We start from the raw sequence: 57,671 nt of genomic DNA on the forward strand, positions 1-57,671 counted from the left end.
AATGACTAAGCTTTAACAACGCAAAAAAACAAAGTAACGCAATTACTTCACCTATCCCTAAGGCAATACTATAACTTGCCACCCCAGCAAGGCTTGTCGCAACGGAAGAGAAAACGATCTCACCAAAAGTCTGCGTCCCTTGAAAAAAAGCAATGTTGGTGGCCGGCTGCGTCGTTTGCTGAGAAAAACGCATAGAGTATGTATAAGTGCTTACAGCCACAAACCCCATCCCAAAGCCAACGATGATCGATGTAGCCCAAACACTCCAAGCACCAGCTAACCAGTTCTCAGCTATCGCAATCCATAAGCATCCACCAAACAGTACCATCTTCAAACCAGCCAAGAGCGTTACGCGGTAACCTTGACGTTTTATGAAGTTACTTGCAACAAAGCACCCCACCAACATCACAAGTAAATGACCAACGCCAGTCAGCATACCGACTTGAGACATAGACCAAGACAAATCAACCAGTATGAACTTTGATAACGCCATAATGATCACCCCACATAACGTGGCGCATGAACATAAAATCAAGGTTGATACCGCTCTCGGTGTTTTAAAGAATTTAATTAACGAGGCTTTGGTCTTTTCAGTCACATTTTGAACTTGAGGCTCTTGCCAAAGTAAAACAGGCATCAAAGCCAAGAAAGCAATGGCAGCTAGTAACAGCATACTTATTTGATAGCCTATTTGTTCAAAGGCAATCATGGCGAATGGTCCTGAAAGTAGCATCCCAATAATAATGCCCGACACTTGTATTGCATTCACCAAACCAAGATCTGATTTATCTGTGTGATCAGCCGCTAGTCCATCAGTAGCGATATCTTGCGTCGAGCCCACAATAGAAATAGTCGCGAGAAGGAATGTAACCAACAGCAGCGTTTGCTCATTAATTGAAATCATTGCCAAGGTAATGAGTGTTGCAACCATAGTAAGTTGCATTGGGATAATCCAAGACTTTCTTCGCCCAACTGACTCTAACCAATGATTTTCAACAAACGGGGACCATAAAAATTTGATTGCCCAAAAGATCCCCGCAAGTGGAACCATTGAAATAAGCTCTAACGGTAACCCTAAGGTTTTTAATAGCGTCGGGATAGCATGAAAGGTTAAGCCAATAGGAACACCTTGAACAAAATAGAGGCAGCAAATAATGAGGATTAAGGCATTATTTCTTTTTGGCTTTAATTTATGACTCTCACTTATATCATGATTATTGAAGCTTACCATAGAAAAATATCCTTACCTTTTCTTGTGCGTTTCTAATTAAATTTACTGATGAGTTTAAAAAAACAGACAAATTATGCTTTAGTTGACAAGCAAAGTAAACGATAATGATTTTTATTTACCACGGATAGTACTTATTATGTTAGTGGTCGCCTCCCCTCTCACAGAAACAAACGAACAACAGCTCAATAATTCCACTTATGGCTTTATCAAGAGCTTCTGTAACTTTGCTTTTGATTACCGAGGTATACCGTTGAAGCTAATGCAAGTTAACTTTGTTCTAAACGATTATAAGAAAAACTTATATTCGAAATTTAATATTGAGTGTCCGAAGCCAATTCAGACATCTGTTCCTAAAAGACAGGCTGAATTTTTTGCCGGACGCTTCTGTGCGAAGTACTTAATGGAAGCAGATCAAGGTTACTCCATCAGCGTTCCTATTTCGTCAGATCGTTCTCCTAAATGGCCTAATGAAATTACAGGTTCAATATCACATACAGATGATAGTGCCGTTGCTGTAATTTATAAAAAAGAACATTTAAAGAGTGAGATATCACTTGGTGTTGATATTCAAAACTTAATATCAACTCGACAGAGTGAAAGCATACAGCCACTTATTGCAGTCACAACAGAATTATCACTATTAAAGGTACATAGTTACTCTAGTGAATACTGCACTACGTTGTTATTCTCTGCTAAAGAGAGCATTTACAAAGCAATTTATCCACACATATATCAAATAGTTGATTTTGATGACGTTAAGTTAAGCGCGATTAATTATCACACGTCAACAATGACCTTCTCTACATCAGAAAATCTTATAAATAACTTCAATATTAATGAAACTATCGAATGCTACTATCGTTATGACATAAATAGAGCACAAATACTCACTCTATGCGTTTATGAACCCAACATATAAAATATAGCTACCAAAGAACGCAGCTTTGGCAGCTTATTTAATCAATCAAAATACTAAGCAGTTAAATGCCAACTTTGAGCTTGCTGTTGAAGATTCCAAAGCTCACTATAAAGCAGTTTATGTTGCAGCAAGGTGTCGTGCACCCCTTGCTCGACGATCTTCCCTGCCTCTAAAACAACGATATGATCAGCGTATTGAACTGTTGATAACTTATGAGCTATAACCAGTACAGTTTTATTCTGAACTAAAGCTTGCATTGCAACCTGAATATCTCGCTCATTTTCAGGGTCTAAAGAAGCTGTGGCTTCATCTAAGATAACAAGTGGCGCATCTTTAAGAAGTGCGCGAGCAATTGAAAGTCTTTGTTTTTCACCACCTGATAAGTGTACGCCACCAGCACCAATCTCGGTATCAAGCCCCTTCTCCATCTCCAACACTAAATTTTTAAGTTTAGCGAGCTCTATAACACGCCACAATTCATCATCCTCCGCATCTGGTTTAGCAACACGAAGATTATTCGCCAGTGTGTCATTAAAAATATAATTTAATTGAAACACAATACTGACATGCTGAAGCCAATGCTCAACTTGCATACCTGCAATGTCAACCTGATTTCCTTGCTTTCCTATTGAGATTGAGCCTGAATCAAGCTGCCAAAAACGAGCTATCAATGACGCAATTGTCGATTTACCTGAACCTGATGGCCCAACAAGAGCGGTTACTTTATTGTGAGGAATCGTTAGGTTTAAATTCTCAAAAAGCGGATATTTTGAACCTGGATAAGTGAAATTCACATCATTGAAGGTGATCGCCATATTTGAAATCTGCGGTCGGCTTTCACCATGTGGCATAATAGGTAATGACAGCACTTCATCAACACGGTTTACAGCCAGATCTAAATAATTTAGCTCAGCCAAAAACATCGACATGTTCAGTAATGGCCTAAAAAAGCGAACTGCTGCAATTAAAAATAATAATACTTCAGGTAAAGCTATAGTTTGCTCTAGCCAAGCCCAAGTAAGAACAACCAGCAACACAATTAAGCCTGACTCCACCAGTATATTAAAACTATAAACAGGCCATACTGCTGCCTTCTCAGCTTTTAGAGCTTGATTACGTGTTGATGTTAAAACATCATCTAAACGTGAAAAAGCTTTCCCCATCATGCGATAAGACTTAAGTTCTTTTAAGCCATTCATGTATTCCATTACGGCATCATTTAGTTGATGCATCAAATGCTGCATGTGACTCTGCCACTTTCTAGCATATGCTCGTGTTAGTAAGTAAGCGATACAAGCTAATGGCAGGGTTGACATCATAGCCAACCCCATTCGCCAATCTTTAGCTATCAGACCTAAGGCAAAAAAACACAATACTGAACTAGTGGCTATAATTGGCGCATACAAATGAGTAAAAATCCGCTCAATCATATCAATGTCTTTTAGCAAGGTGTTATTAACACTGCCAAAATCAGAACGCTGGAAAAAACCCATTGGCATTTTCCGTAAATGGTCACCTAAACGCTGACGAATTTGCTTTCCTGCATCAAAACCAATAAGAGAGATGTTCACATGAATAATTCGTGCCAATAGGGCCCGTATGATCATCATGACAGCACACCCGAGTACCAACATAAATTGATGTTGTATATCTGGCGTATCTGCTAACATATCCAACAGAATATAATAAAGAAAACCATATGGAGCAGAAGCAAAGAAAGCATCAAGCACCGTCAGAAATACAGTTCGATTTAATCCTTTCAGAGACGTACCTGTTAAACGTTTTAAGGTATTTATTCTTAACATGACTCAACACCCTCTGACATTAAAATTGTATCTTCACCCTCTGATGATTGCCCAAAGTGCCAAGCTTTAGTTTCTTGGTGTGCATTCCACATGGACTGATATAGCTCGCAGTATTCTAGCAACTCACCGTGTGTACCTTCTGACACTTTTTTACCTTTATCCATAACAATAATTTTATCGACATGAGTAAGCGTATTTAACCGATGCGCAATAACTAATACTGTTTTGCCTCGCATTAAACTTGAAATTGCTTGCTGAATACGAACTTCATTGCGCGCATCAGCATAAGCCGTTGCTTCATCAAGGATCAAAATAGGTGAATCTTTAGCAACAGCCCGAGCAATCGCTATTCTTTGAGCTTGCCCCCCACTTAAACTCCCTTGGTCAACTATCGTCTCGTAGCCTTCTGGTAATGACAAAATAAACTCGTGAGCACAAGCTGCTTTCGCTGCATTAACTATGTCTTCATCAGAGAGCTCATCATTCCCCATGCGAATGTTTTCTTTGATAGTTTGCTCAAAAATATAAACATCCTGAAAAACAAAACTAACAAACGACATCAATTGATCAAATGGAAAATCTGTTATCAGCTTATTACCTATGGTGATCTCACCACTCTGATATTCAAAAAATCGAGGAATTAACTGAGCCACAGTTGTTTTACCTGCACCAGATGGCCCCACAATAGCGGTAATTTTTCCTTGCATAGCAGTAAAAGAAACATCATCAACAGTACTTTTAATCGCTTTATCATGTCGAAACGTTACACGCTCAAAAGTTATACCTGTATGCGCTATAGTTTGCTCTTTATCACCTTCACTCTGCGGCGTCGTTTCACAGAAAGATTTTATCTTCTCAACTCCTTTTAGCATCTCACTGAACATGCCACCAAATTGAATAAGGTTATAAAGAGGTTCCATCAACCCCACACCTAGCAACATAAAAATAAATAATGTAGAGAGCGTTAAATCACCATGAGCGTATAGCCATACACCAACAGGTAATAAAAATAGCAAACCAAGATCAAGCGATAACTTAAATAAAGATGCTGGCGTTTTCGTATCTAACAACCAATTCGTCACCAGTGTATGATGCTCATTCACCGCATTTCGGTATTTTTGATGCGAATCAACCGTCATATTAAACGCTTTTACTACAGGTATAGATGCGACAAAATCAACAACACTAATATGCAGATTGGAAACAACCTTATGGTACTCATCTACTCTAACATTGAAGCCTTTGAACATAAGAGCTTGTAAACTCAAAGCTATAGGCAAAGGCAAGAGGACAATAAGTGCCAATCGCCAATCGATATATAACAAGAGCAGTGATGCGACTAAAGGGCTCACAATCGCAGCAGCCATATCTGGTAAGTGGTGAGCAATAAAAGTCTCAATTCTGTCGACATCATCTGAAATGATTTTTTTCATTGATGCCGCAGCTTGTTTATTACTTTCACCTAATGATAACTGCCCTACGCTATCAACAATTTGTTGGCGTATTTCAAATAACAGTTGAAAAGCAGCTTTATGTGACAATAATCCAGATGCTAGTTGCAACAGCATTTTCATCACTAATGCAATCGCAGCAAGTAAAACTAATTGCCAGACAATATAAGAGTCAGTAATAGCGTCATTTATAAACCCATCTACCAATTGATAAATAATTAAATATGGTACAACCGTAAGTAAAGAATAAACAACGGCAAGTACCATAGACGATAAAAGCTTACGGCGTTGGTTTGCAACCAATTCCATTAACCATGAAAACGGCGTTCCTTTCATTTTTCTGCCTATGTGAAGAAATAAAAACAAAAGCGTAAAGCCTTTCCTTTACGCTATTCCAATAAAGAGCTAAGACATTTTATTTTTAAGGTGGTCAAACAATGTTGGACAAAGCTTATTAAGGTAAAAATGCCCACCAGGAAAACATTGAAAATCAAATTCCCCCGTAGTTGCTAATGACCATTCTTGAATTTCACTTTCTGTTACTTCTGTATCTCCCTCACCCAGCAAAGCACTAAGAGGGCAAGAAAGTGTTGGTAAAGAATCGCGTTGATACTTTTCTATTGCCTCAAAATCAGCACGAATAATGGGCAACATTAAGTTTCTAAGGGCTGGGTTATCAAACACAACCTCTGATGTTCCCCCCAACCCCATAATTTTGTTAACCAAAGCATCATCACTTTGCTTATGGTAGTCAGTTCCTCTGCTTTTATGCGGTGGAATTCGCCCTGAGGCAAAGAAATGCGCTAATTTACGCCCCTGCTGTTCCCAGCGTATTGCGGTTTCAAACGCCAAGGCGGCGCCCATACTGTGGCCAAAAAAGAAAGTGGGTCGATGAGGCAAAAACGATAAACTTTGCACAACCTCATCAGCATACTGATGTAAGCAAGTCTTGAGTTTTTCTGATAATCGATGACCACGACCTGCAAGTTGTACTGCATACACCGCGGTATGATCATCAATATGATCACGCCATGGCATGAAATATTCCGCATTTCCTCCAGCAAAGTGAAAACAGATTAGCTGCCTACGTGTACCTGGTTTAATGAGTTTCAATTGCTTATGCATTTTCACTCTCCTGATTATATTCAACCAACCAATCTTCAATAGAAGGGCTCGTTAACATTGGATCTTGAGCAGAAATAACTTCAGGGTTGCCAATGCACCCCATTAAAGATCGCCATACTGATGCTTGCCCCAGTAAGAACTGTGCTGATGCTGGATTTGGTGATTCAATATTATTTACCATGCCATGTAATGCTGTTCTGATTGCCTCTGGCCAGTGCTCGTCAATAATCTCTTCTAAACTTGGCATTTCTTGATACAGAAACTCACAAGATGCAGGCTGATAAAACTCTGGTGCTTGTCGTTTATCGAGCAGCTCTCTCACCCCATTTTTCTCAGAGGCACGAGGTATATGAAAAGCTCTATTCCATAACACAGGACCATGCGTGTTAACTAACACCAAATTGCCACTCGGTAGCCCCACGGTAAGCCGATGCATAATGTGGAAATGATTATCAGGGTCGTCTGGATCCAACTGATTCTGAATCTTTAAGATGAGCGGTATCCCAGCAAAAACACCGTGGATAATTTGATAAGGCGGTAATAGCTCTGACTTTAATTTTCGCACCTCAGACCAATCAACATTAGAATGGAACTCAAATGGCGTAACCCCTCCTAATGCCTGCCCCAACATATCGAGCAAGCCGCAAATCACTTGTACTCCACAGGTCGCTTCAATAAAGCAAGGCTGCTGAGTTTCACGCGCTTTCTTTAAGTACTCAACAAAGTGGCGAACAGCTGGCACATTCGGATAATGAGTATTAATTTGGTAATGACATCCATTTTTCCTCGCTAACTTTAAGCATTCCACAACATCTTTTTCATAAACGGGATGCTCTTGCAGAACATGTATGCCTTTTTCTAATAATGCGCGGGCAAGTTGTGACCCAGCCCCCCCTACAATTGCAGAACGAACAACAACACATGCAATATCAATATCGTCAGGTAATTCTGATACCTCACGATATAAAGGCACACCATACTCCTTAGCTATTGTTAACGAGCGTTCACTTCCTCTTGCTAAAATTCCAGCAAGTTCAAATCCTGGGAATTGGCGTTTAAATGCGGAAAGGTATACCTGACCAAAAAGCGTTCCACATACAACAACACGATATGTTTTCATCACAAAGCCCCCTCTTCAAACGCCAATTCATAATTATGCTCAATCGAGAGGTCCCAATGACTAAACATATTTTGTTCGTGCAAAAACGAGATTAAATGACCTGTTTCAATTATTTCAGAAAGCCAAAACACCCCATTATTTAAATGAGACGATGATTGCGTTAACAATTGATGCGCAGTAAAAGCGGTGACCAGTCCCGTCATTCGATAGCCATCATTAAACTTACAACGAAGCGTTAAATTAACTGGCTGTTGAGCAATCCAACCTTGCGCATCCATTACGCAATATTGCTGAGTACCATGCTTCTGAACCATGGATTGACTCAGACTAACTAACGCCGCAGTTTGCTCCTTATCACTTTCATGTGCTGACATTAGTAACTGTCGATCAGCGACTAAATTAAAGGCCGCGAAGTTAGATATTGAAAGTGTGTTAGCGACGCGTTGATGCTCAGCACTCAAATAAGGTAATGCGGTAAATTCTTTTACCTCAGGTAGTGGCTGATACCCCTCTCTTGTCCCCTCTCTCACCTTTATATCATCTCTAATTACCACCCCGCTTAAAGCATCATTACCCCCTAAGCTTGCAATAAAATCTATCGCAGACGTTGATGTAAATGCTTCAATACCCCCGACATAAAGCTCAATACTGTGCAGTTCTTGTAGCTTCTCTTTGGCAATAAAAGGAAGCAACGAAGTAAAGCCGGGAACAAAGCCCGCTCCAAAAACACAGCTTACTGGTAAGTCTCGACCCAGTAACTGCTGTTGAACGTGATCGAAAACATCCTGCTCACCACCCACATCGACATATAAGGTGTGAGTGTCTATTGCAACGCGAGCTATATTGTCTCTAATCGCCGACGCAGGCCCTGCTGCATTTATGATCAAATCATGATGATGGCAAACAGCTGCCACCTCATCCTGATCAAACAAATCAACAACCCTATAATGTGTTAAGTCAGGACGTGACTGTCGTCCTATTCGAGTAACTTGATAGCCAAGCGCACAAAGCGCTTGGTCTATATGTTGCCCCACTTCACCACAAGCTCCGAAGATGGCGACTCTATTCATGCTTTCCTCCTTGCATAGCAACTGTGTTTAAGTGCTTGGCTAGAGGTAAAACTTGAGATGATTGCATACAGGTAAAATGATCACCTTCAAGTGAAATAACATCAATGTCACCAATACTATATTGCTGCCAAAAGTCATGCATATCGGCTTTAAGCGTGGGCAGTAAATAAGTCTCATCTTGCTGACAAGCGAAAGTGAAATCACCACTATAGAAAGATGGCTCATAATGAGTCACAGCCTGCAAACTGTGATGGAACACTGGATAGAGCTGGGAAATATCTCCAACTTTTACCGTTTGTTGATTTGATTGGATATCAAGTACTGTTTGGAAATAAGCGATACGCTGTGCTTCATTTGCTTTTGCGTAACTCGCATAATTTAGTGAGAGTTTATCAAAACCGAGCTGTTTAGCTTTAGCCACTACATCTTCAATATTAATTTGATTAGGCTTAGTGGCTAATAAAGCTAAATAAGTTTGCTCAAGCTGAAGTAGATCAATACCGCTCCAAGGGTTTGGTACATTAAGTTCTTTAGCAAGAGCGACATCCGTCATCATAGGATCATTTACTTTGTACGGAATTTGATAACTACTTGCAATCGTCAATGATGCCAACGGAGAGCCACATTCCATCGCTTGTCTTGCCAGCTCAAAAGCAATTAATCCCCCCATACAAAAACCAAAAAGATGGCATTTAGACAAATCAAAATTATCTTCCAACAAGGCTTTGTATTGATCAGCTAATTCAACGATCAGATGCTCACTTGGAATGGTTAAATATTGCTGTCTATCTTGAACACTTATGCCATAAACTGGCCCTGTAAGGTGCTCTACAAGTGCTAAACAAGGCATCACAGTGCCGCTACCATCATGAAGAATAATGATAGGTGCGCCATCACCTTCTTTAATACATTGCAAAGCAGTTGAACTATCTTCAATCGCACTGCTGTGCTGCTGAATTGGCGTTTGTTTTCGTAAGAAAATCGCAAGCTCTTTAATAGTGGGGGTTTGCAATACTTGGCGAAGTGTCCCTTCCCACGGAACAGATTCTTCCCCTAACTCTTGGCGGATCCTACTCACCCACTGCGTTATCAATAATGAGTCACCACCCGCACTAAAGAAATCATCATTTGGCCCCATGTTAGGATTACCAATCACATCCCGACATGACGATAGTAATAACGTCTCAAGTTGATCAAGATCTTCTGATACCTCGTTTTGTAGAGTCTCTTGATGGCCTATAATTTCAGGCAACGCCTTTCTATCTATTTTGCCGTTATTCGTAAGCGGAAAACGGTCTAAGACAGCCAATTGCGCTGGTACCATATAACTAGGTAAATCCTGACTAAGGTGTTCTAAGATTTCAGTCTTATCACATTCATGCTTCTGACCATTGAATTGGGCTAGCATAAAACTCTGGCCTAATTGATATAAGGCTTCTTGATTATTAGGGAACGCAAATAACTGCTCAGCCCCCACATCCGACATTGCGTTTAACCAACGTTCCTGAGGCATAAATGGAGAATTTAATGCTAAACGTTCATCATTATGAGCGGTCAAGCCATGTTTGAACTCCATTGAGGTCATAAGTTGGTAATTATCTCTTGTCGCCTCAATCACAAGTAACCAAGCCCCTGGCTTCATTAACTCACGTAAGTGATTTAATCCTTCACGCGCAACAACGGCGTTGTGTAACACATTAGAAGAAACAACCAGATCATACTGACCACAATCAAAACCTTGCTCTAACGCAGGTTGGTTAAAATCGTATAAGCGATAATCGACAAAATCATAACCTTGGTAACGAAGCTTGGCTTCATTGAGGAAAAATGATGAAACATCAGTAAAGGTATACTCGACATTATGTGCTGCTAGAGCCGGAATAAGCTCGTTACTTGTACCACCAACACCAGCACCAATCTCTAGAATACGAATTGGCTGATCACGCTCAGCTAAATGCTTTACTTTACTTAACGCCGCTGTGATCAACATTTTATTCATCATTTTGCTGATCAAGTTATTTTGATAAGTTGATGTCGCGACATCTAACTTGCCATCAGGGAACAACAAATCAAGAGGATCGGCCTTATCTTGCAGTAACTCAGGCAAACATTGACTACTTCGCTCAAGGTAGTTAACTAAGCCTTTATCACCATCCAAACACTCCAGTGCTTCGTAACATCCTTTCCAACATAACGAGATATCATCTTCGCTCACTTGCTGAAGTAAAGCGTATGTTTCTCCATCATGTCGTGCTAACTGATTTTCAATAAGCGCTTTTAGCCATCGACTTAATAATTGCTTATGACGAGGCGCATAATGGCCATCTGCAATCATGTCATCGATGTTTTTCTGTTGACCTTCACCTAATCCTCCACTTGATTGCAATGCTTGAACCATATGGAGCAAAGCGACTCTATCTAAGTAATAAACAAAGTCTGTTACTGACTTCTCAGGCATTGTTTGCCTAATAGATTCAGCCGTCAAAGTTAGCTCGGTTTCAGTCTCTGCAAATTGATGCGAGAACAAAGTACTTTTTGCATCGTTTTGGTAAATAGCCGGCTCAACGTAGGCCTGAAGGTGATAATTATGTTTATCCCCTCGCGCTAAGACGACAGCTTGAGATACTGATGATTGACGCTCAAGCGCTGATTCTATTTCACCAAGCTCAACTCGATATCCTCGAACTTTTACTTGGTTGTCATCACGACCAACAAACACGATCACACCATCATCTCGGTAATAACCTCGGTCGCCCGTTCGGTACCAAGGTGTTCCAGTAGCCGCATCTTGGAAGAAATGGGCAGCCGTTTTCTCATCATCTTGCCAATACCCAAGCGCTACCCCGTTACCACCAATACACAGCTCACCAGCAACCCAGTCAGGACAGGCCATACCTTTGTCATCCAGTACAGCAAACATCTGATTTGATAACGGAGTACCGTAAGGAATGGAAGTGTGATAATTAAGGGTAGGGTCAATTGGGAAATAAATAGACCAAATAGCGGCCTCTGTCGCGCCACCTAAGCTGTATAGTTGAGCAGCAGGCATCAACGTAGCTATAGCTTTAGGTAATGCGACCGGAATCCAATCACCAGACATCATTACGCATTTAATACTATCCAGCGAAGGCAGTGATTCATCAGCTAAATATCGCGTTAACATTGTCATCTGCGCAGGTACAGAGTTCCAAACACTGACGTTATGTTCTCGAATTTGACGAGTCCATTCTGCTGGGTTTTGAATATCTTTCTCGCAAGGTAACACTAATGTAGCGCCACAAGCCAATGTACCAAAGATGTCATAAACAGAGAGGTCAAAACTTAATTTAGCCAAGCCAAACACCACATCGTTTGCTGTAATGTCAAAGCGACTATTAATATCGACCACAGTATTCACAGCCGCTTGATGGCTTACCATGACACCTTTGGTGTTTCCTGTACTACCAGAAGTATAAATAATGTAAGCCAGTCGTTCAGATGGCAGAATTAGCTCTTCACTGTTCATGTTATTAACACGACCTTGTAGTGCATGAGCATTACAAATATTTACAGCCTCAAACCCATCGTCAGCTAGCTGTTGGGCAAGTTCATTTGAGCGCGTCAACACCAACTCTACATCGGCATCAAACAGAATTTGCTTCATACGAGAAACAGGCTGACTAACGTCAAGCGGTAAGTACACCCCATCAGCTAATAACGTTGCTAATGTTGAAACAACTTGTTCAACACTTTTATCAATCGCAATAGCAATACGAGCTCCCTTAGGTAACTTGCTCGCAAGTGACTTTGCGCGAACAATCAGCTCATCATATGTCAGTGTTTGTTCGGGCGTAATCAGTGCTGTCGCATATGGCGTTAACACTGCTTGCTCTAACACCAGTTGATGCAACATAGATTCAGCAACAGGTTTAACCGTATTGTTTACCTGTTCACGAACCTGTTGTTGTTTATCAGGTAAAGCAAGGCGAGTGGCTTGATCCCATTGCTGAAGTCCACCTGCAATGACTTGTTCAATCGCACCTTCAAAACATGTAAACATTGACTCGATCATTGAGTCAGGGAATACGCCGTCAAGTACATCCCAATTGATGCACAAACAGCGGTCTCGATTCATAAGTTGGCAATCAATCCAAACTTGAGGCGTCTGGCTAATACCATATGCAACCTCCATCCCCATCTCATACTGAGATTTGGTCTCTGAAACTTGCTCTCTATTACTACCGACTAATGCACTCGTGAAGACTATTGGCATGCGAGCATAATCAGCACCACGTTGTCGGGCTATTTCACGCATAACCTCAACGCCACTAAACGCTTTATACTCTAAGTCTTGCCACAATTGATTCTGCTGCTCTTTCACTTGTGCTAATAAGGTTCGCGACTCCGTAAGATTCACTTCCAGCAAGTTAACACTCGTGAAATCCCCCACCATATTGAGTAAATCTGGATGGATCGGCTCACGATTCATTACCGTCATGTTCAAGCAAAAATGTTTTGATTTAGACCACTTAGCTAACACTTCACTAAAGAGCGTCAGTAATAGCGATGAAGGACTAACCCCTTGATGATTACATTGACTTTCGAGTTCAGCCCATTGCTCTGGCGCTAATTGCATTTCATGGCGAGTGAAATGCGGTTTTTCTTTCTTAGCTACCGACGTCAAAACATCATTAATATCAGCGATAAGTGGTAACTCTGGTGCCATTGGCAAATGAGACACCCGCTCTTGCCAGTATTGTCTCGCTTGCGCATATTTGTCTGTCAGCTTCTGTCGCTTTTCAAACTCCATGACATCTTTGAACGATAAGCTAAGAGGCGCTAGCACCAATTCAGACTCATGATAAAAATGAATCAACTCAGACAAGATCACCTGAATACTCATAAAGTCTGCAATCAATAGGTCAATACTAAAATGCAGGTATGATTTACCTTCCGACTTACTTACTTTCAAGTCAAACAGAGGCCATGCTTCAGTGTCATAAACGCGATGGGACATGTTTGCCCGATACGTTAACCTCGTATCAGTTTGCAAATCACATTCAATTTTATAATCAGGTACTTGTGACAATATTTGCTGAGTACCATTAGAAAAGACTACAGCTCGCAACATCTCATGGCGTTCAATGAGCTTATTCCAAGCTTGGTTTAGTTTCTCAACATCAAGATGTGCAAATTCGAGCTCAAAGTAACCGTGGCAGCCTGTGCCACCGAACTCAAACACATTTTGCCGTCCAATAAGATAAGCGGCCTGTACATCATTTACCGGAAAAACCTCATGTTTATCTTTCGTACTAGGACGAAGAACAGCGCCCAATTCACGCTCTTTTAGTATTGTTATTAATTCACTTTTTACTGCTTTCAGTTGCTCAACAACCTCTTTGGTCATCACGCCTTGAGGAGCTCTGAACTTCAAGGCTTCAGCTTCAAGCCAAAACTCGGCTTTCTTTGCTTCTAAATGTTGCAGTAACGCTAATGGTGACATTAATGTTGTTCCTTTTGTCATAAGGTTCCTTCCTCAAAATCAACCTCGTTGCTCTCTTTTTCTGAGGTTTCAAGAGCAAGTGCAATACGTGAAATAGTTTGTAAATTGAACACAGCGTGAAGTGGCAAAGTAATACCGTGCTGTTGTTGGAGTATGCTGGCTAGCTGAATCGCAACAAATGAATCTCCGCCTAAGGCAAAGAAGTTATCACTCGCGCTAATTGGCGTATTAATACCAAGAACTTGTTGCATTGCTTGAGTCAGAACAATCTCTTCATCTGTACTTGGTGCAACAAACTCACTCTCATTAGAAATTGAAAGTTCCAAGGTTTTTAATACATTTCGATCTACTTTACCGTTAGCTGTGAGTGGCCATTCTTGAAGTACGGCGTAGCCATCAGGCATAGAGTAACTTGGTAAATAATTTAATAATTGCTGCTGAATAATCGACAGTTCGACTGCCATATTCGACAACAAATAAGCATGAATCTTAGGACGAGAATCATGATGCTCAATCAATACAATCGCATCTTTCACTTCAGCGCATGACTTAAGCGCTTTAACTATTTCACCTAATTCAATACGCAGCCCTGCCACTTTAACCTGGTGGTCACGACGCCCGAGGAACTCTATGGTTCCATCAGGCCAGTAGCGCCCCATATCACCGGTTCGATACCAACGTTGCGATTGATATTCACAGAACTGCTGCTGAGTTAATTCCTCATTACCAATGTAACCTTGGGCGACACCATCTCCCCCAATCCATAGCTCACCGGCAACCCAATCAGGGCAGTCATCACCAATATCACTTGCAACTCTAAAACTTTGATTTGGTAAAGGCTTACCATAAGGAATTGAACGCCATTGCTTTTCAACTTGCTGAACAACGCAATAGTTCGACCAAATTGCAGCTTCAGTCGCGCCTCCCATCGCCACGAATTTGGCAAGACAACTGTTGCGACGTAAGCGTTCAGGTAATTCCAGATTGATCCAATCACCTGACAACATAACGCAGCGCAATGAGGTCAATAGCTGACGTTCAGCCTGTGACTCATTCCCCATCAAAAGCATTTCTAACAATGCTGGTACGGTATTCCACAAGGTAATTTGATGCTGCTGAACCAACTCTAACCAAACGCTAACGTCTCTGGTTTGTTCATCGTTGATAAGCACCAATTTCCCGCCAACAGACAGCAAGCCAAAAATGTCATATACCGATAAATCGAAGTACAAGGCTGATAACGCTAAGACACTGTCATCTGCAGTTACATTATGCTGACGATTGATCGCTTCAATGGTATTCATGGCCGCGCCATGAGTGATCGCAACCCCTTTCGGTGTTCCTGTACTGCCTGAGGTGAAGATCACATAAGCCAACTCATCAAGCGCGCTCTGAAACGGCTCAACCAAAGCTTCTTCGGAAGCCTGCAGGCTTTCAACATTGATCCCTTGGCCACCATTCTCAAACAACTCATTACGGTCACAAATCACGAACTTGATGCATGCTTGCGCCAATACAGACTCAACCCGAGTTTGTGGCCAATCAGTTGCTAATGGTACATAAGCCGCTCCAATCCACTGAATTGCAAGGACAGAAGCAATCTGCTCAATAGAGCGCGGCAACATGACACCAACGCAATCACCTTTAGCAATTCCATGTTTTTGCAACTGGTACGCTGCCTGACTCACTTTTGTATGCAGATCTCGATACTTATAGCTCTGACCATTAGCGACAATCGCCGTCGCCTCAGGTGTTGCTTGCATTTTTTCATACACACTAATGTGCATTGCTCGCAGAGGCACCACGTCTTGAGTGTTATTAACAAGAGTGCGAACTTCTCGCTGCGATGCAGGTAACGCTATTGGCGATGGCTGTAACCAATCACAGTCAGCAAGTTGTTCCAATAATTGGCAATATGCATTAAACATTGCATCAATTACGCCGTCAGGGAACAACGCCTCGACAACATCCCAGTTAAAGTGTAATTCTCCATCTTGCTCAAATACTTGATGGTCAATCCAAACTTGAGGTGTTTGAGATACGCCCCATACAGATCGGGTAATACCTAACTCAGAAGACTCATCAAGGCTAGTGTCTGCACCTAGTGCACTAGTGAACACCACAGGCATACTCAAATCAGTAACTTCTTTTAACTTGGCTAACTCACGCATCACCCAAACAGCAGAAACATCGGCGTATTCCAAGTCTTGCCATAACTGCTGTTGCAAACGCTCAGCACTTTGCAACCAACTTTCACCTGCAATTTGATTGGTCTCGAGTAACAAGAGTGAGGTGAAATCCCCCATAATGTGCTGAATATTGTCATGGACAGGCTTGCGATCAAACAAAGTAACATTGATGCAATGCGATGATGATTCGGACCATTTCGCCAATACTTGCGCATAACAGTTAAGCAGCAAACAAGACGGCGTGATCGCACACTCTCGTGCTTTCTCTGTTAAACGGCTCCATAATTCTTTAGACAGGCAGGATTGGCGTCGAACGAAGCGTGGTTTCTCTAATTGATTTGGCTCCATGCTTAACGGCAGACGCGGAGCCTCCGGTAAACTAGGCAGTCTGCTTAACCAATAACTCTTCGCTAATGTTTGGGATTCATGCTCTTCTTGCAGATAAACTTGCTGTTGATAATCACGGAACGTAATCCCCAACTCTGGCAAGTCGGCTTCCAAATCACGATATAAAATTCCAAGCTCAGCAAAGAAAATCCGCATGCTAAGACCATCAAGAATGACATTGTCTAAGCCGATACATAGCCGTTTTTTCCCACATTCAGACTCAATGAATGTAAGGTGGAATAGCGGCCATACCTGAGGATTTAACACTCGATGAGATAGCACCTCACGTTGATGAGTAACAACTTCTTCCCACTGTTCTTCAGTACAAGAGACAATATCCAGCGGACAGTAAAGTGCTGACGGAATACAAACTTGTTGCCCTTTGTCATCAAACACAATACGAAGGGTGTCATGACGTTCAATTAAACGCATAAGCGCTTGCTCTAGACGCGTCACATCAAAGCCATCAGCTTCAAATTCAGAATAGAAATGTGTGCCAACACCGCCCATCACAAAGCCTTCGTTTCGTCCCATAATGTAGGCTTGTTGAACGTCAGTCAGCGCAAAAGGTTCATAACGTTCATTCTCGTTATGCACTAACGCGATTTGTGATGAAATTTCACCTGCATCAAATTCTAAATGGCGAGCAAAGTCACTCAACACAGGAAGCGAAAAGACATCGGACAACTTCACACTATTAAAGCCAACCTCGCCTAATGCCGCCGTAATTCTTGTTGCATGAAGACTATCGCCTCCTAACAGGAAGAAATTATCTGCACGTGATGGTGTTACACCAAGTACTTGCGCCCAAACCTCTGCAACGCACTTTTCATTGTCGGTTACGCAATCTTGTTTATCTTCACGAGTAACCATAGAAACATTGGCAGCCGATAAGCGCAGTTGAGCACGGTCAATTTTGCCATTGTTTGTTAAAGGCATTGATGAACAAACGACAATGTGTTGAGGCAACATATAATTGGGTAGCTGTAATGCTAACCAGTCAGCCAGTTGAGAGGTATCAGACACAGCAAGGGTTTCAGCCTGACGCCCCGTCATCACTAATAAGTTCGCTTTATTTACTGGAGGTAAGACGTTCAAGCTAAGTGATGAAGCTTGCAAACTAGTTTGCCATTGTTGGGCATCAAGTAGAGGTGAAGACTCCCCTCGGCGACAGTCTTGATAAGGGCTTTGGTCTACGCTTCTCATTAACGCTTCAGGCTGCATTAATGTCACCGTTAATAATGCAAGAGGGCTAAGCACTTGCGTCTCTATCGCAACAAAATGACCACTTGGTGCGATAAGTGAAGACATTAGGTTAATCCCTTCATTCACATCATTAAAACGATGGAGTGCATTGTTACTGATCACCAAATCAGCGTGATGACTTTCAACGTCGCTTAATGCACAAGCAAAAGCATGCTCCCCGTAACCCGCCAATCGGAATGTCGCTTGATCAAGAACCGACTTAGCTTGCTCAACTACGCAATAACTTATCTGGCTAGCGTCACATTGATTCAATATCTGTGATGCTAAACGACCCGTTCTACCATTGAGTTCGACAACGTTTACAGCTCGACCCAATTGCTTAGAAAGTAAGACTATTGTTTCAACAATATATTGTTCCGTTGCTGAAAAATCAGGGTGGATTAACGCTAACGCTTCAGGTGTCAACACAGGATCATCAATAAGCGTAAGTTCACTAACCTCGCCCTGCATCAAGTCGACATACCAATCAACCCGATTTTCTAATGCAGATAAGATTGAGGCATGAGCAGGCATATTCGCGACTGTCTTTTGGTTGGCGGCCATTGGACTAACGACTTCTTGCTCTTGACGCCAATGTCCCTGCTCAGCTGACCATTGCTTTGTTTCAACAAGAACGTTCAACCAGCTTTCAAATACAGCTTGAAAACGAGGTGTAATATGCAAACTACATAGCCACTCATCCAGCGTCAGTGACGCATCCGGTTTAACGTTATTTGCTATCATCATCTTATCGAGCACCAAACGCATAACATGCGTTGCCATTGCTTGCTCAATAGCGGTGTGATCGACAGATTTTTGTGGTGTGGGTTGCGATATCTTTGTATCAAGCAGCGTCATATCAGCTTCATACTCTGTTTGAAGAGCACTCACCTCACCTTGCTGTCTAGAAACAAAAAGTTGGATATGTTTCTGTGGTTTATCTAGCAATAGCGCTATCGCTTTTTGCACCCCAGAAAATTGCTCTGCCGCATACTCAACGTCCCCAAGTTCAATCCTAAAGCCATTAAGTTTGACCTGGTTATCTCGTCGCCCAATAAACTCAACGATCCCGTTAGACCAAAAACGCCCCATATCACCAGTTCGGTAATACTTTTGCCCATCATGGTAAATAAATTGTGCAGCCGTTCTTTCAGGATCAGCAAAGTACCCCTCTGCAACCCCCTTACCACCAATCCAGAGCTCACCAATTACCCAATCAGGACAATCTCGACCCAAGGCATCCATCACTCGGTAACTTTGATTACTTAATGAATAACCGTATGGAATGCTTGTCCAATCCGCCTCTACGGAATTGACATCAAAAGCATTGGACCAAATCGCAGCTTCTGTTGCCCCACCTAATGCTGTCAATTGAATTAATGGATTTAAGGCGTTTAATCTTGGTTGTAAATCCAAACCGACCCAGTCACCTGACAATAAAACATTTGTCATCGTGCTTGGTAATTTACGAGTGTCATTTTCAGCTGCAATTAACAACATTTCGAACAATGCTGGCACACTATTCCATACCGTAACTTGATATTCATGAATCAATGAAAGCCACGCTTTTGCTTCTTTTCGTTCTGACTGTTGAGGAACAACAACGCAGCCCCCCACAGAAAGTGGCCCGAAAATATCAAAGACAGACAAATCAAAGTTCAGTGCCGATAAGGCAAACGTTCGACAGTCACTAGCCAACTGATAACGCTGGTTAATATCATCAATGGTATTGGCCGCTGCTTGATGGGTAGTAATAACGCCTTTAGGAATACCGGTAGAGCCAGAGGTATAAATAATATAAGCAACATCGTGTGGTGATACCGAAGCAATCTGTGTTGCTATGATGTGCTCTTGCCCACGCTCATCAATATCGAGTAATGACCAACCGGCAATTGCCTCTTGGTTAGCAATCGCCTCCACTGCAGCCTGATTTATTACAACGATTTTAATTGCTGCTTGCTCAATAATTTGATTCAACCGAGCTACTGGTTGCTCAATATCAAGCGGTACATAACTAGCGCCCAATAAGTGTATTGCCAGCACCGCGACAACTTGTGATGCTCCCTTTGGCAATAAAATCGCGACACGATCCCCAGCAAGTACACCTTGTTGCTGTAAGCGATAGGCAAGTTCACCAGCATTATCTGACAGCTGGCAATAAGACATCGACGCTTTATCTTCAATAACCGCAATGGCATCTGGTTGCGTCTCTGCCAATTCAAAGAATCGTTGATGGAGAGTGCGCGGGGCGTACGAAATCACTTCACTGCTGTTTCGCGAAGCACGATCTTTTCTCGCTTCTTCGGTTAAAAACGCGGGCACCGTTTGTTTCAGCATGTCAGGTCGCTGCGCTATTTCAGTGATTAGCCTTCCCATGCTAGCGAACATCTGATCGACCATATTGGCTGGGAATAAATCATCGACTGTATCCCAACTTATAATCAACTCCCCTTTTCGCTCCATCACCTGACAGTCAATCCAAACCTGAGGCGTCTGAGAGACGACATAATTCATCTCACCCAGACAACTATCACCAAGAAAGTCATTACCTAGGTTACTAGTGAAAACTATCGGCATAGCAACTTGTGAGCCTTTCTGCTTGGAGAGATCTCTTAACAAGCGAATTGCATCGAAGTCACTATGATCAAGATTCGCCATAAATTGGCGATTCAATGCACTTGCATTATCTAAGATGTTAGATGCTTCACCATCACGACAGGCTAATAGCATCAGCGTAGTAAAATCAGCAACAACATCCGACACATCCAAGGCGGCATAACGTCGATTGAAAATCGTAAGATTTAAACAAAAATCTTTATTATCACTCCAGCCTCTTAAGGTCTCCGCATAACAACTCGCCAACATCATTGATGGTGTAATGCGGTGTTGACGGCATGCTTGCTGTAATGCTCGCCATTTATCAGCAGCTAAACACCACTCACGGTGAACAAACACAGGTTGTTTGATTTCTTCCGGTCGTTTTGCCAACGGTAATTGCGGCGCCGAAGGCAAGCCAGGCAGTTGTTCTAGCCAATATTGACGATCTGCCTCTAGCTGTGCTTGCTCACGTATTGCTGATAAATATTGAGGAAAATGCAGTGTTGGTTGCGCAAGTTGTTCGCAATTTTCATCAAGATAAAACTGCGCTAGATCATCAAGCAGGATTTGAATGCTTAATGCATCAGCAACCACCATATCAATATTGAAGTGAAGACGACTACCTAACGGACTATGGCTCAAATTAATTGCCAAGCCAGATTCATTTTCTAAATCCAGAATCTGCGCTTCTAAATTACGCCTTAGCTCTGCCTGTTTACTTGTTGCCAATTCACGATCAAGGGTTCTCCAATCATACTCATGGATTTGCGCTGAAGTATGCGCTGTAATATAGCCAAGCCCATCGCTATTCATGCGCATTCGTAACATGCTGTGACGGACGTATAGACGCTCAAGCGCTACACGAAGTTTGTCACTATTAATCCACTCACTATCAAGCTCTAAGTAGACCTGGCATGCAACACCACCAAGAATTTGTGTGCTCTTCCTACCTTGCCAATACGCTTGCTGAACACTAGTCAACTCGAAAGGCTGAGTTAATACTGTTTCAGTATCTTGTACTTTTTTAGCATCTAGATGTTTTTCAGCAACTTGGTTACAACTTACTGATGATTGCCACAATGCAGCCCAAGCCGCTAAAGTTGGCGCTTCATACATCCGAGCAAGTTCAAATATAACACCGTGCTTTTTCGCTTCATCAACAAGATCCATCATCTGTAATGAATCCAAGCCTAGGTTAATCAAGTCATCGTCCAGACCGATGTCTCCTGGCTCGATAAATAGCACATCGCTCAGCCATTCAGTTAAGAATGCTTGATGATCAGTGATTACTTTCGTGGGTAAACTGGCTTCCTCTATATTACTTTTGGTATCAGTGCCTTGCTGTTCAATCCAATATTTTTCCCGTTTAAATGGGTATAACGGTAAAGCCAATAAAATTTCGGTTGGATAAGCCACTTTCTCACTAAATTGCGACCAATCGCAATCAGCCCCATTGCACCACTGTTCCAGCTCAGGTGGTAATGCTGACGTAGCAAGAAAATGACCTTCAGCAATTTGGGCCAGTTTACAAAGCAAGTCTTCAATATCAGTAAATTGAACACATTGTCTGATTGGTAAGTGGTGCTCACGTTTACCTCGCCAAGCATGAAGGAGTTCAACAGCATTGCGACGATGTGACTGTATTGTCTGAATCCAAGCATTTGCCAATTGGCTAAGACTATCAATATGACTTGCCGTCAACGGGAGGTATCCAACGTGTGGCAGTGTTTGCTCAGATACATCCATAACGCTTTGATGATGACGAATGATCAGGTGAGCTAAAGTCCCAGTAAAACTAAAGGAACTAACCCCCATTCGCCCTAACTGGGCGGGACGAGCGCCACGATTAAAGATATAACGATCAACCCAAGGTGATAGCTCAATATTAAACGACTTAAACGTTGGATGAGGGAAAACAGTTTGCGCTCTCATTTGGGCAATAGCTCGAATCACTCCTGCTACACCTGCTGCAGATTCAAGGTGACCAAACTGAGCTTTACCGGCAGTCAAATGCAGCGGTTGACTGCGTGTCTGATAAACACCGTCAATAGCACTAAGCTCAATAGGATCGCCCAACGCTGTACCTGTGCCATGCATTTCAATTGCATCAATATCAGCCTCTGCTCTTCCGCTACGTTCTAACACCTCTTTCAATAGTTTTTGCTGCGCAACAGGGTTAGGTGCCGTCAAGCTGCTACTTTCACCATCTTGCGCAACCCCTGTCGCCTCAATAACAGCTAAAATAGGATCCCCGTCTCGCATCGCTGCGTCATAATCTTTTAGCAGCAGCAACCCTAAACCTTCAGCACGCGCATAACCATCAGCATCATCACTAAAAGTGGCACATCGCCCTTTAGGAGAAAGCATCCCAGCCTTTTGTAAGGCTTGCTCTATTTGAGATGAAAGAAGTAGGTTTACCCCGCCGGCAATTGCAGATTCACAGCGTTTTGATTGAATATGTTGAACAGCCATATCAATAGCAACGAGAGATGACGAACAAGCGGTATCTAACGTAATAGCCGGGCCACTCGTACCGTAATATTTAGCTAGACGCCCAGAACTTCCGCTGCGACTCGTACCTGTAATTAAGTAACTTTTTAAGTACTCCGGATCATTTTGACTTACTAATAAATCACCGTAGTCTTGGCTTCCCTGACCTACAAAAATACCTAATGGCAATCCTTTCAATTGCGATGGTAACCAACCTGCTTGTTCAAAAAGATGCCAACTTGATTCCATTAACCAGCGCTGTTGTGGATCTAGCAAACAAGCTTCTCGAGACGAAATTGAAAAGAAATTAGCATCGAACTTATCAATATTCTCGATCGTGCCTACAGGTAAATTGAAGTTGCGTAACCCATCATTTATCGGCGCTAGTGCTGACTCACCTTTAACAAGCCAATCTGCGTAATCACACCAACTTGCGCTCTGCTGCTTTGGTAAACGACTGCTAATCGCAATAATCGCAACATCAGTAGAACGTGATTTAACCTCTTCTCTTGGTGACTCTTTAGGTAGATTCTGTTGCTGCTGTTTAACAAATTGGCTAAAAGCGGCAAGATTTGGATAAGCAAATAACTGAATTGGTGAAATAGAAAAGCCAAGTTGACTTGAAATTTGTGCGCACCACTGTGTCGCAAGTAAGCTTGTCAGCCCTAAATCGGTGAACCCTTGCTTATCATCAACATTTTCAATGCCGATAAGCGCTTTAAGAGAACGACGTAAGTAATCTGAAATATCTGTAATAAGCTCAGGGGATACTGATTGTAACGAAATATATAATGGTTTTAATTTTCGAGTTTGAAGCTCTGACAGCATAAAACTACGACGAATTTTACCGCTAGATGTCTTTTTCAAGCTCCCTTTTACGACTAATGCTACTTGACTAACTGGTAGTTGATGGTGCTTAGCTATGAGTGACTTAATCGTATTTGTGATTTTTCTTAATTGCTCTTTTTCGGTATGACGATGCACTTCACACAAGCCATATATTTGACCTGATTCAATATCTTGGACGAAACAAGCACCACCTACCTCTACTTCACTACACTCTTTCTCAATCGTAGCCTCTAAGTCATTAGGCATATGATTTTCACCAGAAACGATAATGACATCTTTGCTGCGACCACAAATATATAGCTCGCCATCCCACTTGAAAGCGAGATCTCCGGTGCGTAGATATTCACCACTCTCATTGCTCGAATGAATACATGCTTTAAACGTTTCTTGCGTTAGCGAAGCTTTATTCCAATAACCTCTCGCAACACTATTACCATGAACCCAAACTTCACCAATCTGACCCGATTCACAAGCAATGCCTGTATGGGGGTCAACAATCTCAACTTGCCAAGAATTGAACTGGCTGCCACTACTCACCAATTCACGCCCTGAAACCGACTCAACAGCATATCCTTCCGCAAGGCGATTAATGTCGAAGGTTTTCATCACCATCGAAGTATTGGCTGGTTTATGACTCACAATGAGAGTGGCTTCTGCCATTCCGTATGCTGGTAAAAACATGGATGAATCGAACCCTGATGATTCGAACTTGTGAGAGAAACTTCGGATGGTTGTTGGGCGAATAGGCTCAGCAGCATTCATCGCAACTTTCAAAGATGAAAGGTTCAGCTCTTTTACTTCAAGATCTGAAATAGAATCTACGCAAAGTTTGTATGCAAAGTCAGGTGCCGCAGTGATTGTCGCTTGATATTGCTCTATTATTTTCAACCACTTTATTGGCTCAGCAGAAAACTGGCTTGGGCGAATAAAACTACAGCTCCCCCCACATAACAAGGGAAACATCAGACCATAAAACAAGCCTAAGTCATGATAAAACGGGAGCCAGTTTGCAGTATGAATACGCTGCAATTCCGGATCAACACGAAGCATAATATCGAGTTGATGGTAAATATTTTTATCGTAGTTACAAACCGCCTTAGGGCTTCCCGTTGAACCAGAAGAATATTGCAACATAACGGGTCCCAACGGCGGACAAAGCTCATCCCGGCCAAGCAAATTATGGTCAGTTGACAATTTATCAAGATAAACGACCTCTCGATTGCTATCCCAACCGTATTTTTCTATCTCCCCCTTAGTTGAAGATAAAGAAAGAATTAAACTTGGCTCACAGTCAGCCAAAATATGATCCAGGTTGGATTTAACACGTTGAAGGCGTTTAACTCCAGGTAAATTAACTGGCACAGCCGTAATACCCGTCATCAAACACGCCAAATAACCAAAAATAAAACTTGTGTCACCTGGTAGTAGTAATAAAGCTCGTTCACCATTTAGGTGTTTAATTTTCTGAGCAATTTTACTAACTTCACAATACAAATCTTGGTAGCTATAACTCTGATGACTCTCACCAGTACAATCATTCAGTGCAATCTCTGATGCATTATTTTCAAAATGATGTAGCAATCTTTGCTGCACCCAACCAGCTAAAATTCCTTGCATTTTAATTTCCTATACTAGCGAGTAGTGATTTCCCCCTTCAATATTTGAAGGGGGATATTTATTGAAGGGTTACCATTTAAGGTTAACTGTGGCTCCAAATGTCATTGGATCACCAGAACGGCCATACCATTTTTTATTCGCTCCATTCCCCATAGGGAAAGCTCGTGTAAGGTATTTTTCATCAAATGCGTTTTTCGCCCACAAGATAAGATCAAGATTATCGCTTGTATAACCACCTCTTAAATTAAGAATTCCGTAGTCATCTTGCTTAGTTGTATTGGCATTATCGAAGTAAAAATCACCTGTGACATTATAATCTGCATACACGAAGTAATTTTCGAAGAAGTTATAATCAATACCTAAGCTATAAGTATATTTTGGCGCATTAGCAGGGCGATTGCCGTTGTAATCATTTTGTCCAATAACGTTTCCGCTGTTGTCATATACCTTACTAATAAAGTCATTAAAGCTTGCATCATTATAACCACCGTTAGCCCATGCGGTTAAACCAGGTTGAATTAACCATGAAAGTTCAAATTCAATACCTTTACTAACTGTACTACCTGCATTTTGGGTAAATGACTTAGGATATAGTTGCTGTTCAACTTGCTGATCTTTCCAATCAATCCAAAATAGAGATGAATTAAAGCGAACGCGATTGTCAAACCATTCACTCTTCATCCCTAATTCGTAGTTCATTGTATACTCAGGGTCGAACTTCGGTGAAAGGTTGGGCGGTGTTAACATATTAAAGCCACCACTCTTATAACCGCGAGATATACTTGCGTACATCATCACGTCATTAGTCGCATAGTAATTCAACCCAAATTTAGGCAACCATTCATTGAAATTAGCTTCATCTGAACCCTCTGAATTCGGGAAGCCCATATTCCATTTGTCGTTGTAATTAAATTTAACTTTTTGGTAATCAAAGCGTAAACCAGCAATAGCTTCCCATTTTTCAGCAAATTGATAGTTGATATTACCAAACACAGCGTAGTTACTTACCTTAGACTCTGTTTTGGTGGTATTAAAAAGACCAAAAGCTTTCATCTTCATATCGATGTCATTTTTTGCAGTTTCATCAAAGAAGTACAGCCCCCCAACCCAACGAATCGAATCATCCTGATTAGAACTCAATCTTAGCTCTTGCGTAACACGAGAAAAGTTTGAATCAATAAAGAGTTCTTGAGCATCCGCCGGAGTAAAGTCAAGGTCTTGGTTATCAACTTTATCCTCTTTGGTATATACCGTAATAGAAGTTACATCGAAGTTGTCCGCAGCATAGGTTGCACGAATAGAGCCAGTATAAATGTCAGCCTTCGCTTCCCCTTCAAAGTTTGAATAAACCTTATGGCTATCTTTCTCAATTTGCTCTAACGAGGCAAATGACATATTACCATTACGACGATTTTGCGCATCGACAGTCGCAATAACATCCCAAGGTTGATCTATAGGCATCCAGCGAACTTTAACGCGTCCATTAAAGTCCTTAACCTTATTAACGTCATCTTTATTGTCATAGGCGCGAGTGAAGTAACCATCATTCTTCGAATATTGAAGTGCAGTTCGATACGCCCACTCATCGCTATTACCAATAGCGCCACCAGAAATAACATTACCTTTTAGCTGATTATACTTGCCGTAAGTTAAGCCAGCGCTACCTTCTGTAAATAAATCAGGATCTTTTGTATGAACACTTATTACGCCTGATGAAGCATTTCGCCCGTATAATGTTCCTTGCGGGCCACGTAAGACTTCAATGCGCTCAACATCCAATAACTCAGTATCAAATGTTTGATACATTGCCCCGTCAATCAAGAATAAAACGGATTGTGCGCCTTCCATTGTTGGCGTAATTCCTCGCATAGAGAGAAAACTAGCGTCAGAAGGGTTACCCGCTTTAATCATGGAGACATTAGGAGTTCTTTTTACAACATCGAGGGTGTTTTCCACACCCGCTCTTTCGACATCATAATCTGATAATACTGAAATACTAACAGGTGTCTTTTGTGATTCTGCGGTAACTTTTTCAGCTGTAACCACGATAACGTCTAATTTATCAATACCATCAGTAGCACCTAGAACAGCGAAGGAACACAGTGATAAGCACACGCTAGATGCAATCTTCGAAAGTTTTAAAGTCATTTTATTCAACCTTCAGAGCTTCAATAAATAATATCTAATAAAAACTATATTCATCGATAGAGATACAAATGATTATCATTTTCATAGGTCGCACATATTTCCTCTTATTCACATTAAATGCAAATAACTATCATTCATAAGGGCGAGCTCTTTTATTATATTTACAGAACTATCAATTAATGGGCGTAAAATGACGCTTGGTAAATCACGAATATGTAGAGGCTTGATGTCTAATTCGATGGAATTAAATCAATATGTTTAAATACGAAAGACAAGCATCTGCTTTTGTCGGATTAACACCTAAACAGCAAGCTCTGGCAGCAAAGTAATAATGATTGGCATTGATAAACCTGGCTACGTCAAAGAACTACGGTCCTTACTTTATCTTGGAGCAAGATCATATATTGGTAGGATGTCAGATATACCAAAAACACAAAAAGATGCTTGGTTGGATAAAGCCATAAAACGAATAGGCTTTAAGACAATTTGTATTACTCTAGCGAACGAAATTGTTAGGACTGCATGGCCATGTTGCACTATCACACAGAATAAAAACCAGTTCTTGTTTCTTAATGAAAGTAGCGTAGATTTAAATTTTACAAAATAATAAAGCATAAAAGGAAAGACCAATCTACTGAAAACCTGCAATTCTGTAATGCAGAAAAAGCTAGTAACTCGTTGAGAACGGTAGGTGCGTGAACATTAAAGGCTAGAAGTTAGCTCTTCCAATCAACACCTCCATAGGCGGTGGTTTGGGGATGACAATTAAATCAAATAACTCAAACCATACTTACCCGTTTAAGCAATCACACTAAATTACGTTTAATACGTAAGTTCCAGTTCTGTGAATACACGCGCTGCTCCCCCTCATAAGCATCAAGTTCCGCATCCAGATAAAAGTAGGATTCATCGCAATGCAGCAGCGTTCGCGTGACGGTTTCAACCGACCAGTCTCCCCGTTCAAATCCCCACCGCCATTCCGTCCGCCCTTTCGGTGACTGAAAGTCATCACACTGATAGGAGTACCATTCTTTAGCTTGGCGGTTGACCACCATATCTATATCTTCGAGCCGATAAGTACCGTTATCGTTAATCACTTCCAGAGTTGATAAGTCCTTATCCAGTTCTCTGATCACCCGCCAATTATGATGCCCCTCCTTAATCTGCTGTTTGGCACCACTGGCTGATTGCTGAACTGGTTCAAATAAAACGGTTTCTTCTCGAGGTGAGCGAACTGGCAGGCTCAGTCGGCCATAACCGGTATAAATTGAAAGCTGAACCGGTTCACCCGGTGGCCAGGCCAAAGGGAAATAGGAAGAAGAAATCGATAGCCGGATACGATGTCCTACGGGGAACGTTTGAGCCACATCATTCAACTGTACCCGAACTCGATAACGCTTATCGGGTTCAAGTGGTGTCGGCTGTTCATGGCTGTCCCTGTGGGTTAAATTCAGCAGACCATAAGTCACTCGGGAACTTTTGTTATCAGGATGAACATCGCACAATCGCACCGCCAGCATTGCTACAGGTTTATTGGCCGACAATTCCAGTTCAACCACTGGGGCTCCCAGTATTTCTAGCGGAGCTTCCAAAGGGGCGCTAGTAAAGAGTAAAGCCCCTCCGTCCTCTTCACGCTGATCATGCGGCAGATCCGGTGTTGCGCTGTAAGAACACCACTTACCGGCAAATAATCCGGTGCTTAATGGCGATTGTAATACCAACCTTTCTTCAGAAACGCTCTGAGCCTTATCCACCAGACTATATTTGGCTAACAAAAACGTCTCTTCCCCGATATTTTCTGAAGGCCAGGTCGGTTCGCTAACCCAGCGCCCATAGCGCTGATGATAAAAAGTTGATGGCGGCATGCTGTCGAGCATCCAGGCACGCAGCATAGGTTCATCCATAATATTGGTTTCGATCCCCTTCAGCCATTTATCCCACCAGCGAAGGCATTCCTGTAAAAAACCAATTGCAGGCCCCGGCACACCGATATGCGGGTACTTATGGCTCCAGGGGCCGATCAACCCCATCCGTGGTACAGTCAACTTATCGAGTAAGCGAAACACAGCATTACTATAGCCGTCGGCCCAACCACTTACTGCCATCACAGGAACAGTAACCTGAGAGAAATCTTCACAAATAGAACCATGCTTCCAGTACTCATCACGATGTTGGTGCTGTAGCCAGGTATCAAGCCACAACCCGCTCCCCTGAAGACGCTCAAACCACATCTCTCGCCATTTTTCACCCACAATCTCAGGATCCGGCGGTAAAGAGTTATAAGCAAACATGGTCGATGCCCATGACAGGTTATCACCCAATAAACAACCTCCCATGTAGTGAACATCGTCGGCATAACGATCGTCAGTCGAACATACACTAACAATCGCCTTAAGGGGGATAGGCTGCATGGCTGCAATCTGGAGCCCGTTAAAGCCTCCCCAAGAAATCCCTATCATCCCGACATTACCATCACACCAAGACTGCTGTGCTAACCAGTCAATAATGGCAACTCCGTCATCCAGCTCCTGCTGTAAATACTCGTCAGTCATCACACCTTCAGAGTCTCCACTGCCACGAATATCAACCCGGATACAAGCATATCCATGCCCGGCAAAATAAGGATGGAAAGTCTCATCCCTCAGGCGTACACCATCACGTTTACGATAAGGAATATACTCCAGGATAGCGGGAACAGGCCGGGCATCTGCATTTTCTGGCATCCAGATCCGGGCCGCCAAACGAGTGCCATCTGGCATGGGGATCCAAGTATGTTCAATGTGCTGAATCTTATGTGGAAACTGCTCGACAACTGCCATCACTTTTTCCTTCTCTTTTATCGCATGACATACCATCCAATAAAGGACTTAGCTCCAGTCCCAGTGCCTGCTTAACATTATGGTACTTTTCCAGTAATTCATGCTCGCTGTTTCCGCCAATGAACACTTCGGCAATCTCATAGCTATAACTATCCTGATTTATCAAATCAGACAGACGCATCCCTTCATGAACATGCAGTTTAATTTCGCAGCCGGGAAACTCTCTGATAGCCGCCTGTATTTGTTGCTCAGATGGAACCTTGACCACGAATGCGTCACTATGGATTCGCCACATAAACTTCGCGGCATAACGGTACGGTCCTTGTCGGTGAGGAAAGTCTGGCTCTTTGCCCAATGCCAGATCCAACATGACCTGATGGTGGGACATCCCATCAACATAATGAAAAAGCGGACAATGTGATTTTGATATCCGGGCATTAACTTCAAGCAGCCAGATGCGATCAGCCTCACTATCCCAATAAAACTCAATATTGAACGGGCCATTATCATAGCCAATATGCTGAAGGAAGCGCTCAGTAACGGCGATCATCTTCTGCCGAATATGTAACGGAAGCATGGAAGGATATTGATAACGCGAGAAGCTGGAATTATGTTCACCTTCACGGATGGAATCGACAGTACCATAAACACAGCAGCGGCCATGATAAACATACCCTTCCAGGGTACACTGCTGCCCATTGGATATTATGGATTCAGCAATACAGTAATTGCCGTCGACCGTCTTCACTTCACTTGGTAACTCAGCAAATTGCATCAAGTAGTTAAACGGGTCGGCAAAGCCGGCTATCTTTTGTCGTATTTCTTCAATAGCGGCATGCAACTCACTTTCATTTCGCACCATAAAACCAAGCTGAGAAGAGGCAGCTTTTACCGGTTTGAGCCAATATGGAAAAGGAATGGATATTTGCTGGCCGGGATGATCACAAAACGGGTCAACGGCACAAAAATCAGGAATGAATTCAGGTATTACCCGACGCTGCTCAAGCCTGCTCCAATATTTATGTTCACATTTCAGTAATGCTTCAAAAGAAGGAGAAGGCAGATCAAATGACCGCCGAAATAAAGGCAACAGGGTACTTACCGGAAAATCCCAATAACCGACAATCGCATCAACTCGACCCTGAAAACTTTTCAGCTTTTCCAGCCCCTCTTCATAAAGCGAGGGAACAGGCCTCCCGCCTCCCATTTTCACTTCATCGTAATCAAACAGAACGTGAAAACAGTAGTCCTTGGCAGATACCAGCGTTTTCATCAATGACAAATTAAACTCATCTGAGCCCAGAACAAATATATTCTTCACTGCCTGCTCCTTACTCTGAATGCTCAAAGCTTATAGTCGCTAAACCACAGCATCTGCGTCGCGATCAAAGTATGGCAGCCAAAAGAAGCGAATGAATGATTTATTAGTAACGCCCGTGTGTTTATCCAGTCACGCCAATATGAATATATTGCTTCATTCTCAAAGAAAACAATAACACTCATGGTGTTCTGCCTGCCGGAAAGTTAATACACGTTAAGGCATCGCGCGTTTTATTTTGTCCCAACGATTCTGTGCTGTAATGAGCCATTGAGGTGGTGCCTTAGCAGTGCCAGCCAGCTTCAACTTGTCATGCGCCAGTGTCACATTGGCCAGCACAATTTCCTGACTCGGCTTAACATCAACCATCAGTACATGCTTGCCGGATTTCAGGACATGTTTAAACCGTCGAAACTGGTAGTGCAATTCCTGAATACCAAACAAACCACCTTCCCAAGTGGTAAGTCCCAGCATCACAATCGCCAGTATCGTAAAGGGAATCCAACCGGCACTTTCAGTAAAACCGGCCAGATAAGCACAGATAAGAACAAAGACCGCAATACACATCCCCACTACCGCGCCAATTTCTGTTGAGTGGATGACATCATTACGCATATAGGATTTCACTGGGTGAAGATTCTGATGGCTGGCAACCTCGGCGTCATTATCGCTGAGCACATGGATTTGAGGTGAGCTGATACCACTCAGCTCCAGTTCATTTTCCACCAGCTCAAGGTCGTCTAAGTCATCGCTAATGTAAAAGACCCGTTTCATATGGCCTCCCACCTGGTTACGATCCGACATTAGTAATTCAATTTTACTACACAATACCGCAGACACCTGCCCGATCACGGCTGGCGGTTATCATTCTCTGACTTTCTCCTGACACTCACCCAAGCTATAACACATACACTCGCTGACAATTTCATCAATAGATATCAAGCGACAATGAAAAAACTGACTCTGATTAGCATCATTTTCTCAGGCCTTCTGCTAAGCGGCTGCCAGCTCACTCATATTGAAGGCGAAGTCGACGGTGTAAATATCAAAGCCTCTACCAACGACAAAAACCATCATGGCAACGGTAGCTTCTGTCCTCCGGGTCAGGCGAAAAAAGGTAACTGCTAATCAGTACGTTATCTACGATTCAGTAGCCACAGAGCACTTCAGCAACCATTTTTATCAGCTCGCATAGCGAAATAGATCCAACCCTACCGGGTCGATATCCGGCTCTCTGCCGCTAACAATATCAGCCAAAAGTCGCCCGGAGCCGCAGGCCATGGTCCAGCCCAGAGTGCCATGGCCAGTGTTGGTGAACAGGTTGGCATAAGGAGTTCTACCGATAACCGGCGTGCCGTCCGGTGTCATAGGACGCAGACCGGTCCAGAATTTCGCCTTGCTGATATCGCCACCCTGCGGGAACAGATCCTGAATCACCATAGCAATAGTCGCTTTGCGTTTCTCACTCAGGCTCAGGTCGAACCCAGCCAGCTCTGCCGTTCCGGCTACCCGGATCCGGTTATCAAAACGGGTCATGGCAACCTTGTAAGTCTCATCCATCACCGTTGATTGCGGAGCCAGATCAGGCTCGGCAACAGGCATGGTCAGCGAATAACCTTTAACCGGATAAACTGGCATTTCCATTCCCTGCGACGATAGTCCCAGCGATGCCAAAACCGACACTGAGTAACACCCCATTGCCACAACATAGGCATCCGCTTTTAATTCTCCGGCACTGGTCTGCACGGATGTAATTTTCCCGCCTTGATGAATGAACCGATTTACTTCGGTATCAAACATAAACCGCACTCCTGCCTGCTCTGCCAATGCCGTTAACTGCTGACAGAAAAGATAACAATCACCGGTTTCATCATCCGGCAAGTACAATCCGCCAACCAGCTTGCCTTTCACTTTTGCCAGAGCAGGCTCTACATCAATACAGCCGGCAACATCAAGCAGCTGGTATCGTGTACCGCTGTCAGCCAGTACCTTTATATCTTTGGCAACGGCCTCAACCTGAGCTTCACTACGAAAGACCTGCAAGGTTCCCTTCTGACGTCCTTCATAATTCAGCTTCTGTTGCTGTCGCAATTCCTGCAAGCAATCACGGCTGTAGTTCGCAATCCGTAGCATTCTGGCTTTATTGATCTGGTATTTTTCCTGATTACAGTTAGCCAGCATCTTCGATGCCCACACATACAGTTCAGGAGAAACCGACGGTTTAATCTTAAGCGGCGCATGCTTTTGCAACAGCCACTTCATGGCCTTCAGCGGAATACCCGGTGCAGCCCAAGGGGATGAATAGCCATAAGAAATCTGACCGGCATTGGCAAAGCTGGTTTCTTCTGCACTTCGACTCTGACGCTCCACCACAGTCACATCGTGCCCGGCCTGGGCCAGATACCAGGCTGAGGTTAATCCGATAACTCCGCTCCCTAAAACAATGACTTCCATTTCACGACTCTCTTTTGACTGCGACTTAATGAAACAGAGGATGCTTTATTTACATTTCCGCAACAATCGATAATATCTAACAGCAGTGTTTAGTTTTTCTAAAAGCAAACCGGAGGAGCCGATGCCAGCAATCAAGAGCAGTACCCTGTCAGGCCTGGCAACTTTTGAGGTTACCGCCCGGTTTAGCAGCTTCACCAAGGCAGCTGAACATCTGCACATCACCACCGGAGCTGTCAGCCAGCAAATACGCCAGCTCGAACTACAACTTAATTTCCCATTATTTAACAGGCATTCACGAGGGATCATGCTCACAGAGCAAGGTCAGATGCTTTTCGATGTTGTTCATCAAAGTCTGAGAGATATTCAAACCATGATTGCAGAACTTCAGCAACCGGCTGCCGAAGGTGAAATCCGCCTCAAGCTCACGCCATCTTTTGCTTATAAATGGCTGGTTCCCAGACTTCAGGATTTCTATCAGCAGCACCCGGAAATAAAGATCCGAACCTTTGCCGAAGGTGCACTGGTTGACCATAAAGAAGCCGGATACGATTTGGTGATTGATTACTGCCGTCAGCCTCATAACAAAGGCGTACTGCTGTTACCTGAAGGGCTACAACCCGTAATGAGTCCGGAATACGAAGAAAGATTTAACTGGAATGATCCGGCCTGCTGGCGACAAGTCACTCTTTTGCATGATGCGATGCCCTGGCGCGACGCCAGGCCGGATTTTGAATGGCACTATTGGTTTGAAAATATGAATCTCAAAGCCGATAGCGAACAGGGGCATTATTTCAACCGAACTGATATGGCAATGGCGGCAGCAGAAGCCGGATTAGGCGTTGCCATGGCCCGTTGCGCCCTGCTCAAAAACGACCTTACCAGCGGTAAACTGATTTCTCCGTTTGCACCTGTTTCAGCCAACGCCGGCTACTACCTGATCTCGCATCACCATAACAATGCAATTGAATGCTTCATCGAGTGGCTGCAAAAATCTGCAGAAGCCTGTTCACCATTTACTTCGGTTCAATAAATTTTGCTGTTGCGCGAGCCAGTAGCTGCTGCTCGCCGATAATGCTTGCCTCTAACTGGTAAATTCCCCTGCGCTGCCCCGTCAAACGGGCTTTTAGCCGCACTTTCTGTCCAATATCTACAGGCGTTGAAAAACGAACTGTCAGCTCAGCCGTCAATGCCTGAATACCCTGGGCAAAAAGGCAATGAGTCATCGCCGCATCAAGCAAGGTGCTGATCATGCCACCATGAAGAAAACCGTCATATCCCTGATAGCGAGCACTCACATCAAAAGATGCAGATACTGAACCATCCTGCTGCGGCATAAACGTCAGCCCCAATGAATCTGGGTTATTATCAACGCGACCACAGGCAATACAATTATCGTGGGCCTGCTTTGTTATCTGATACTGCTCCATCATTTTTTCTCTTATCCACTGTTACATACCATCGTCCTATAGAAACCGCAGCTGAGTATTAGCCTTAGTAAAAAACGCTGGTTATTGGCATATGCTAGTTATACGCTTTATTTCTGGCATATGCCAGAAACCTTCACTGAGATCTTTGATTGCACGATACTTCCTGCTGACTTTATGTGGTTGTCATATTCGGCAACCACAAAACAGTCACCATACGATTAACCATACAAACAAACCGCAAAGAAAAAGGCCGCTATCGCGACCTTTGAATTACGTAGCAGGAAAATATCAGCAAGTTGCCAGCGTCCAGCCCTGACTTTGCTGCTGGGCTTGCCACAACTGCTGGTATAAACCGGGATGGCAGACCAACTCCTCATGTCGGCCACACTGAACCACTTCCCCCTGATCCAATACGACTATCTGATCGGCATTAACTATGGTATTCAGACGGTGAGCTATCATGATCACGGTTTTCTCTTTGATCAGTTCACTCAGTGCGATTTGAATTTCACTTTCGTTTTCCGGATCCAATGATGCTGTTGCCTCATCCAACAGAATGATTGGTGCGTCTTTCAAAATGGCCCTGGCAATGGAGAGGCGTTGTTTCTCACCACCGGAAAGTGTCGCGCCGCCCTCGCCGATCATACTATCCAGCCCGTCCGGTAAGCGGGAGATAAACGACCAGCAACAGGTCGCCTTACAGACTGCCTCAACTTTCTCCCGGCTCGGATTATCCATCCCCAAAGTCAGGTTGTGATAAATAGTATCGTTGAACAGGTAAACATCCTGGAACACCATACTGATATGATCTGCCAGACACTCAGCCGTCAGGTGACGAATATCCTTCCCACCAATCGAAATCACACCGCTATCCACATCCCAGAAGCGAGCCAGCAGGCTGGTGATGGTGGTTTTACCCGAGCCGGACGGGCCGACAAGCGCAGTCAGCGTACCCGGCTTACAGTGTAAATCGACATGCTTGAGTACCACATCATCAATGTAAGAGAAGCTGACATCACTGAACTTAACGTCCGGAGTCAGTCTTTGACTGATAATGCCCTGCTTCAGCTCGGGCTCCTGCAAAATAGCCTCAATGCGGTTGGCTGACTGGCGCATAAAACCGTATTCCGCCAGATACATGGCAATAGACATCAGCGGCTTGAAAAAACGACTGGAGACAATCAGGAACAGCACGAAAACCTGCGGTTCCAAATCCCCGTCGAGAGACAGGAACACCCCGGTCAGCAACATCACGGCAAATCCCAGTTCGACAAAAGAAATGAAACCCAGTGGTGCCAGGCCAACGATGAACTCATGCTTGAGGCTTAAGTGCTGAAGCTCCTTCAGGCGTTTATCCAGCCGGGAAAAGCGCTTACCGGCAAGGTTAAATGCTCGCAACACTTTAATCCCGAGAATGTATTCCATCAAAGATCCGTTCATTTGCCCCAGCAGCTCAAGTAATGCCCGGCTATAGCGGGTGCCGATACGTTTAAGCAGAGTAAACACCACCACAGCAACAGGCAGCCCGATACACATCGCAACCCCAAGTCGCCAGTCTTCAAAAGTCAGACCAATAGCAACCAAACTCACCAGGCTGATAGTGATCACCAGTTGGGCGAACAGGTGAGAGAAAATCTGCTCAGTGAAAGTCACATCCTGCAGCATGGTTGAGTTCAGTTTTCCCGGATCAGTTTTGAGCAAATATCCCATCGGAACCCGTTTCAGCTTCTTCGCCAGGTGATTACGCATATCTACACCAGCGTCATAGCCCAGAGAATGGCCTTCAATCGTCACCTGACGAGCAACAATCACCCTGGCCGCAAAGAGCACAACCATCACCCCGCAATATGACCAAATCAGCGTCATATCCGGCGTCACGGCAAACATCTCCCTGATCACTAAATACAGAAACACATATGGCAAGCCTGTCAGCAATGCTTCAACAAAACCTAAACCAATATTCCGGCCGAGGTTCAGGTTGTCATTTCCTGTCAGCAGCTTCATTTGACTAAGCATTGATCAACTCCTCTTGCTGGTGTGACTCATTCTGACAAACTGTTCGGGTAGAGAGTTCCCATTGGCGGGATTGTTGGTGAGATGCCCAAAGTGCCTGATAAACGTCATTTGACTCAAGCAGCTGCTCATGAGTACCGCTACCGACCAAACATCCCTGATCCATCACCAGAATATTATCGGCACCGACAATAGTTGAGAGACGGTGAGCAATGACAAAGACCGTTTTATTGGCAATCAAACGGCTCAGGGCTGACTGGATCTGTGCCTGATTATTGGCATCGGCATACGCCGTTGCTTCATCAAGGATCAGGATCGGCGCATCCTTAAGCACCGCACGGGCAATAGCGATCCGCTGTTTTTCACCGCCACTTAAGGTTACCGTTTCACCAAGCTGAGTGTCATAGCCATCCGGCAAGGCCGAGATAAACTCATGGGCCTGAGCCGCTTTGGCTGCTGCAATAATCTGCTCATCCGTGGCCTTTATACCCATCGCAATGTTATCGCGCACCGACTGACCGAGCATGAAACTGTCCTGAAAGACAAACGCCACCTGGTTCATCAGAACCTCACTGCCCAGGCTGCAGATATTTTTTCCGCCAATCTGAATTTCACCGTCACTGACATCCCAGAACCGAGCAAGCAACATGGCTATGGTTGACTTACCGGCACCGGAAGGACCGACAATTGCGGTAAGGGTTCCTTGCGGCGCACTAAAGCTGACATTCGACAGCACCTCCGGCCCCTGTTTTTCATAACGGAAACTGACATTGGAAAAATCAACACCGGCATCTGCAGGGGTACTTGCCTGGTTCGGTTCAGATAACTCTGGCGTTTCCAGCAAATCCTGCAATCGGTTAACACCTTCGAAGATCTGGTTGAGGTAACCGCTCAGCATACAGAGGTTATACAGCGGCTCCATCATGCCTACCCCCAGTAAAATACAAAGAGTGAAAGCGGCGATATCCAGGGAGCCCTGGCTCCAGAAATAAACACCAACCGGCAACAGGACCAGCAGCCCGCAATCGAGCAGAGTTTTGAATGCCGCAAACGGCCAGCCGGAGTCTTTAATCCAGTTCATAACCAGCTCACGGTATGCGGCAAGACTGTCGGTAAACAGAGTATGAGGCTTACCACCGGCATTAAACGCCCGGATAACAGGCATAGCTCTTACGTACTCAATAACACTGGCATTAAGTTGCTCAAGGGTTTCATGATAGCGCTGGGTCTTTTCTTCCACCCCACGATACAAAAAGCCCTGGCTGATAATCGCCAGCGGTAACGGTATGAGCGCAACCAACGCCATACGCCAGTCAACCGCCAGCATATAAACAAAGACCACCAACGGAGTAATCAATGCCGACGCGGTATCCGGTAAATGGTGGGCCACAAACAGCTCAATCCGCTCAACATCTTCCGACAGGATTTTTTTCACCTGACCTGAACTGCGCTGACTGAAAAAGCCGAGTGGCAACTTTGCCATATGGCCTAGCGCCAGTGTCCGAACTTTGTACTGAATAGCAAAAGCAGACTTATGGGAAAGCATTAGAGCGACCATCATCAGTGCATAGCGAATCAGCATGCAGCCCACAGCCAAACCACACCAGAGAAAGATCTCCGCAGCCGCCAGTTCACCACCCAATAAATGATCAAGAACAAGATAAACAAAATAGAAGGGAGCCAGTGCAAACACCGCGCTGACACTAGCAAGCAACATCGAAAACCACAGCTTGACTTTATGCTCGGCAGCTACCTGAAAAAGCCACCGGAGACTACCCATCGCTCCACGGTTCATTTAACACTCCTTATTAAATTCACCTGCACATTTTCATAAGAAACTGACATGCAGGCGCAACTGCTGGCGGCATTCAATTGAATGCCGCCAATTCTCGGTCGGGGGAATATCAGAAATGAATCCGCACCGATCTGCTCACCGACCAAGGCAATTCAGATCTGGTCTGGTGTCGTCATTGATGCTGGCGGCGTAAGGCGCAGAACTGCTACTGCCAAAGCAGTGAACACATAAGAATGATAACAATTATCAATAGCGATTAATTCTAACGAATTATGAAACAACGAGCAAAGATTGTTAGGCAATATTGCATTACCAAAAGCGTTTATGTCACCGACATCACACTTATTAGAACTGAGGTGAAATTCAGCATCACTAAAACCAACATTATTGCCCTGATACTAATTGACAAATTTAACTCTGACTTATTCCTAATAAGATTACAAAACTTGAGGCGGGATGTATTAAGTTAATATCAATATGTAAAAATGAGACACTAAATTTTTATTATTAATTTTGCCATTATGACTCAATTTGACAAACTTAAATTCAATACAAAAGTACAACCAGGCAATCAAAACAAGGCAAATAAGCTTGTCATGATTAAAAATCTATTAACAAGAAAATTATTATAGATAATACACTATCGGAACAATTGAGACCCAAATCACGCTTGAAGCAACCACCATTAATCCATTGATATTAATAGACCACCACAAATGAATATTGAGGTAAGAGAAAAACATCAGAAAGAAAAACAATTCAAATTCAACTTTTAACTTTAACAAAAACCCACTAAACACTTTTTGATTTTTAATATTTTAGCGTAAATTTTTCATATCACTTTAAATATTAGGGATATTTAATATTAATTAAATTATCACAAAGTTGATAAATGAGACTGGACCATTTTGCCATTATGAATAACGCGGGCGCACAACTCGTAATTTTTGAAGATATATATGGCGAATGGACGCCAGGAGCATACGATGAATAATAATAAGCTGAATAGACGGCACCGACTTGGTGTGCTGATTGCCGCAGGGTGTATACTCGGGCTTTCAAACAGCCTGGTTCATGCAGAAGTAGAGCCAGCTCCCTCATCACTCCCTATCAGTTCTCTGAAAGGTGTTCTGCCAGCACCTGTACCGGGGTTAGATAAGTACATCAAAGATAAACAGGCCGCAATAGATCTTGGTAAAGCTTTCTTCTGGGACATGCAGGTAGGCAGCCAGGGGCAAAGTTGTGGTAGTTGCCACTTCCATGCCGGAGCTGACCCCCGAACTAAAAACCAGTTAAGTCCGGGATTAAGACATACTGATGAGTCACTTCAAGAGGTATTCAACCCAACCCTTTCCGGTGGTCATGGCGGCCCCAACTATAACCTTCTAGCCTCAGACTTTCCTTTCAGGAAATATGAAAACCCGGATGACAGACAATCAAAAGTACTCTTTGACACTGATGATGTCTCCTCTTCTCAGGGTGTCTTTACCTCCACCTTTATTGATTTATCAGGAAACAGTTACCCGAAAGAATTTGATGATGGCAGCGAAAACTGTACAACAGATGCAGATATTTTCAGTATCAGCCATGTTGCATTACGAAAAGTCGAACCACGAAATACCCCGACAGTAATTAATGCTATTTTCAATTTCCGTAACTTCTGGGACGGCAGGGCCAATAACGTCTTTAACGGTGTCGATCCGTTCGGTTTGCGAAATAAAGACGCCCATGTACTTCGTTTTGATAAGAAAACCGCCAAACTGGTTCCTCACAAAGTAACTCTGATTAACTCCAGTGCCGCCTCCCAGGCTGTAGGTCCGGTAGCCAGCACATTCGAAATGGCCTGTAAGGACAAAACATTCAAAATTACGGGCCGGAAAATTATCGATGCTAAACCTCTTGCTTTGCAAGAAGTTGATAAGTCTGACAGCCGACTGGGTACCTTGAGTGCCTATCCGGGCAAAGGCCTGACAACAACTTACCGCTCAATGATAATGAAAGCCTTCCACGATGATTTCTGGATGAGTAAGGAAATGACCGATGGCTTTACCCAGATGGAAAACAACTTTTCTCTGTTCTGGGGACTCGCCATCCAGATGTATGAAAGTACATTAGTGTCTGACGACTCTCCGTTTGATCGTTATATGGCAGGTGATTCATCAGCGCTCAATGAATCAGAGCTGAAAGGCATGGCTCTTTTCATTGGGAAAGGAAATTGTGCAAATTGTCACAGCGGTCCTGAATTATCCAAAGCGGCGACTCACCTGATAGGGGAAGAAGAGGAAGAAGGCCTGGTTGAAAGGATGTTCATGGCAGACGGCAACATCGCACTCTATGATAACGGCTTCTACAATATCGGCGTTCGACCAACGAAAGAAGACATTGGTCTTGGCGGAAAAGACCAATGGGGCAACTCATTATCCTTTACCGAACAAGCCAAAGAGATAGCCGCAGGCAAAAATGTACCTGACAACTTCCAGGTAGACCCGTCAACCTTCGAAGAAGGGAAAGGTATACCGGTTGATCCGAATGAACGAGATGCTGTATTTGGTTCATTCAAAGTTCCGGGACTGCGTAATGTTGCGCTGACTGCCCCGTACATGCATAACGGCGGGATGTCATCTCTGTTGCAGGTTGTAAACTTCTACAACCGTGGCGGTAATCGTTTCGGCGATCATTCCAATGATTCAACAGGCTTTGAAGGTAACAGCTCAACATCGAACCTGGATCCGGATATTCGCGAACTAGGGCTGACCCATGAAGAAAAACTTCACTTGGTTGCCTTCATGGAGGCACTAACTGATGACCGCGTTCGTTGGGAAAAAGCACCTTTTGACCGTCCGCAGCTTTTCGTTCCGGCAGGTGGCGTGGGTGACGAAAAAACGGTAACAGATGATGGTACAGGTCGTGCTATTGAAGAGTGGCTGGAGCTTCCGGCTATCGGTAAACAAGGGCGTTCAGCTAAAAAGCTACCAGAGCTTAAGCCATTCCTGGATGGCGGTGAAGTGAAAGCCCCGGTAGAAGCAACTGTCGCGGTGGATGATCACATTACCGACTCATACCGTGGCGGCATCACAGTCAATGTTCTCAGCAATGATATTGCCGGTGCGTACCCAATTGATACAGGTTCAGTTGTTGTCGTCGATGGGCCGGATGCTCGCTATGGTGAACTGACCAATAATGGCGACGGTACCTTCCACTATCGCGTGTTCTTAGTGAAAGACGCAACTTTCACTTATAAAGTGATGGATGAAAAAGGTAATGTCTCAAATGTTGCGACAGTAAACATCAAAGTAACGTTCTAAGAAATAATATTGGTAATCATTAAACAGGACGAGGCCTCACGGCCTCCGTCCTTTCATTTCATAACATGTCTTACTGGTCGCATTCCTGAGCCAGTTGCAGCACAGCTTGGTGGTTTACGCCGCTGCTGTAAATTGCCCCTTTGTGATTCATAAAGTTTGAATCTCTGCGATTCAGATCCAAGGATGCACCGAAAACATCTGTAGCACTGACGGCACCGCAAGCCTGAGCGATCGCCGCCGTCGCACTGAAGTCCCACAGGCTGCCACCGCCTTTACACGGCTTGGGTAGTTTGAAATAACAGGCAGGCGCATTTTCCATCACCCCAATCGCGTTCATCACCGCACCGCAGGTATTAACCACTTGCATACCATCCAAACCCTGTTGATGAACCAGAGCTTCGAGCTGTTCGATACAAACCGGATAGCGCGGATCAGACTGAAAACTGCGATCGACAAACAAGGTAAAAATACAGTTGTTCTCTTTGCCCAGCCAAAGCTCACCGTTTTTCAGCACCAGTCTTTTCTCCGGTGCATTAAGCGGATTAAGCGCTTGATAGAGATCCCCTGTCGCCGGATTGTAAATCACACCAAGCACCGGCCAGCCAGACTGCGCCACCAGAGCAATGGAAACCGCAAAACCATCTGAACCTTCAATAAAAGGCAAAGTGCCATCAAGAGGGTCGATACACCAGAAATGCGATTTTCTGAATCGGGCATGCCCGGAGACATCATTCTCGCTGGCATTTTCTTCACCCAATAGCGCTAAATCGTACTTTTCAATACCCGGCTCAAGTACTTCAAAAATGAGCTTTTGACTATCCAGATCAACCTGAGTCACTACCTGAGCGCTCAAACTGGTTCCGCCAGCTTTATGGTTAACTTGCAACTGCGTCCGGTCAAAGCCGGCGATAAATTTACCGGCTTTTAACGCGGCTTCTGTTGCCTGTTCAAGTAACAACTCAAGATCATCAACCATTAAAATCATAACAACACTCCCAGTTGCACCAGAGCCTGTCGGGTCAACGCTTCAGTATAGGGATTGATTTTCCAGTGATCCGGGCACCAACCTTTAACGAATCGTTGAAAATCGGCCCATGCCACGCAATAGAGCGGCCGCCATTCCTGCTCAACCTGATTCGGCTCAACCTGCGGCTGAAAGTCAGCCAGTGCTCGTTTTAGCTCATCGAAATAGTGATCCAACAGTGACGGAACACGCTGCGGGCATTCTTCAAACGGCACACTGCTGCTGATGTACAAAATCACGTCCTTCATTCCACAACCTTTACCGACATATTGAAAATCGACCGCCGCAACTTTGCTGCCGTCAGGAGTAAAACAAAAGTTCGCCAGCTTGGCATCACCATGAACCAGAGTCTGATAACGGCATTGCTTCAAAGACTGGTCAATCAACCCGGCTGCTTGTTTAAGAGGCTCATCCATCAATGCTTTCAGCTCATCAGGGCGGGTCTCCAGATGCCAATAGGTTCCGGTCTGCCACAATCCGTCAGGCGAAATGCCCAGGTGTTGTGCATGAAACTGTGCCAACCAGCTCAGACAAGCTTTTACCTGCACAGAGTTCGCAGCTTTGTGAACCTCACTGAAACCAAGTGTTCCGAGATCCTCCAGAACCAGTAAGATTTCCTCATCCTGCGCTTCAACAAACAGACAACGAGGCACCGGACACTCAGGTGCACACTGATTAGCAAACTGCTGATACCAGTTCACCTCAACCTGATAAGAATGCAATTTTCGCTGGTGAGAAAGAGCGGTATTCCATCCGCGCGGATGATTTTCCGGTTGAGGCAACCTGATGTGTTTTACGATCACTGACGCGTAGCGTCCACCAGTTAGGGTTGCACGAAATAACTCACCATAGCCCCCCCAGAGCGACTGGATAACTTGGGTTTGCTGTATGCTTTCGGCATCAACAGCCTGAACAACTTTTTGCAAGATCTCTGCTCGCAAAATCTCTGCCGGGATTGCCATGCTTTACCTTCATTTGTGAAAAACCGGATTTATGGAAAAACCGGAGCTGAAAAACATTGGTGACAGTGTACTAAACCTCGCATTTATCACCCATAAGATCTTCCACCAGTCGGCCTGATACTGCCCGTAAAACTGCCATACTTGTGTAAGTCAAAAATGAATGCCAACTAAGCCAGATCCAAGGAGTTCTCTTGATTAAGTTCTTACTCAACCATGAACTTCGGGAAGAAGAACAACTCCCGCCCGAAATGACGGTATTGAATTACCTGCGAACACAGATCCATAAAATCGGCACCAAAGAGGGATGCGGTTCAGGTAATTGCGGAACCTGCACTGTGGTACTGGGAGAACTGGTCAACGGCAAACTTTTTTACCGTGCGGTCAATGCATGCCTGGTTTTTGTTTCCGCCCTCCACGGCAAACAATTAATCACGGTTGAAGGGCTAAAAGAACAAGATGGCTCACTCCACCCAATTCAGCAGACACTGCTTGATCATCACAGCTCTCAATGCGGCTTTTGCACACCAGGCGTAGCAATGTCGATGTTTGCGCTGTGTAAAAACACTCCCCGCCCTAAAAGGCAAGACGTTATCTCAGCATTGGCCGGAAACCTCTGCCGTTGTACCGGTTATCGTCCAATCCTTGATGCAGCACTATCGGCAGGTGAAAGGGCTCCTTTTGACGATCACTTTGACAGGAAGATGCAATCCACTGTCGGCATTCTCAGCAGCATTCAAAATGAGCCCGGCAGCATCGAACAGGACAATCGATTCTGTTATATCCCCACCTCCACCGATGAGCTGGCAAAACTACTCCTGATGGATCCACTGGCGAAGATTGTCGCCGGAGGTACAGATTTGGCTTTGGAGGTCACTCAACGCCACCGTGAAATCGCTCCCCTGATCGATATCAGCCAGGTAGCGGATATGAAAAACATTATCGAAACAGATAATCAGATCATTCTCGGAGCCAATGTCCCACTCAGTGACTGCTACGACATCCTTAAAAAATATTATCCCGATTTCGGTGCGATGCTCGACCGCTTTGCCTCACAGCAGATCCGCAATCTTGGCACCTTAGGCGGCAATATCGCCAATGCCTCTCCGATTGGTGATACCCCGCCGCTACTGATCGCACTCGGAGCCGACATTACCCTGCGCCGGGACATAGAATCACGGACACTACCGATTGAACGCGCTTTCATGGGATATAAAAAAACCGCAGTTTTACCCTCGGAATTTATCGAAAAAATCAGCATCCCAAAACCAAACGGACCAAGAGAATTCCGAGCCTACAAAGTATCGAAACGCCTTGGCGACGATATTTCAACTGTCTGTGGCGGCTTCAATATCGGCATCGAAAACGGCATCGTCACTTCAGCCTGTATTGCCTTTGGCGGCATGGCCGAGATCCCCAAACGCGCCCGCCATTGTGAAAAAAAACTCGTCGGCAATAGCTGGAGCCATGAAACCATCAACGAAGCAATTCACGCGCTGGATTCCGATTTCAGTCCAATTTCAGACCTGCGGGCCAGTGCCGCCTATCGTCGAGAAATCGCCGCTAACATGCTCTGGCGCTTCTTCATCGAACAACAGCATAGCCAAACTGAAATCAGGGTGACCAATTATGGCTAGTCGCAAACATTCTCCCTCAGAGGCTGACAGCCTAGCCTCAGGAAGTGAACAACAATTATCGACCGGCGTCGGCCACAGCGTCCGCCACGAAAGTGCCGTCAAACATGCCAGCGGCGAAGCGATTTATGTTGATGATCGCCCTGAGTTTCCCGACCAGCTCCACCTCTATGCCCTGCTCAGTCCCCATGCCCATGCTGAAATCACAAGAATAGATACCAGCCCCTGCTATGATTTTGAGGGCGTGGAAAAAATAATCAGTGCCAGTGATATTCCAGGAGAAATCGATATCGGCACCATTTTCCCCGGAGATCCTCTCTTAGCTGACGGTAAAGTAGAATACGTTGGTCAGCCCGTACTGCTTGTAGCTGCCAATGATCCCGAAACAGCTTATTTAGCCGCTCAGGAAGCCATTATCGAATACCAGCCGCTTCCTGCAATTCTCGATATCAAAACCGCCCTGGCGAAAAATCACTTCGTTAACGACAGTCACTGGCAAAAACGGGGAAATGCGAAAAACGCGATTAGCAAGGCTCCCCATATTCTGAGTGGTGAAATTCACATCGGCGGACAGGAACACCTCTATTTAGAGCCCCATGCCAGCTTTGCTGTGCCGACTGAGGACGGCGGCATGGTGGTTTACGCATCAACCCAAAACCCGACCGATGTGCAAAAACAGGTCGCCAAAATTTTGGGCACTCCAATGCGTAACGTGGTTGTCGATACCCGCAGGATCGGCGGTGGCTTCGGAGGCAAAGAGACTCAGGCGGCGGGACCCGCCTGTATGGCGGCTTTAGCTGCTCACCTCACTGGAAAGCCGACGAAAATCCGGCTTTACCGAACCGAAGATATGATGATGACAGGAAAACGCCATCCTTTCTGTAATCACTACACGGTTGGTTTCGACGATGATGGCAAGATCATAGGCGCTGATATCACACTGGCGAGCAATTGCGGTTACTCGCCGGATCTCTCGGCAGCCATTATCGACCGCGCCATGTTCCACTGCGACAATGCTTACTATCTGGGTGATGTCAGCATTACCGCCCACTGCTGCAAAACCAATATCGCCTCAAATACCGCCTGCCGTGGATTTGGAGCACCTCAGGCTATGGTCACCATCGAAACGGTTATGGACGAAATTGCCAGCAGGCTTGGCAAAGATCCGCTTGAAGTCCGCAAGTTAAATTATTACGGCGGTGAAGGGCGCGATATGACCCACTATGGCCAGGCAGTAAGGCATAACTTGCTGAATAAAATTACCGAACAATTAGAAACCAGCAGTGACTATCATGCCCGGCGCAAAGCGATCAGCGCTTTCAACAAAAACAGTCCGATACTGAAAAAAGGTCTGTCACTCACCCCGGTCAAATTCGGTATTTCCTTTACCGCCTCTTTCCTAAACCAAGCTGGTGCCCTTATCCATATCTATACCGATGGCAGTATCCATCTCAATCACGGCGGGACAGAAATGGGGCAAGGGCTGAACACCAAAATTGCCCAGATTGTGGCGGAAGAATTTCAGGTCGATATCAGCCAGATCCAAATCACGGATACCACCACCGACAAAGTGCCGAATACCTCGGCAACAGCGGCATCCTCCGGTGCCGACCTAAACGGCAAAGCAGCACAAAACGCCGCCAGAGCGATTAAACAGCGTCTGATCACATTTGCCAGTGAACATTTTTATGTCGCAGAAGAACAAATCAGCTTCCGCAACGGCTCCGTTCACATCGACAAGCAGGAGATGCCTTTTGCTGACCTGATAGCACTGGCGTACCTGCATCAGATTTCACTATCAAGCACAGGTTTTTACCGCACACCCGGCGTTCACTACGATGAAAACACAGCACAGGGGCATCCTTTTTACTACTACGCCTTTGGGGCCGCCTGCTCTGAAGTCATTATTGATACCCTGACAGGTGAATACAAAATATTGCGCGCTGATCTGTGCCATGACGTTGGCTCATCGCTGAACCCGGCGCTGGACAAAGGTCAGGTCGAAGGGGGATTTATCCAGGGGGTCGGATGGCTCACATCAGAAGAACTCGTCTGGGATGAGCATGGCAGACTAAGCACCAACAGCCCGGCCAACTACAAGATCCCGACTATTGCTGATATTCCCGTCGAATTTCGAACACAACTGCTGGAGCATAACACCAACCCGGAAGAAACCATTTTCCATTCGAAAGCGGTCGGGGAACCTCCTTTCATGCTGGCTATCTCGGTATTAAGTGCGCTGAAAAATGCGATTTCCTATACTTCCGAAAGTGGCGAAATCCCTAAGCTCGATACTCCGGCAACCCCGGAACGCGTGCTGTGGGCGATCAAAAGTCTGCAAAAGCCCGAGACATAACCCAGCCACTGTGACTGACCATGCAGATCTACTTTTCTATTTAGGCTAACGGATTCAAGGATTTTGCTATGCCTGATGATAACTGGATATACGAACTCGCCAGTTTTTATGACCAGGGCCTGGCATGTGTGATGGTCACAGTGCTGGAAAATAGGGGCTCGGTACCAAGAGAGATCGGGGCGAAAATGCTGGTCACCCTAGATTCTGTTATTGCTTCTGTCGGTGGCGGCCGACTGGAATTCAAGGCGATAGAAATTGCGCGGGCGATGCTGGAGGCAGGAGAAAACCAATTAAAGCTGGAAACATTCAACCTCAGTGCCCACCTCGGCCAATGTTGCGGCGGTATCACGACACTGAGTTTCGAACCTGTCACCCGAAACCACTTCCATCTGGCATTATTTGGAGCAGGGCATGTAGCCAAAGCACTGATAAAAATCATTTCAACGCTGCCATTTCAGATCACCTGGATTGACTCGCGCAGCCATGTGTTTCCCGAACATATTCCAACAAGTGTGACAAAGTCGGTCAGTGATGATCCGGTTGCCGAAATCAGCCAAATACCGGCTGCCAGTTACTTTCTGGTAATGACCCACAACCATCAGCTGGATTTCGAGATCACAAGAGCCATTCTCAAGCGCAATGACTTTGCTTATTTCGGTTTAATTGGCTCTGCGACCAAATGTGAAAGGTTTCGTCACCAACTCAGCCAGAGTGGTTTCAGCCAGGAGGTAATAGATAAGATGACCTGCCCTGTCGGCCTTAATACAGTCAAAGGCAAGCATCCGTCGGAAATTGCCGTCTCAATTGCCGCTCAGCTGATCGCTTATTACCAAAATCAGCCTCAACACAAAAAAATAAGCGACAAATGAAACTGCTTTATGGCCTCAATGATCACCCGCCTCCAGGCCAGATGCTTATACTGGCCATCCAGCATCTGCTTGCATCTATTGGGGGCATCATGGCTGTTCCACTGCTCGTCGGCAGCGCCATAGGCCTTCCCTCCGACGAAATCATCACCTTAATTAATGCCTCGCTACTGGCATCTGGTATCGCAACCATCATTCAAAGCCTTGGCCTCGGCCCTATCGGGATCCGCCTGCCTGTCGTCATGGGCTCCAGCTTCGCCTTTATCGGCGTCGCCATTGCGATTGGCAAGGATGGTGGTGCCAACGGCATTATGGGAGCAGCACTTGTCGGCTCACTGATTGTCATAGGAGCAGGCTTCTGCATGGATAAAGTCCGCCAGTTGTTTCCCCCACTTGTAAGCGGTGTCGTGGTCACTCTCATCGGCCTGACTATCCTCCCGGTAGCCGTCAACTGGATCGGCGATGCACCAGCCACCCATGCCGAATTTGCAACTATACCTAAACTGGCGCTGGCCACCGTATCGCTCACCATTGTTATTCTTGTTTCGGTTTTCTGCCGCCAGACAGTTTCCGCAGCAGCTATTGTTACCGGCCTGGCAGGAGGCTATTTAACAGCACTGATAACAGGAATGGTTGAGCCGGAAGCTCTTTTCCAAACACCCTGGTTCAGCAGACCGGAGCCCATGAAATATGGTTTCTCGTTCTCCGTCGAAGCCGTTATCGCGATGAGCCTGGTATATCTTGTTGTGGTCGCTGAGGCCGCCGGTGACTTCATTGCGCTGGGCAACAACTGCCATGTTTCCGTCAGCGGCCGAGACCTTAAACGGGGAGTTACTGCCGATGGCCTGGGAAGCACCATTGCTGCACTGTTAACAGCAATGCCGCTGGCCTCTTTCAGTCAGAATGTCGGTATCGTTGGCATTACCGGCGTTGCCAGCCGATATGTGGTTGCCACCACCGGCGGATTGTTGATCTTAGCTGGCTTCATCCCCAAACTGGCCGCTCTGGCCATCACCATCCCAAAACCTGTTATTGGCGGAGTTGGCCTGATAATGTTTGGCATGATTGCCTATACCGGAATTCGGATGCTGATAAAAACCTCAGACACCAAACGCAACGCGCTGGTGATCTGTACCGGTCTTTCGGCCGGTTTATCGGTAACCTTTGAGCCTCGGCTGGTTCAGCACCTCCCCGATACCCTCAGCCCCTTGTTTCACTCCGGCATTACCACAGGAACAATCATTACCATGTTGCTAAACCAGCTCCTCCCAAAGTCACCGGAATCATAAATTACAGCCATCTTTAATGACAAAAAGCGCGATAATCGCGCTTTTTGTCTGAAAATGCCGGATATCAGTCTGACAATCGCTTACCATTACAAAGCGAATAGAGTCTGCTGTCTTTTCCATATCGACCCTTGGCAAAATCTCTCAGATAGTGGCAGTTCAGCAGGTGACCAGCCCCTTCCTTAAGATAGATCTGCCCCGTTGTTTTCTTACTGCCACCATTGATCACGCCGATACGGGCAACAAAGTCTTCATCATTAGCAAAGTGCTCACAGAAAGGCACATCATACTTAGTTCGATCCTGGTGCCATGGTGACGGGAATTCCGTATGTGCAGATGCAAAAGTGTAAACTTCCAATTGATCCAACAATGGATCGCCGGGGTGCTCATCAAGCAGCATACCGATCACATTCGACATAATGATGCCCCCCTGCGAATGTGCAATAACAACCACTTTGCACTCTTTCCTTCCAACAGACCCGGCATCTTTCATGTTTGCTTTGATTTTTAACAGCTGCTGCCAAATTTGCTCTTTAGCAGAGTGGGCTATTTCCGTTTTACGGCAGCTACCCCGACCGTTAAGTACCTCAACCAAATCATGAATAAAGCCGTTTGTCGGATTATGCAGAGCAGTAACAGGACGCTTAAAAATATCACTTATCATACGTGCATTAACCCTGGCCATATCCTCGTTGGTACCGATTCCGTTAAGGAAAAACCAACTTTCATTAGGTGTTTTATGGCTATACTTGCGACCTTCCTGAGGAAGCAGGGGAACAATCTGATCTTCTTTATCATCAGGCGTTTCATGATCAAAAAAGAAATTCAGCACAGCTTCCTTATGACTCAACTTACTGTCGTAAGATTTACTGTTGAGCTCACTGTCTTCCGCATAAAATGGACTCAAAGGATTACCCCCAAGTACTTTGTGCAGCGAACTGATTTCTGCCAACCCCTTCTGGAATTCAGTGAGCAGCTGCTTAGGTTTTGGGAGCCTGTTCTCCATGGAGGTTGCCGCTTTCTTCAGTCCGGCCCACCACAAATATTTAACTATCTTCTCCCCCATCCCTCTTACATATTCACTCTTACTGTTACCTTTTTCAGCCATGAAAGTCATACCTTTTTCCCTGTCAAAAAAGAAAACGAACCCGACTCATGGTGTAGTTCCGACACCAATAATCAGCGTACTCGTCAAAAAGTATAGTTAACACCTTGATTTCCGCCTGCTTTAGCTGAATACAAAACCAGAATCACAACATAATTGTTAACAGCGTCACGTAAGGTAATACGACATCGAATAAGTTGATCAAACTGCATCATTAAAGGCAGAAACAGCCAACCTGGACCATTAACACCGCTCAGGAAGCGCCAACAAGACATTTCCACCACTAATTATTAATTTCATACTTATTCAAAAACACCCTATCGGAGTAACATTACACCTTTCAGACTGGTCAAAAAAGCAACAAACAAACCACAAAAGCGTGATGCCGATCACGTTTTTGTGGTTTGTTAACCGACTGAATTAAAGAATAAATAAAAAAATTAAAAAACTAGCATGTTGATTTATTATCAATTTTCAATAAAGGTGCATTTATTTAATGTGTTCATTTGTTCTGTTATTTTAATTTCTCGCTTTTAGGGGATGGATAAATCATGTCGAATAATGCACAAGAATTAAATCTGGCGGAAATTGAAGATCAGCTGCTGACTACTTCAATTTCAACTGAACTATTGACTACATTAAAAGAGTCTTCTGTTGAAAATGCAGAAGTTACTGAATTAATGTATCAATATTACCTAGGCTCTAATGACTATAAGAATGCGATCTATTTCTTAGAGCTGGGTGATAAGTTCAATGACAGCTACGCACAGCTGTGTCTGGCTTCGCTGTACCAGCAAGGCCAGTACTGCCCTCAGGACGACCAGCGCTCTCTGAGCCTGTTCGAGAAAGCAGCACAGAATGGTGAAGCGGAAGCACAGTACCAAATTGGTGCGACTTTATTACTTGACGGTAATAACCAAGAAGATATTGAGCAGGGTCTATATTGGCTGAATGAATCATTCCTGAATGGTAATGATGACTCAAAAGAACTGCTTGATAATTTTTACGCTTAATCAAAATATTATTAATTAGAAGACAATACAAAATACAGACTTAAATAAAACTAAGTTATTGTATTTATTCAGTCTGCCTGATTATTAAGAAGAGGGACTCATTATTTAATGAGTCCCTCTTTCTTTTATGTTTATAAACTTAATAATTTTAATTACTTATATTACCAGCTGACCATAACGGTTAAATGCATAGCGACTAACCACAACCAGGGTTGTGGCAACTGACACTGCCGCAGCCATAAATATCGCTACCATTATCAGCAGTTGGTATTTCACTGCCAGTATAGGTTCTGTGCCACCAAGGATCTGTCCTGTCATCATTCCCGGCAAACTGACAATACCCAGTGTTGCCATAGATGCCAGCTGTGGTGACAATGCCGCTCTGACAGCAACCTGAATAAACGGCAACACAGGATTGGGCGCCCCAAGAGCCAGGTAAAACTGATACTCGTTCTGCTTATCCTTCAGGCCGCTATACCAGCGCTCCAGAGCCAGAACATTAGCGGTCAGGCAGTTACCCAGCAGCATACCGGCAACCGGGATCATGTACTGCGCCTGCCACCAAGGCTGCGCCTGAATCACACCGGCCAATAACAGCGGCAACACCAACAACAAAGCTGCAAGATGCCCGATGATCACCGCAGGTAGCACCTTTTTCACCTTCACTTCAGCCCGTCGGCAGATACTGAAACCGGCCACTAATATCATCACAGACAGCCACAATATATTCAGGCCCGGACTCTGAAAGGCAAATAACGCTTGCAGGTAAATACCAACCACCGCCAGTTGCAGTGTCATCCTCAGCGCAGCTTCAACCAGCGAACGCCCTAATCCCAACTGCCAACGATGAAATAACAGTAAAGGCAATAACAACAAAAGATAAAAGCCACCTAGTGCAAAATTGCTGATCTCTAACGCGCTATTCATGATGGCCTCCCATCTGATGCTGATACTGGCAACTTTCCAGCCAAACCGGATCATGAGATACCGATACAGAAATTCTCGGCTCGGCTGTCAACAGCTCTATAACCCTGTCGCGACTGGCCGGATCCAGTGCCGATGTTGGTTCATCCAATAACCAGACAGGCCGCTCCATCAACCAAGCCCGCGCAACTGCCAACCTTTGCTTTTCCCCGCCGGAGAGCTGAGAGGCCGGCTTATCAAGGCTATGCTTTATTGCCAGTTGCTCAAGGATACGCTGACACTGAACATCACCCGGTGGCTGTGATGTCATAGCCTTAAGGTGCCAGGGTAAGCGAAGTACCTGACCAACAGTCTCCGCCCCCATTACCGGCTGTTGCGGTAAATAACAGAACTGCTGTCGCCACCACTTAAGCGAATCAACATCAATTGTTTTTCCCTGCCAGCTAAGTTTTCCGGTGGCAGGCGGCTGTAAACCAGCCAACACCAATAACAAACTGGTTTTGCCGCACCCTGACGGCCCTGATATCGCCAGATGCTGCCCCAGCCTTAACTGGCGGGTCAAATGCTCATGCGCACTATGCTCAAAACCAGAACCTAAATCATTGGCAGTCAGTATCTTGTCTTCCATATTCTGACTCTCATTCATACAACTACCCAGGAATATGCCCTACACTGCCAGTGTACGAGCCCTATTTTTATGATTCAAATTGATGATATTTCTATTCATAATTGATTTGATTAATACCAACCAAATATGCAAACAAAAAGCCGCCCGCATCATTGCGAACGGCTTTCAATTTTACGAACAGATCTTGCCGATATTAATCTCCGTTGCGGTAGCGCTTTTCTATCTCATCCTGAGCTTCAAACTCATCATAGACAACTGGCGTTACCTCATCGGCACTAAACTTCAGCGTTGCCGGTACAGAATAGTTCGGCACATTGTCATAGCTGAACACAGAGTAATATTTCGGGATATTAGCGTTGCCAAAGCGATCGAAAGTATAGCCGTCTTTACCCGCATATAACTTCACGCCGTCAAACGGTGAACGCGGTGGATGGAAGCAGTTTCGAACCACATAAAAACCGACAAAATCGTCCTCTTCTACATGATCCCAGGTCAACTTCACCAAACCGTCCTGTAAGTTTGCCTGCAGGTTCTGTGGTGTCTCGAGCGGCTGTTTACGACGTTCAATATACTCAATCACTAACTCGGGCCGTTGCTCGCTATCAAGCGAATGCCAGTTCACCAGCGCCTGTTTCTGGCGGGATGAAGACGTAGCACGAATGATTAGATTCACCGTCTTCCTCTCGCTGTGGAACTGCTCAAGGTGCTGCCTGGCCGAACTGTCAAACATATATAGCTGGCGCGGTGTTTTAGCCAAATCCTCGCTGCTGACTTCATAGCCGAGGAACTCGATTTTTTCACGTTGTTTAACGCTGTCATAATCGGGATTCTCAAGCTCAGCGATTTCAACCGTAAACCGCATCGGCTGAGCCTCTTCCGGCAATGACTCGCTTTCAATAGCAAAGTAAGCCTGGGTGATCACTATGTCTTTGGCATCACTGATACAAGACAGCGAGAACCCCATCTGTCCGAATACAGTATCCCCATGTTCATCAAAACCACATTGCAGCACACCCTGCTGAGGCTCGTTGCGGCTGATGGTATGGCAGTCTGTCGCCGCCAGGGCAACATGGTACGGGCGGCGGGTATAGATAAGATCCAGACACGGCCGATAATGGATACCACCGCCGAAGCGACCATAACCAATATCGAACTGCATCATCTGGGAGTCATTACACAGCGGCAGATGATCCGGCCCCTGTATCCGAAGCAATAAGCGTCCTTTCTCCAGTTGATCCTGAACCAGCTGCTTCTCCATCGCACTGAAGCGCCAGTTCTTCCAGATCCCCTGAGTTAACTGATCGGAATCGATCGCATTCCCCAGTGTTTGCAGCGGTGTCGCCGCCTGGATCTCATCAAAGTTAGTAATATCGCTGATATCGTCCGGATTGAGGATCGAGACCGACCACTCACCATAGTTTTCAATTTTCGCCCCGACACGGTTCATCGGATACAGAGAGAACACCGCATCCTTGATGATCGCGTCCGATGGGATCCGATCGATATTGAAATCAATAACGCCGTAGCAGATCCCTTTGGTCTTATTGACGCCGATAAACAGCGAGTTATTGCCGAAATGCTCTGCATTATGCGCTTTTGTCAGCTCTCCGACATAACCCGCCTGTTCCGGATTAGGGAACAGGGTAAAGGCAAATTCATCCTTTTCCAGGTTGGTCTTGATTTTCAGCTCCGGCGCAAACGGTGATTTGATCCGGCTGACCCGATCCACCTTACGCAGGTTGTAATAATAGCGGTGTCCGGACTTGAGCTGTTTGTCGGTATATTCATTCTGGGAAGTAATGGCGATCAGGTTTTCTCTTGTACAGTGATGCTTAGGCGATTCACTGCGGTAAACCTGATAGTAACAACCATCATCTTCGCTCTGATGATCCCAGCAAAGCACCGCCTGATTAGCTGATACGTCCTTAATGGTGAAGTTTTCCGGTCTTTTCGGCGCAAGATCTGAATAGTTTATCGCTGTTCCCAGCGCATAAATTAATGCAGGTATATTTTCATCCACACTTTGCGACATATTGATCAGGTAATCCGGGATATTCCGGCTACCGACTTCCACAACAGAAGACAAGATACCGCGATCGTAATAGTACTCACGGCCACTGCCGTGGATCAGGTTTGCTGGCGGTTTACCACGATGGATACCGTACTGTCGCTTAGTAACCTTGTGGATCTCATTGGCCATGTTGGCACAGAGAATATTCAGATCCGTACCTTCAATCTCAGCCTCATGATTAAATTTATGAGCCGGGAAGAACACATTACCCTGGGAGTGGTAATCCAGCGCAATCCGGATATTGTCATGACTTTCCACAAAGCGCTTAATGGCCTGGGTCTCTGGCTCAGAAAACGCCTCAGGACCACCGTATATATTCGAGCGGGTATCTTTTGACTGGCGGAAATTGATGCCGAAGTTACGGTTCAAATCCACTCCGAACGTACCATCTCCGTTATCACGCCGATTCTTACGCCAGAACGAAAAGTGCTGGCGCGAGTACTCGAAACCGTCCGGATTGAGGCAGGGCACCATGTACAGCGTATTTCGGGTCAGTGCTTCCACCACATCAGGGTTGCTGGGGTAATTATCCAGCAAATGCTGGATGAAGTTTACCGCTAGTTCGATACCAATCCATTCTCTGGCGTGAATCGTTCCGGTATACAACAAAGCCGGTTTGAGATCGGCATAGGCAACATCCTGAGAGACCGTTACCATCATGATTGGTCGCCCTTCATGGGTGTCACCGATACTTTGCATCCGAATCAGGTTCGGGTACTTCTCCATGGCCTTGGAGAGTAAATCAATCGTCTCCTGATACGACAAATATTGCTTCTTCATCGTTAATCCTTAACAAATCAATTCGCATTCGCTCCAGTTACTGAGGATAGCCTCAAGTTTCTTCTGTTTCAGATTTCTGAAACCAGTTAACTGTTGTGGTTCCTCATTCAGCGCATGCAACGTCCCTTCCACACCGAGCGTTTCAACAATTTCCTCTGCCAGTGATCC

Annotated in this window: 32 protein-coding genes and 1 pseudogene (2 of these 33 only partly in view); 10 read left to right on the forward strand and 23 right to left on the reverse strand. The window is 44.8% G+C overall.

Translation table 11 applies throughout. The annotated features are described in order from the left end of the window. A protein-coding gene (locus AACQ93_RS24445; RefSeq protein WP_064609509.1) for an MFS transporter crosses the window boundary here: on the reverse strand, positions 1 to 1,231 show its 5' portion. 32 nt of this gene lie to the left of the window's left edge; only the first 1,231 of its 1,263 coding nucleotides appear in the window; it begins with the start codon at positions 1,229 to 1,231; its stop codon lies off the left edge, out of view. 136 nt (positions 1,232 to 1,367) lie between these two features. On the opposite strand from AACQ93_RS24445, the gene AACQ93_RS24450 reads away from it, so the two are divergent. Further along, positions 1,368 to 2,150 carry a 4'-phosphopantetheinyl transferase family protein gene (locus AACQ93_RS24450; protein ID WP_064609510.1) on the forward strand — a complete coding sequence of 261 codons (783 nt, stop codon included), beginning with the start codon at positions 1,368 to 1,370 and terminating at the stop codon, positions 2,148 to 2,150. 53 nt (positions 2,151 to 2,203) lie between these two features. Here the strand turns inward: AACQ93_RS24450 and AACQ93_RS24455 are convergent, their stop codons facing one another. From AACQ93_RS24455 to AACQ93_RS24490, 8 genes are all read right to left on the reverse strand, one after another. Further along, positions 2,204 to 3,955: an ABC transporter ATP-binding protein gene (locus AACQ93_RS24455; RefSeq protein WP_064609511.1), complete on the reverse strand. Its 1,752-nt coding sequence runs from the start codon at positions 3,953 to 3,955 to the stop codon at positions 2,204 to 2,206. Next, a complete protein-coding gene (locus AACQ93_RS24460) occupies positions 3,949 to 5,742 on the reverse strand; it encodes an ABC transporter ATP-binding protein (RefSeq protein ID WP_084419454.1) in 1,794 nt (597 codons plus the stop codon). Before AACQ93_RS24460 ends, AACQ93_RS24455 begins: the two co-directional genes overlap by 7 nt. 69 nt (positions 5,743 to 5,811) lie before the next feature. Then, positions 5,812 to 6,531, reverse strand: a complete 720-nt coding sequence (locus AACQ93_RS24465) for a thioesterase II family protein (protein ID WP_064609513.1) — start codon at positions 6,529 to 6,531, stop codon at positions 5,812 to 5,814. Beyond that, positions 6,524 to 7,651 carry a Gfo/Idh/MocA family oxidoreductase gene (locus AACQ93_RS24470; protein ID WP_084419457.1) on the reverse strand — a complete coding sequence of 376 codons (1,128 nt, stop codon included), beginning with the start codon at positions 7,649 to 7,651 and terminating at the stop codon, positions 6,524 to 6,526. Before AACQ93_RS24470 ends, AACQ93_RS24465 begins: the two co-directional genes overlap by 8 nt. Beyond that, on the reverse strand, positions 7,651 to 8,721 hold the full coding sequence (locus AACQ93_RS24475; protein ID WP_064609515.1) for an NAD-dependent epimerase/dehydratase family protein: 1,071 nt from the start codon (positions 8,719 to 8,721) through the stop codon (positions 7,651 to 7,653). The genes AACQ93_RS24470 and AACQ93_RS24475 overlap by 1 nt, the downstream gene beginning before the upstream one ends. Beyond that, a complete protein-coding gene (locus AACQ93_RS24480) occupies positions 8,714 to 14,224 on the reverse strand; it encodes a non-ribosomal peptide synthetase (protein WP_064609516.1) in 5,511 nt (1,836 codons plus the stop codon). Before AACQ93_RS24480 ends, AACQ93_RS24475 begins: the two co-directional genes overlap by 8 nt. After that, the gene (locus tag AACQ93_RS24485; RefSeq protein WP_064609517.1) at positions 14,221 to 25,578 is read right to left on the reverse strand and encodes a non-ribosomal peptide synthetase; all 11,358 of its coding nucleotides are present in this window, start codon (positions 25,576 to 25,578) and stop codon (positions 14,221 to 14,223) included. Before AACQ93_RS24485 ends, AACQ93_RS24480 begins: the two co-directional genes overlap by 4 nt. A 69-nt stretch (positions 25,579 to 25,647) precedes the next feature. Further along, on the reverse strand, positions 25,648 to 27,726 hold the full coding sequence (locus tag AACQ93_RS24490; protein WP_084419459.1) for a TonB-dependent receptor: 2,079 nt from the start codon (positions 27,724 to 27,726) through the stop codon (positions 25,648 to 25,650). A gap of 257 nt (positions 27,727 to 27,983) precedes the next feature. Here AACQ93_RS24490 and AACQ93_RS24495 point away from each other — a divergent pair. Next, a pseudogene (locus AACQ93_RS24495) lies at positions 27,984 to 28,278 on the forward strand (transposase); the annotation flags it as partial. 254 nt (positions 28,279 to 28,532) lie between these two features. Here AACQ93_RS24495 and AACQ93_RS24500 read toward each other — a convergent pair. The 3 genes from AACQ93_RS24500 to AACQ93_RS24510 form a co-directional block, all read right to left on the reverse strand. Continuing rightward, positions 28,533 to 30,545, reverse strand: a complete 2,013-nt coding sequence (locus AACQ93_RS24500; protein ID WP_064609518.1) for a CocE/NonD family hydrolase — start codon at positions 30,543 to 30,545, stop codon at positions 28,533 to 28,535. Next, complete coding sequence (locus tag AACQ93_RS24505) at positions 30,517 to 31,866, reverse strand: ATP-grasp domain-containing protein (protein ID WP_064609519.1); 1,350 nt, start codon at positions 31,864 to 31,866, stop codon at positions 30,517 to 30,519. Before AACQ93_RS24505 ends, AACQ93_RS24500 begins: the two co-directional genes overlap by 29 nt. 213 nt (positions 31,867 to 32,079) lie before the next feature. Next, entirely contained in the window at positions 32,080 to 32,637 is a 558-nt protein-coding gene (locus AACQ93_RS24510) for a hypothetical protein (protein WP_064609770.1), read from the reverse strand. Positions 32,638 to 32,811: 174 nt separating this feature from the next. Here AACQ93_RS24510 and AACQ93_RS24515 point away from each other — a divergent pair, with 174 nt between their 5' ends. Continuing rightward, positions 32,812 to 32,991 carry a hypothetical protein gene (locus AACQ93_RS24515; protein ID WP_007463444.1) on the forward strand — a complete coding sequence of 60 codons (180 nt, stop codon included), beginning with the start codon at positions 32,812 to 32,814 and terminating at the stop codon, positions 32,989 to 32,991. A gap of 54 nt (positions 32,992 to 33,045) precedes the next feature. Here the strand turns inward: AACQ93_RS24515 and AACQ93_RS24520 are convergent, their stop codons facing one another. After that, on the reverse strand, positions 33,046 to 34,317 hold the full coding sequence (locus tag AACQ93_RS24520; RefSeq protein ID WP_064609520.1) for a D-amino acid dehydrogenase: 1,272 nt from the start codon (positions 34,315 to 34,317) through the stop codon (positions 33,046 to 33,048). 121 nt (positions 34,318 to 34,438) lie between these two features. Between AACQ93_RS24520 and AACQ93_RS24525 the strand changes: the two genes are divergently transcribed. Continuing rightward, the gene (locus tag AACQ93_RS24525) at positions 34,439 to 35,347 is read left to right on the forward strand and encodes a LysR substrate-binding domain-containing protein (protein ID WP_064609521.1); all 909 of its coding nucleotides are present in this window, start codon (positions 34,439 to 34,441) and stop codon (positions 35,345 to 35,347) included. Here the strand turns inward: AACQ93_RS24525 and AACQ93_RS24530 are convergent. From AACQ93_RS24530 to AACQ93_RS24540, 3 genes are all read right to left on the reverse strand, one after another. After that, on the reverse strand, positions 35,331 to 35,747 hold the full coding sequence (locus tag AACQ93_RS24530) for a PaaI family thioesterase (RefSeq protein ID WP_084419461.1): 417 nt from the start codon (positions 35,745 to 35,747) through the stop codon (positions 35,331 to 35,333). The two genes, AACQ93_RS24525 and AACQ93_RS24530, sit on opposite strands and share 17 nt — an antisense overlap. A gap of 285 nt (positions 35,748 to 36,032) precedes the next feature. Continuing rightward, positions 36,033 to 37,760 carry an ABC transporter ATP-binding protein gene (locus AACQ93_RS24535; protein ID WP_064609522.1) on the reverse strand — a complete coding sequence of 576 codons (1,728 nt, stop codon included), beginning with the start codon at positions 37,758 to 37,760 and terminating at the stop codon, positions 36,033 to 36,035. Continuing rightward, positions 37,753 to 39,552, reverse strand: a complete 1,800-nt coding sequence (locus tag AACQ93_RS24540) for an ABC transporter ATP-binding protein (RefSeq protein ID WP_064609523.1) — start codon at positions 39,550 to 39,552, stop codon at positions 37,753 to 37,755. Before AACQ93_RS24540 ends, AACQ93_RS24535 begins: the two co-directional genes overlap by 8 nt. 986 nt (positions 39,553 to 40,538) lie before the next feature. Between AACQ93_RS24540 and AACQ93_RS24545 the strand changes: the two genes are divergently transcribed. Next, positions 40,539 to 42,857 carry a cytochrome c peroxidase gene (locus AACQ93_RS24545; protein ID WP_064609524.1) on the forward strand — a complete coding sequence of 773 codons (2,319 nt, stop codon included), beginning with the start codon at positions 40,539 to 40,541 and terminating at the stop codon, positions 42,855 to 42,857. A 70-nt stretch (positions 42,858 to 42,927) separates the two neighbouring features. Here AACQ93_RS24545 and AACQ93_RS24550 read toward each other — a convergent pair whose 3' ends face one another. Beyond that, entirely contained in the window at positions 42,928 to 43,842 is a 915-nt protein-coding gene (locus tag AACQ93_RS24550) for a 3'(2'),5'-bisphosphate nucleotidase CysQ family protein (RefSeq protein ID WP_007463431.1), read from the reverse strand. Beyond that, the gene (locus tag AACQ93_RS24555) at positions 43,839 to 44,843 is read right to left on the reverse strand and encodes a phosphotransferase (protein WP_064609525.1); all 1,005 of its coding nucleotides are present in this window, start codon (positions 44,841 to 44,843) and stop codon (positions 43,839 to 43,841) included. Before AACQ93_RS24555 ends, AACQ93_RS24550 begins: the two co-directional genes overlap by 4 nt. 191 nt (positions 44,844 to 45,034) lie before the next feature. On the opposite strand from AACQ93_RS24555, the gene xdhA reads away from it, so the two are divergent. The 4 genes from xdhA (at position 45,035) to AACQ93_RS24575 (ending at position 50,985) form a co-directional block, all read left to right on the forward strand. Further along, positions 45,035 to 46,477, forward strand: coding sequence for a xanthine dehydrogenase small subunit (gene xdhA, locus AACQ93_RS24560; protein ID WP_064609526.1), 1,443 nt, complete (start codon positions 45,035 to 45,037; stop codon positions 46,475 to 46,477). After that, positions 46,470 to 48,830 (forward strand): xanthine dehydrogenase molybdopterin binding subunit, encoded by a 2,361-nt coding sequence (gene xdhB / locus AACQ93_RS24565; RefSeq protein WP_064609527.1) that lies wholly within the window; start codon positions 46,470 to 46,472, stop codon positions 48,828 to 48,830. The genes xdhA and xdhB overlap by 8 nt, the downstream gene beginning before the upstream one ends. 68 nt (positions 48,831 to 48,898) lie before the next feature. Next, positions 48,899 to 49,699 (forward strand): xanthine dehydrogenase accessory protein XdhC, encoded by an 801-nt coding sequence (gene xdhC / locus AACQ93_RS24570; protein WP_064609528.1) that lies wholly within the window; start codon positions 48,899 to 48,901, stop codon positions 49,697 to 49,699. Continuing rightward, on the forward strand, positions 49,696 to 50,985 hold the full coding sequence (locus AACQ93_RS24575; RefSeq protein ID WP_064609529.1) for a nucleobase:cation symporter-2 family protein: 1,290 nt from the start codon (positions 49,696 to 49,698) through the stop codon (positions 50,983 to 50,985). The genes xdhC and AACQ93_RS24575 overlap by 4 nt, the downstream gene beginning before the upstream one ends. Positions 50,986 to 51,049: 64 nt before the next feature. Here AACQ93_RS24575 and AACQ93_RS24580 read toward each other — a convergent pair whose 3' ends face one another. Then, the gene (locus tag AACQ93_RS24580) at positions 51,050 to 52,099 is read right to left on the reverse strand and encodes an alpha/beta hydrolase (protein WP_007463419.1); all 1,050 of its coding nucleotides are present in this window, start codon (positions 52,097 to 52,099) and stop codon (positions 51,050 to 51,052) included. Between the two features lie 539 nt (positions 52,100 to 52,638). Between AACQ93_RS24580 and AACQ93_RS24585 the strand changes: the two genes are divergently transcribed. Then, entirely contained in the window at positions 52,639 to 53,100 is a 462-nt protein-coding gene (locus AACQ93_RS24585; protein ID WP_007463415.1) for a tetratricopeptide repeat protein, read from the forward strand. A gap of 156 nt (positions 53,101 to 53,256) precedes the next feature. Here the strand turns inward: AACQ93_RS24585 and AACQ93_RS24590 are convergent, their stop codons facing one another. The 4 genes from AACQ93_RS24590 to AACQ93_RS24605 all read right to left on the reverse strand — a co-directional run. Then, entirely contained in the window at positions 53,257 to 54,027 is a 771-nt protein-coding gene (locus tag AACQ93_RS24590; RefSeq protein WP_007463413.1) for an ABC transporter permease, read from the reverse strand. Continuing rightward, positions 54,020 to 54,670, reverse strand: a complete 651-nt coding sequence (locus AACQ93_RS24595) for an ABC transporter ATP-binding protein (protein WP_232323391.1) — start codon at positions 54,668 to 54,670, stop codon at positions 54,020 to 54,022. Before AACQ93_RS24595 ends, AACQ93_RS24590 begins: the two co-directional genes overlap by 8 nt. Positions 54,671 to 54,845: 175 nt before the next feature. Next, the gene (locus AACQ93_RS24600; RefSeq protein WP_064609532.1) at positions 54,846 to 57,503 is read right to left on the reverse strand and encodes a M14 family zinc carboxypeptidase; all 2,658 of its coding nucleotides are present in this window, start codon (positions 57,501 to 57,503) and stop codon (positions 54,846 to 54,848) included. Between the two features lie 9 nt (positions 57,504 to 57,512). Continuing rightward, on the reverse strand, positions 57,513 to 57,671 hold the end of the coding sequence (locus AACQ93_RS24605; RefSeq protein ID WP_064609533.1) for an ATP-grasp domain-containing protein. Its footprint extends 1,281 nt past the window's final position; only the last 159 of its 1,440 coding nucleotides appear in the window; the start codon falls outside the window, past its right edge; its stop codon occupies positions 57,513 to 57,515.

Source organism: Photobacterium sp. J15 (assembly GCF_963870815.1).
Taxonomy (GTDB): domain Bacteria; phylum Pseudomonadota; class Gammaproteobacteria; order Enterobacterales; family Vibrionaceae; genus Photobacterium; species Photobacterium marinum.

What these genes read in the sequence shown, in the direction of transcription:
- AACQ93_RS24460 (WP_084419454.1), bottom strand. Translation starts at nt 5,742, where the DNA reads ATGAAAGGAACGCCGTTTTCATGGTTAATGGAATTGGTTGCAAACCAA.
- AACQ93_RS24555 (WP_064609525.1), bottom strand. Translation starts at nt 44,843, where the DNA reads ATGGCAATCCCGGCAGAGATTTTGCGAGCAGAGATCTTGCAAAAAGTT.
- AACQ93_RS24595 (WP_232323391.1), bottom strand. Translation starts at nt 54,670, where the DNA reads ATGAATGAGAGTCAGAATATGGAAGACAAGATACTGACTGCCAATGAT.
- AACQ93_RS24490 (WP_084419459.1), bottom strand. Translation starts at nt 27,726, where the DNA reads ATGACTTTAAAACTTTCGAAGATTGCATCTAGCGTGTGCTTATCACTG.
- AACQ93_RS24575 (WP_064609529.1), top strand. Translation starts at nt 49,696, where the DNA reads ATGAAACTGCTTTATGGCCTCAATGATCACCCGCCTCCAGGCCAGATG.
- AACQ93_RS24475 (WP_064609515.1), bottom strand. Translation starts at nt 8,721, where the DNA reads ATGAATAGAGTCGCCATCTTCGGAGCTTGTGGTGAAGTGGGGCAACAT.
- xdhB (WP_064609527.1), top strand. Translation starts at nt 46,470, where the DNA reads ATGGCTAGTCGCAAACATTCTCCCTCAGAGGCTGACAGCCTAGCCTCA.
- xdhC (WP_064609528.1), top strand. Translation starts at nt 48,899, where the DNA reads ATGCCTGATGATAACTGGATATACGAACTCGCCAGTTTTTATGACCAG.
- AACQ93_RS24520 (WP_064609520.1), bottom strand. Translation starts at nt 34,317, where the DNA reads ATGGAAGTCATTGTTTTAGGGAGCGGAGTTATCGGATTAACCTCAGCC.
- AACQ93_RS24480 (WP_064609516.1), bottom strand. Translation starts at nt 14,224, where the DNA reads ATGACAAAAGGAACAACATTAATGTCACCATTAGCGTTACTGCAACAT.
- AACQ93_RS24545 (WP_064609524.1), top strand. Translation starts at nt 40,539, where the DNA reads ATGAATAATAATAAGCTGAATAGACGGCACCGACTTGGTGTGCTGATT.
- AACQ93_RS24455 (WP_064609511.1), bottom strand. Translation starts at nt 3,955, where the DNA reads ATGTTAAGAATAAATACCTTAAAACGTTTAACAGGTACGTCTCTGAAA.
- AACQ93_RS24530 (WP_084419461.1), bottom strand. Translation starts at nt 35,747, where the DNA reads ATGATGGAGCAGTATCAGATAACAAAGCAGGCCCACGATAATTGTATT.
- AACQ93_RS24580 (WP_007463419.1), bottom strand. Translation starts at nt 52,099, where the DNA reads ATGACTTTCATGGCTGAAAAAGGTAACAGTAAGAGTGAATATGTAAGA.
- AACQ93_RS24485 (WP_064609517.1), bottom strand. Translation starts at nt 25,578, where the DNA reads ATGCAAGGAATTTTAGCTGGTTGGGTGCAGCAAAGATTGCTACATCAT.
- AACQ93_RS24600 (WP_064609532.1), bottom strand. Translation starts at nt 57,503, where the DNA reads ATGAAGAAGCAATATTTGTCGTATCAGGAGACGATTGATTTACTCTCC.
- AACQ93_RS24535 (WP_064609522.1), bottom strand. Translation starts at nt 37,760, where the DNA reads ATGCTTAGTCAAATGAAGCTGCTGACAGGAAATGACAACCTGAACCTC.
- AACQ93_RS24585 (WP_007463415.1), top strand. Translation starts at nt 52,639, where the DNA reads ATGTCGAATAATGCACAAGAATTAAATCTGGCGGAAATTGAAGATCAG.
- AACQ93_RS24550 (WP_007463431.1), bottom strand. Translation starts at nt 43,842, where the DNA reads ATGATTTTAATGGTTGATGATCTTGAGTTGTTACTTGAACAGGCAACA.
- AACQ93_RS24590 (WP_007463413.1), bottom strand. Translation starts at nt 54,027, where the DNA reads ATGAATAGCGCGTTAGAGATCAGCAATTTTGCACTAGGTGGCTTTTAT.
- AACQ93_RS24540 (WP_064609523.1), bottom strand. Translation starts at nt 39,552, where the DNA reads ATGAACCGTGGAGCGATGGGTAGTCTCCGGTGGCTTTTTCAGGTAGCT.
- AACQ93_RS24510 (WP_064609770.1), bottom strand. Translation starts at nt 32,637, where the DNA reads ATGAAACGGGTCTTTTACATTAGCGATGACTTAGACGACCTTGAGCTG.
- AACQ93_RS24450 (WP_064609510.1), top strand. Translation starts at nt 1,368, where the DNA reads ATGTTAGTGGTCGCCTCCCCTCTCACAGAAACAAACGAACAACAGCTC.
- AACQ93_RS24500 (WP_064609518.1), bottom strand. Translation starts at nt 30,545, where the DNA reads ATGGCAGTTGTCGAGCAGTTTCCACATAAGATTCAGCACATTGAACAT.
- AACQ93_RS24470 (WP_084419457.1), bottom strand. Translation starts at nt 7,651, where the DNA reads ATGAAAACATATCGTGTTGTTGTATGTGGAACGCTTTTTGGTCAGGTA.
- AACQ93_RS24525 (WP_064609521.1), top strand. Translation starts at nt 34,439, where the DNA reads ATGCCAGCAATCAAGAGCAGTACCCTGTCAGGCCTGGCAACTTTTGAG.
- AACQ93_RS24465 (WP_064609513.1), bottom strand. Translation starts at nt 6,531, where the DNA reads ATGCATAAGCAATTGAAACTCATTAAACCAGGTACACGTAGGCAGCTA.
- AACQ93_RS24515 (WP_007463444.1), top strand. Translation starts at nt 32,812, where the DNA reads ATGAAAAAACTGACTCTGATTAGCATCATTTTCTCAGGCCTTCTGCTA.